Consider the following 54,161-nt stretch of genomic DNA (forward strand, 5'->3'; position numbering starts at 1 on the left):
GGCGGCCTGCAGCGCCTTCATCCGGCGTTCCATCTCCGCATCGGAAATCCCCGCGGGGCGCTTGCTGCCATCGGCTGAGGGCGACTGCGAAGACCCGGGCGCAGACCGACCGGGCGCGCCGCCGGGTTTCGCCGGCTTGACGACGCGCTTGCGCTTGGTTTCCACCACGACGTTCTTGGTGCGGCCATGGCTGAAGCTCTGCTTCACGTTCCCCGACCGGGGACCGCCACGCACACCCAGAGTTTTCTTCCCGTCGTTGTCGCTCATCTGGTCTTTCTTCCTTTCCGATGGCTCTCGTCGCCACCCGAGACGCGCAGGCCTTTCAGCCTTGCCGCATCCTCTACAACACGTTGCGGCAAACCGCCATCCCCCAGTGCGGCATGGATCACGGTTTGTCGCCCGAAGGCCCGGCCCAGCTCATCCGCCGTAAGCCAGCCTATGAAATCGCCGCCATATGGCGTGCTCAGCTTCGATTTTCCCCGCTCGGACCCGTCGCTGGCCTGGATCAGGACACTGGCCTCTTCCTTCTGAAGCCAGTCCTTGACCTTCTCGTATCCACACACGGCCCCGCCGCCCTTCCGGGCAAGGCTGATCAGGTTCGTCACCCGAAGCGCCAGCTGCGCCTCGACGAAATCCACCAGCCCGTCGGGCACCTGCACCGGCTGCTTGGCGGCACGGGCGAACAGGTTCTTCGCCACGGCCTTCTCCAGCGCCGCCCGCTCGGCACTGACCCAGATGCCCCGGCCCGGCAGCTTGCCCAGCAGGTCCGGCACGATCTGGCCGTCGGGCCCGACCACGAACCGGATCATCCCCTCGGCCGGACGCACCTCGCCCGTGGCAATGCACTTGCGCCCGGGGCCTTCCGACCGGTCCTTGGGTTGCCCACCGCGACCCATGAGACTACCGCGAGGCCTGAAAGATCAGGCCTCGCCCTCCTCTTCGACTTCCGCGCCTTCTTCGAGACCTTCCTCGTCGTCCTCGTCACTTTCCAGATCGGCGGGATCGACCCAGCCCAGGCTGATCCGGGCGGTCATCACCAGATGCTGCGCTTCCTCGAGCGACACATCGAAAGGTTCGAGAAGGCCGTCATCCTTGACGCGCTCACCGTCGACCGTGGTCCAGCCGCCTGCCAGTTCCCAGTCGGCGCAGGTGGCGAAGTCTTCCAGCGTTTTCACGCCATCCTCGGCAAGTGCCCTCACCATCTGGGGTGTCAGCCCCTCGAAGTCAATAAGGCTGTCCTCGGCACCCAGTTCGCGCGCCTTGTCCAGCGCCTCGCGCGCCTGCGCCTCCAGAACATCGCGCGCCCGCGCCTGAAGCTCGTTGGCGGTGTCCTCGTCGACGCCGTCGATCACCAGCAGCTCGTCCAGCTCGACATAGGCCACCTCGTCGAGGTTGGTGAAGCCTTCCGACACCAGAAGCTGGGCAAAGAACTCGTCGAGGTCCAGCGCGGTCATGAACAGGTTGGTCCGCTCCTCGAATTCCTTCTGGCGGCGCTCGCTGTCCTCGGCCTCGGTCATGATGTCGATGTCCAGACCGGTCAGCTGGCTCGCCAGCCGCACGTTCTGACCCCGGCGGCCGATGGCGAGGCTCAGCTGATCCTCGGGAACGACAACCTCGATCCGCTCGGCTTCCTCGTCCAGAACCACCTTGCTCACCTCGGCGGGCTGCAGCGCGTTCACAAGGAAGGTCGGCTGGTCCTCGTTCCACGGGATGATGTCGATCTTCTCACCCTGAAGCTCGTTCACCACCGCCTGAACCCGGCTGCCCCGCATACCCACACAGGCGCCCACGGGGTCGATCGAGTTGTCATAGGAAATCACCGCGATCTTCGCCCGGCTCCCCGGATCACGCGCCACGGCCTTGATGTCGATGATGCCGTCATAGATTTCCGGCACCTCCATCTTGAACAGCTCGGCCATGAACTCCGGCGCCGTCCGGCTCAGGAAAATCTGCGGGCCACGGGCTTCGCGCCGCACATCCTTGATGTAACAGCGGATGCGGTCGCCATTGCGATAGCTCTCCCGGCCGATCTTCTCGTTCCGGCGCAGGATCGCCTCGCCCCGGCCCACGTCGACGATGACGTTGCCGTATTCCTCGCGCTTGACCACGCCGTTGATGATGGTGCCCGCGCGATCCTTGAACTCGTCATACTGCCGGTCCCGCTCGGCCTCGCGCACCTTCTGCAGGATCACCTGCTTGGCGCTCTGCGCGGCAATCCGGCCCATGTCCACCGGCGGCACTTCCTCGACGAAGGTGTCGCCCACCTTCGGATCCTCGAGATACTGCTTCGCCTGCTCGACGGTCATCTCGGCCTGGTAATTCTCCAGCTCCTCATCCTCGACCACCGTCCGCACGCGGCTGAACGTGGCCCGGCCCGTCTTGCGGTCGATGCTCACGCGGATATCCATCTCGGCGCCGTACCGGCTCTTGGCCGCCCGGGCGAGGCTCTCTTCCATCGCCTCGACCACCAGCCCGGGGTCGATCATCTTCTCCCGCGCCACGGCCTCGGCGGTTTGCAGCAGCTCAAGCTGGTTTGCAGAGGTAATTGCCATTCTTAGTTCTCCTCCGACCCGTCGGTCTCGATATCGTCAAATTGATCTTCGTTGAGCACGCCCGCATCCTTGCGCGCCTTCAGCATGTCGCGGATCAGCTCGTCGGTCAGCACCAGCTTGGCATCCGCCAGCCAGTCGAACTGCAGCCCCACCGTGCCCTCGTCGAGATTGATCAGCACCTCGTCGCCCTCGACCCCGGCCAGCACGCCCTTGAACCGTTTCCGGCCCTCGATCAGCTCATGCGTCTCGATCTTCGCCTCGTAGCCCTCGAACTCCTCGAAGTCCTTCAGCCGCGTCAGCGGCCGGTCGATCCCGGGGCTCGACACTTCCAGCGTATAGGCATCGGTGATCGGGTCCTCGACATCCAGCACGGCACTCACCGCGTTCGAGATATCGGCGCAATCATCCACCTCGATCCCGCCATCGGGCTTCTCGGCCATGATCTGAAGCGTCGCGGACTTCCCGCCCATCAGCCGCACGCGCACGAGCTCATACCCCATGTCCTCGATGACGGGGGTGATGATCTCGGCCATCCTGCGGTCGATGGCGGACTTGGCGATCAGGGTGTTGCTCATCGGTCCTTCAAACACAAAAAAACGGGCGCGCGGCCCGTCGTAGCTATCCGGTGGAGCCTCCGGTGTGGACCCGAAAGCGCCGCTGTTGAAAGGGCATATACGCCCACCGGCGCGAGTCTGCAAGGGGTGTCTTTGCCCAAGTTCAACTCCCCAGACGCGCGACACCGCTCATTTCGTTCGAAGCTAAGCGATGAGCCGCGCGATCGCCAGGCCGCGGGGTGGCGATCCAACGTGAGTGGAGGGCACTTTATGCCTGCCAAGTCCGAACAACTTCCGCCCGTCACGCTGCCCTCTCCCAATCGCCAGCCCGTCGGGGCGGCCTGGCGATCGCGCGGCGGGCTGAAGCCCTCGATTCCGCGCGGCATTATACCTCAACCGCCAGCACCTCCCGCTCCACGGCCGCAACCGCCAGCCGGATATCCTCCTCTGTCGTCCGGTGATTGACGATCGCCGCCCGAAGGCACTCCCGCCCGTTCAGCGTCGTCGTTGAAAACACCGCCTCCCCCGAAAGCTGCAACGCCGTGGCAACCGCCGAAGCCTCCCCGCGCGTCAGGTAGAAACAGCACACGTTCGCCTGCACCGGCTGTGCCAGCTCCAGCACCTCCGACGCCTCAATCAGCTCCGCCATCAGCGTCGCCTGCCGGCAATTGTCGGTGATCGTCGCCGAAAGCGCCGGCACCCCCGCCGCCTTGATCGCGGCCCAGACCTTCAGCGCCCGGAATCCCCGGCTTAATTCCAGACCGTAATCGGTGAACCACGTCTCGCCCCCACCAAGACCCGCCCCCTGCCCCTCGAGATAGGCGGGCCGGGTCGAGAATGTCCGCCGGTGCAGATCGCCATCGCGTATCAGCACCATGCCGCAATCATAAGGCACCCCGATCCACTTGTGAAAATCCGCCGCGATGCTGTCGGCCCGGTCGACGCCCCGCACAAGCTCGCGCCACGGATCCTCCGCCAGCACCGCCCAGAAACCGAAGGCGCCATCGACGTGAAACCACAGCCCCTCGCGCCCGCACAACCCGGCAATCGCATCCAGCCGGTCGAACGTTCCGGTATTGACCGACCCGGCCGTGCCCACCACCGCCATCGGCAGGATTCGCGCGGCACGATCCTCGGCAATCGCCGCCTCCAGCGCCTCCATATCCATAGCCCCATCCGGCCCCTGCGGGATATGACGCACGGCCCGGCTGCCATGCCCCATCACCTCCATCGCCTTCTCGATACAGGCATGCGCGCCTGTCACGGAATAGACCCTGATACGGCCCAACCCCGCGATTCCGTCCTTGCGCACGGCATCCCCGAACAGCTTCATCCTTGCCGCGCTCAGCGCCAGGATCGTCGCCTGGCTGGTGCCGGTGGTCAGAACCCCCGACGCCCCCTCCGGCAGCCCGGCCTGCCGCTGCGACCAGTCGATCACGGCCTGCTCCACTGCCATCGCCCCGTGGTCCCGCCCGCCGAGGTTCGAGTTCATCGCAGCCGCCACCATTTCTGCGGCCACGCCCACCGGCTGGCCCGTACCATGCACCCAACCGAAGAACCGCGGATGGGTGTTGCCCGTCGCATAGGGCATCACCTCCCCCCGCATCATCGCGAACAGCTCCGCCTCACCCAGCCCCGGCTCATCACTGACCAGCGCGACGGTCTCGGCCATATCCGCAGGCTTCGCAATCCACGGCAACTCCCGCGCCTGCGCCACCCGGTCGAGACAGGCATCGGCCAACTCGTGAAACGCGCGCCGGAACGCCTCCGGGTCGGCGGGGTCGATGCGGTATCCGGGTTTGGTCATGGGGGCGCTCGCTCATTTGAATCCGGCAGGGTATATCCGGATTTTCCACGCCAGCCTGCAATGGCCGGTGTCAGGCTGCAATAGCGGTAGACATATGCGTGCCGGGCAGTGCCCGACCGCGGGTGGGCGCGCCAACGATTGTCATGGTTGATTTATGGCGCAGCCCATCTCCAACGCTGGCTCGGCAAGGTGCCGTTGCAGAAGCGCCCGCCCGGGGGGCGGTCGGGCGCTGCCCGGCGCCACGCCCTTGGCGTGGCTTGATTCCGGGCACCCGCGGCCAGTGACCCTACTCCGCCGTCCACCCCTCGTCACGGTGCGTCCCGTCACAATACGGCTTGTTCCCCGACAAACCGCAGCGGCACAGCACGTATTTCTCCGGCGACATCCCCTCCGCCTGCGCCCCGGCAGGCGAGGTCACGTTCTGCACCCAGTAGGGGCCGTTCTTCTCCACCGTGATATCGTACCGCTCCATCATCCGGTGCTCCCGCCCGCCATCCGCGCGCTTCAGCGCCAGCGCGCCCGACGGGCAGGCGGCCACAACCTCCTCCACCTCGGCCCGCGTGCCCTTGTCGGGCTGGATCCACGGCTTCTGTTCCGGGTTGAACACATGCCCCGCCAGCCGCCCGCACTCGGCGGCATGGGCACAGATGCGCGGATTGAACGTCACCGCCACCTCCGCGCCCTCGTAGCTCAGAAGCTTGTCCTTGCCCGCCGGCTCTCCGACGTCGCTCCTGAACCCCGCCTTCGCGTGGCTGCCATCACAAAAGGGCTTGGTCCCGGAATGCCCGCAGCGGCAAAGCGCCATGGTGGGCTTCACCTCGATGTCTTCCCCATCGGGGCCTTTCATCCGGCGGATGTGCTTGGCGACGAAGGGCCCGTTCTCGCGCGCTTCGATGGCTGGTTTGTCGGACATGATGTACCTCCTTGTCACCGGGAAGGTAGCACAGGTCTCGGTTCCGCCCACCGACGTAATACCGACAAAATACCGACGTTATACCGACGTTGAAATTCCGGGGTTTCAGTCGCGCCCTAGCGCCTGCATCACCCGCACCAGCTCGGCGCTGATTCCCGGCTCCGAAAGCGCATGACCCGCCAGCGGAATCATCCGCAGATCGGCCATTTCCCAGTCCCTCGCCAGCCGGAACGCCGATTCCGGCGGGCAGATCATGTCATACCTGCCCTGCACGATCGTGCCGGGGATATGGGAGATTTTCGGTATGTTATCAAAGATTTGCCCGTCCTTCTCCAGGAAACCGGCATGGGTGAAATAATGGTTCTCCAGCCTCGCGAAGGCCCGGGCATAATCCGGCGGGCTATCCCCGCCCACCCCGCTCGACCCGACGGTGGCCAGCGCATTCTCCCACGCCGCCCAGGCCTTGCCATATCGGGCCTCTTCCGCCCGGTCCCCCGAGAACAGCCTTTTATGGTAGGCCGCGATCATGTCCCCCCGTTCTTCCCGGGGTATAAGCCTCTGAAATTGCTCCCAGGTTTCCGGCCAGAACCGCCCGGCGCCACCACCATAGAACCAGTCCAGCTCGGCCCGGGTCATGGTGAACACCCCCCTTAACACAAGGTGCACCGCCCTCTCCGGATGGCTCTGCGCATAGATCAGCGCCAGCGTCGCCCCCCAGCTTCCGCCGAACACGATCCACCGCTCCACGCCAAGCGCCTCGCGAATTTTCTCAATGTCCGCAACAAGATGCCACGTCGTATTCGCCTCGACACTCGCATGCGGCTTCGACCGGCCACAGCCGCGCTGGTCGAACAGGATGATCCGGTAGACCATCGGATCGAAATACCGCCGCATCGCCGGGCTGCACCCGCCCCCGGGCCCGCCATGCAGCACGACAACAGGCTTCCCCTCCGGGTTCCCCGACTGCTCGACATAGATCGTATGCCCCTCGCCCACATCCATCATCCGCCTGTCGAACGGCTCGACCGGCGGGTACAAATACTGGACTGCGCTCTTTTGGCCTGAGTATTTATCCATGACCGTCCTATATACGAGGGCGTGACCAAAAGAGCATATGGAGAGCAGAATGCAAGCCGCTCAGACCACGATTGACGCCGCCGAAGTCGCAAAGTTCGAGGCGATGGCCGCCGAGTGGTGGGATCCGAACGGGAAATTCAAGCCGCTGCACATGCTCAACCCTTGCAGGCTTGACTATATCACCAGTCAGATTGCTGCCGAGTTCGACCGTGATCTGAACGCGACGTCACCGTTCGAAGGGCTGCGGATTCTCGATATCGGCTGCGGCGGCGGCCTTTTGAGCGAACCGATGGCACGGCTCGGCGCCGAAGTCGTTGGCGCCGACGCGGCCGCGGGAAATATTCCAGTCGCGCAGATTCATGCCGAACAATCCGGGCTCAGCATCGACTATCGCCACACGACCGCCGAGGCACTGGCTGCTGCGGGCGAGCAGTTCGACGCGGTTTTGAACATGGAAGTCGTCGAGCACGTATCCGACCCTCTCTCTTACATCACGGCCTGCCAGCAACTGCTGAAGCCGGGCGGCATCCACATCTGCTCGACCATCAACCGCAACCCGAAAAGCTTTGCCATGGCCATCGTCGGTGCGGAATACGTGATGCGCTGGCTGCCGAAGGGTACGCATGAATGGTCGAAATTCATTACGCCGGACGAACTCTACCAGCTGATTCAGCAAGCGGGGCTCACTCCGGTCGACCGCAAGGGGTTCGTCTTCAACCCTGTCACGTGGACATGGTCGCTTTCGGATCGGGACCTGAGCGTGAACTATGTCACGGCCAGCCTGAATCCGGCCTGACGTTCAGCCGCCGGATTCCATTTTCGTCCGCAGCTCGCGCAATACCGGCAGCGTCGCGCGCACCTTGTCCTCACCGAGTTCGTCAACAAGCTCGGAAATTAACGGCGAAATGGCGGAAATCGCCGCATCGCGCGCCTGTCGTCCGGCCGGGCTGATCGTGACCATCTTCCGGCGAGCGTCGTCCCAATCGGGACGGATATGCACGTAACCGGCCCATTCCAGCTTGCCCAGCGTGTTTGTCATGGCGCCGCGGGTGACATGAAACGACTTGGCCAACTGCGCCGGGCTGCGCTCTCCGCCGATCCGGGCGAGGTGGTTCAACACCGAGAAATGAGAGATTTCCATACCCTTGGGCAACACCCGGCTCAGCTTGTTGCGGATGAGTTGTTCATTGGTCAGGATCTCGCTGAACAGCGTGACCGCAAGGGGATTGCCGGGTTTTTCTGTCATACAGGGTCGTCGAACCGATTGGCCTGCCGCAGGGAAGGAATGCGGCGTCTCGCTTCTTCCACGTCTTTCCTATCCAGATCAATGCAAATCACGCCCGGCGCTTCGCCGGCATCCGCCAGAATGTCGCCCCAGGGCCCGATCGCCAGGGAATGACCATAGGTTTGGCGTTGTTTGCCGCGCGTGGCGGGGTGCGTCCCGGTCTGGGCGGGCGCGAGGATGTAGGACCCTGTCTCGATCGCCCGGGCGCGAAGTAGGGTTTCCCAATGCGCGGCGCCGGTCACTGCCGAGAATGCGGATGGCACGGTGAGGATCTCGGCGCCCGCCTTGGCCAACTGCCGGTATAGATGCGGAAACCGGATATCATAGCAGATGGTCAGCCCAACCGTGCCAAAGGGCGTTTCGGCCGTCACCGCCGTGTCGCCCGGCCGGTACCCGTCGGATTCGCGGTATACTTCGGTTTCGGAAACGCGCACGTCGAACATGTGGATCTTGTCGTAGCGGGCGGCAATCGATCCATCGGGCGCGATCAGGAAGGAACGGTTTGCAAATCGGCCGTCGGCATCGTCGGTTTTCAATGCAAGTGATCCGATGAGGCACCAGACCTGCGCCTGCCGCGCTTTCTCACGCAAAGCGGCAAGCGTTTCGTCTTCGACCTCGGGCTGCAGCACCTCTTTCTGACGTGTCCGGCTCGTGGAAACGCAGTTCGTCACCTCGGGTGTCAGGATGAAACCCGCGCCCAATCCGACCGCCTCGTCGAACTGCGCGCGCACCATCTTTCGGTTCTCCGATGGATCGTCGCCACTCGTCAGCTGGAGCAGGGCCGCTTTCATGCGGCCAGCAGCGGATCCAGTTTCCCTGCGCGTTCAAGCGCGTAGAGCTCATCGCACCCACCGACATGGACGTCCCCCACGAAGATCTGCGGCACGGTGCGCCCCCCGTTGGCACGGTCGATCATCTCGGCCTTGCGCGACGGGTTCTCGAGAACATCGATCTCGGAGAAACTGATGCCCTTCTGGGTCAACAGGCGTTTGGCTGCATGGCAGAAGCCGCAGAGCGGCGATGTGTAGATTTCGACGGGTTTCATCACGTGCTCCCGAAAAATTGCGTTTCAGGAGAACTTAGGGACGCTTGGCCACGCGCGCCAGTACCAGAATGCGCACATCTTCGGCACCGGCCGCGTAGCAGGCCATGGTTGCCGCCGCCAATGTCGCCCCGGACGTCATCACGTCATCGACCAGAAGGACCGTTCGACCATGGGCAAGATCTGTGCGGCCCGGTTTGACGGAAATGGTTCCCGACAGGGTTTCGAACCGCTCCTCGAAGCCTTTGCCTTTGAGTGGAAGCGTTCGGACGTTTCGCTGTAGCAAATCAGGGCAGTGACCGGCATCCAGGTGGCGGGCCAGTCCATTGGTCAGCAAGGCCGACTGATTGTATCGACGGCGGAGCATGCGGGTCCAGTGCAAGGGTACGGGCGCAATGAGCGTATCGGGTGACGCGAGCGACCGCGCAGCATGGGCCAGCCACCGGGCCGCTGGCCGCACGATCTCCTGCCGGTCGCCATGCTTGAGCGCCATGACCAGCTTGCGACCGTTCTCGTGATAAAGCATGGCAGCGCGTCCGGCACTCCAGGGTCGGGCAATCCTGAGACAGTCGTCGCAGGTCACCCTCTCGCCGTCGTTGTCACCGGGAAGCGGTACGCCACACAGGTGACAGGAGAGGCCCGATATGAAGGGCGTATCTCTCCAGCACGGCCCACAGAGGCCGAATTCGCTTTCCACTTGTGTCCCGCACAGGATACATCGGGGCGGATAGATCAACTGCAGTGCAGTTTGAAATGAAACCAACGTCGTCTTACCTTCTGAGCCATGACCCTTCCGCTTACCGATCGCGCGGCCCTGATCCGCAACCGAGCCCGCGCGACGGCCGCGCCGGTCGCGTTCCTGCAAGAAGCGGCTCGCGATGAAATTCAGGATCGTCTGACTCTGGTTAAAAAATCCTTTCGCAATCCGGCCCTGATAAGGGGATTCGGTGATTTTTGGGATGGTTTTTTGCCCGGCGCACACGTGGTTGACGATGAGGAGACCATTCTCCTCGAGCAGAACGCGCATGACCTGATCGTCCATGCCATGTGCCTGCACTGGGCCGATGACCCGGTCGGGCAGCTCATTCAGGCGCGGCGGAGTCTTCGTCCCGACGGGCTTTTCCTCGGTGTCATGCTTGGGGGAGAAACGCTGCATGAATTGCGCGCGTCGCTGGCACAGGCGGAATCGGACCTCTACGGCGGCCTGTCGCCCCGAGTGGCTCCGATGGCAGAGATCCGTGACCTTGGCGCCCTGCTTCAGCGGGCGGGCTATGCCCTGTCTGTCGCAGACAGCGTGAGATTGACGGCAAGCTATGAGACCCCGCTTCACCTGATGAAGGAACTACGCTTCATGGGCGAGGGCAATGCCCTTCATTCACGGCGCCGAACGCTGTCGTCAAAGGCGCTTTTCGCCCGCGCCAGCGAGATTTACGTCGAAAGTTACGGCGACGGGGATGGCCGGGTGCCTGCCACCTTCGAGCTGATCGTTCTGACCGGCTGGGCGCCCGATGCCAGCCAGCCCCAGCCGCTGCGCCCCGGTTCGGCGACCCGCCGGCTTGCCGATGTGCTCGGTGTCGAGGAAACTAGCCTCGAAGATTGACGGCACGGCTGAACCGTTTATGTCCACGGCAGACAGGAACGAGAGATCTTAGCCCATGCCCGACGCCACCCGGCCCGTTCACGCCCCGGCTGACCACCCGGCGATTGCAAATGCGAAAACCGGGGTATTGCTGGCCAATCTCGGTACGCCGGATCACTACAGTTACTGGCCGATGCGTCGGTACCTGGGCGAGTTCCTGTCGGATCGGCGCGTGATCGATTACAGCCCATGGAAATGGCAGCCTTTGCTGCAACTCGTCATTCTGTCGAAACGACCGTTCACCAGCGGCAAGGCATACAAGTCCATCTGGAACGAGGAGAAGGGCGAAAGCCCCCTGATGACCATCACCCGCGATCAGACGGCCAAGCTGTCCAAGGCCCTGACCGAGCGGTACGGCGACCAGGTGATGGTCGATTTCTGCATGCGCTATGGCAATCCGTCGACCCGGTCCAAAGTGCGCGCGATGGTCGAGGCAGGGTGTACCCGCATCCTGTTTTTTCCTCTCTACCCGCAGTATGCGGGGGCGACGTCTGCCACTGCCAACGATCAGTTCTTCCGCGCCTTGATGGAAGAAACATGGCAGCCCACGGCGCGCGTGGTCGAACCCTACTTCGAGCATCCCCGCTACATCGAGGCACTGGCGACGTCGGTCGAGCGGGCCTATGGCGCGCTGACATCGAAGCCCGAGATCCTCGTGGTTTCCTATCACGGAATGCCCAGGCGTTACCTGCTGCAAGGTGATCCGTACCATTGCCAGTGCCAGAAGACGACGCGCCTGTTGCGCGAACGTTTGGGTTGGGACGAGACGCAGATCACCACCACGTTTCAGTCGGTGTTCGGACCCGAGGAATGGCTGCGGCCATATACGGTGGAAGAGGTGGCCCGGTTGGCCCGTGAAGAGGGCAAGAAACGCATCGCGGTGATCGCCCCCGCTTTCTCGGCCGACTGCATCGAGACGCTGGAAGAGATCAACGAAGAGATCCGTGAAAGTTTCGAGGACGCGGGCGGTGAGGCGTTTACCTATATTCCATGCCTCAACGACGACGAGGCGCATATCGGGGCACTGACCGAGGTGATCGCGGCCAACCTGAAAGGTTGGGTAGAAGCCTGAAGGCGCCCGCTCGACCTACCGGTCGTGTATTCCAAGCCCGTCCATGATGCGATCGTAGTGCTTCTCGATCCGCGCGCTACGGGTCTTCGATTGCTTGGCGTCCGAGATATGCAGTATGTAGCCGCGCTGCCGGCCCGGCGTGAGCGCCTCGAACGCGGCTTTGAAAGCCGCATCTCCTGCCATTTTTTCCTTCAGTTCATCGGGGTAAACCAGCTCGCGCTTTGCCTTGAAGTCCACCTTCTGGCCGGACTTGTGTACCGCGATGGCACTTTCGATAATCGCGCGGAGGGTGTCTTCCTGCTCGTCGATCTCGGCGACACTGCGAAACCGCATCTGGCGCGCGGCCTGTGAATTCTTTCCCGGTGCCACCAGAACACCTTTCGGGTCGTCGATCAGCGCCCCGCGCAGAAAGCCCAGACCGCAATAGCTCTTCATTTCATGCAGGATCACGACATTACCGCCGTCATAGGTATAGCAAGGCTGCCGCCATTTCAGCTCTTCCTTCAGAGGATACTCGAGAAGGATCTCCCGCAAACGATTCAGCGCCTCGGGGAAGTGTTTTGCTTTCCGGAAATAGGGATCGAGTCTCATCGTGACGCCTCCTGGGGCAATCGTAAAAGTTGCTCGATAGGGCCACAAGGCTTGCTTCGGAAAGGACAAAGGCGGCGCAACGCGCCGCCCCTCCCCGAAACGGTTATCCCGATCAGGTCAGATAAGCAGCACCTGCGTACCGACCTTCGTCAGGCCGAAGAGTTCCTGGATATGTTCGTTGTAAAGCCCGATGCACCCGTTCGAAGACCGGCGCCCTATCTTGCGGGTGTCGTGGGTTCCGTGGATGCGGTAATAGGTCCAGCTCAGGTAAAGCGCGTGCGTTCCGAGGGGGTTGTCCGGACCCGGGCCGACATAGCTTGGCCAGTCGGGGTTGCGTTCCAGCATCGAGGGCGTCGGGCGCCATTCGGGGCCGACGACCTTCTGGACCACGCTTGTCCGGCCTCGACGGGTCAGTTCCTCTGTCATGGGAACGCTGGTGGGATACAGCTTATAGACCGACTGATCCTCCGACCAGTAATGCAGGGCTCGCGACTGGGTATCTACCAGGACCGCACCGTTGTTCAGGTTCGAAAAGTAAGGTTGCCAATGCAGCGTCCGGAAGCTCGAAATGTTGCGCCGGACACTCTGCGAGATGTCGCTCTCCATCTCGGTCGTCGCGGCGCTGTTCATGCTCTGGGCCAAGGCCGGGGCGCCGATCACCGTTGCCGTACCGGCGAGAAATGCACGTCTGCTCACGCCGCCCGACTGTATTTTCGCCATTGCCATTTCTCCATGAATGCTGGCTTTTACCGGCGCAGACTATAGTGCGCGAATGCCGCAGTCGCAATTCAAACTCATGCAGGGTGGCAAAGTGGCGCCCAAGCGTGTTTGAACTACACGGTATGGCGGGCTAAACGGTTGAAACTTTCGACTCAATAGGTGGCTGAGCTTCATGGCGCGTATAATCGGACTTCTGTTTTCGGCACTTGTACTGCTTGCTGCTTGCAGCAGTTCCATGACCGGTCCGCCAGCCGGCACCGATGGCGGCTCGACCACACGGATTCACCGGATCAGCCCCAGCGAAACCTCGACAATCCAGTATCGTATGCTGGATTCGGTCAATGCCCTGCGCCAGGCCGCCGGAGCGGGACCCTTGACGCTCGATTCGCGCCTGAACGCCGCAGCGGCCACGCATTCACGAGATATGTCCCTGCAGAACCGCCCCTGGCATTTCGGATCCGACGGCTCTTCTCCGATCGATCGTGTCCGCCGCGTGGGCTATGGCGGCATGCTGGTGGGCGAAAACATTTCCGAAACCTACGAGAACGAGCTGGAAACGCTTGCCGCTTGGATGGAGAACGAGAACACGCGCCGGACCATCCTGTCCAAAGAAGCCACGGAGATGGGGTTTTCCTGGGAGCAGGAGGCCAACGGCAAGATCTGGTGGACGCTCGTGACCGGCCGCGGCGCTTCTGCGGCCGGCCCGACCTCCTGAACCACGGGAACGCTTAGGGGGTCAGAACGATCGGCGTTCCGTCGTTGACCATCGCGTAGACCCATTCCATGTGGCGGTTCTTGAGCGAGATGCAGCCCTCTGTCCAATCTTTGCGTTTGTCGCGCGGATTGCCGTTCGGCCGGCCGTGGATGAAGATATCCCCGCCCGGCTTCCTCTCAAGCGACTGGGCGAAGGCCCGATCGCTGGGATTGGGATAGGAGATACCGATCGACAGGTGGAACTTGCTGTTCGGATTGCGGCGATCGATATAGTAATACCCCTCGGGCGTCTTGCCGTCGCCTTCGAACTGCTTGTGCCCCTGCGGGGCAAAGCCCAGCTCGACCGGATAGGTCTTCAGCACGCGGTTGTGATGCATCAGGTAAAGCCGACGCTCATCCTTCTGCACGATGACCTGAGTCACCTCTGGCCCGTTGTACTTCTTGAACTTCGATCCGCACCCCGCCAGCCCGATCGCCAGCAGGAGCACGGTAATCAGCTTGATTGCCTTCATGGCTTGTCTCGATTTCCTTGCCCCGATGCGGCGCATTTTACAGAACTTGGCCGGGTTCGGCCAAGGAAAATACGCAGGTTTACGGCGCGTTCTTCCGAAATTCCGCAACAAGCTCGACATGCACGGACCAGCGGAACTGGTCGACCACTCGCAGGCGGGTCAGCGTGTAACCGTTTTGCACCAAAGTGGCCGCATCGCGAGCGAACGTGACCGGATTGCAGGAGACATGCGCGATGACGGGAATTCGGGATTGTGCAAGCAAGGCGATCTGGGCCTCCGCCCCCGCTCGGGGCGGGTCGATGATGGCGGCATCAAAGCCTGCAAGTTCTTCGGTCTGAAGTGGCTGGCGGAACAAGTCGCGCGTCTCGGTCGTGACCATTTTCAGGCCTTTCGCATGGCGCCAGCCGGAATCGAGCGCCGTCGTCATGGCCCGGTCGCCTTCGACCGCATGAACAGCGGATCGGCGCGCGGCCGGGAGCGCAAACGTGCCGCACCCCGCGAAGAGATCGACGACGGTGGCTGCATCGTTGACTATGTCGAGCACATCCGCGCGAAGTGCGTCTTCTCCCTCCTTGGTAGCCTGAAGAAAGGCGCCCGCCGGCGGCACGACGGAAATGCCGTCGAACCTTTGCTCGGGCGGCAGCCGGGTGGCGACCGTATCTCCATCCCAGCTTAATCGCGCAAAATCATGTGTTTGGCAAAGTTCGGCAAGCGTCATGCGGAGTGAGCCGTCCAGTGGCTTGCCTTCAGTTACCGATACATCCAATCCCGGTTCCGCCATCGTCACCGCCACCCGAAGGGGTGATTTTCGGCTTGCGCCAGCCTCGGCCAGCGCCCCGGCCATGGGCAGCGCCGCGATCAGCCGCGGGTGCAGCAACCGGCAGTCGGGAATGTCCACGATCGTTTCCGACTGCTTGCCGTAGAACCCCGCCATTGCCCCCTTCCTGGTCCGGCGTACGGCGAATGTTGCCCTGCGCCGGGTGTTGGGCGGCGAGATGTGCATGGGCAGGAACTCTGCCTCCAGCCCCTGTGCCTGCAAGGCAGTTCTGACGATGGCGGTCTTCCATTCTGCCAAGGCCGCATCTGCCATGTGCTGCATCTGGCAGCCACCGCAGGATTTGAAATGGCGACAGGGCGGCGCCACGCGGTCGGACGAGGGCGTGACGATCCGTATATCGACTAGCCGGTCACCGACAAGTGTGCCGGTGACCACTTCCCCTGGCAGGGCGCCGGGGACGAAGACCGGGCCGTCGGCAACTCCGTCCCCAAGGTGGCCCAGCCGTCTGATCTTGTATTCCGCCAAGCCTTACTCCGCCGCGGTCTCGGTATCGTCATCGACATCGGCGTTCAAGAAGCCACCCGACTGCCGCTCCCAGAAACGGGCGTAGAGGCCGCCCTTGGCCAGCAGCTCGGTATGGGTGCCTTCCTCGAAGATCCGACCCTGTTCCAGCACGATGATACGATCCATCTGGGCGATGGTCGACAGGCGGTGAGCGATGGCGATGACCGTCTTGCCTTCCATCATGCCGTACAGCGTCTGCTGAATTGCCGCCTCGACTTCGCTGTCCAGCGCGCTCGTCGCCTCGTCAAGCAGGAGTATCGGTGCATCCTTCAGGATCACCCGCGCCAGCGTGATCCGCTGACGCTGGCCACCAGACAGCTTCACGCCGCGTTCGCCCACATGTGCCTCGTATCCCGTGCGACCCTGCGGATCTTCCAGGTCGAGGATGAAATCATGCGCTTCGGCCTTCCGCGCTGCGTCCAACATTTCGTCCTCGCTGGCGTCCGGCTTGCCATAGAGGATGTTGTCGCGCACCGAGCGATGCAAAAGCGCGCTGTCCTGCTGAACCATGCCGACATGATCGCGCAGGCTGTCCTGCTGAACTTGCGAAATGTTCTGGCCGTCGATCAGGATGCGGCCGCTTTCCGCGTCATAGAATCGCAACAGCAGCTTGACGAGGGTCGATTTTCCCGCGCCCGACCGGCCAACAAGGCCAATCTTTTCACCCGGTTCGATGGTCAGCGAGACCCGGTCGAGCCCGCCGGCCCCGCGGCCGTAGTGGTGCGAGACCGCCTGGATCTCGATCCGTCCGTCGGTCATCTTGAGCGGCTTCGCGTTCGGATTATCGACAAGGTCAATGGGCTGGGCAATCGTCTCCATGCCTTCGGCGACGACGCCGAGTTGGCGGAAGAACGTCGTGAGGGCCCACATGATCCATCCGGTCATGGCGTTGAGGCGCAGGGTGAGCGCCGTTGCCGCGGCCACGGCCCCTACGGTCGCGTTGCCCTGCATCCACAGCAGCATGGCCCAGCCGACAACCCCGACAATGAGCAGGCCGTTCAGGACGACAAGGCACACGTCCATGATCGTGTAGATCCGCATTTCCGCCCGAAAGGTGGTGCGCGTGTTCTCGATGGCCTCCTTGGCGTATTCCAGTTCCCGCCGGTGATGGGCAAAAAGCTTGACGGAGTGGATATTCGTATAGGCATCCACCACCCGCCCCGTCACCTGCGAGCGGGCATCCGACGCCGCCTTGGACGCCGGACCAACGCGCTTCATCGTCCAGCGGACGAGAATCCCGTAAAGAACCAGCCAGATGACCATCGGAATCGCCAGTCGCGGATCGGCATCGGACAGCATCAATGCCGCGCCGATCACGTAGGCCAGCGCGAAGGTGATGGCATCGAAAACCTGAAACACGGCCTCGCCCGCAGCGGGCGGGGTTTGCATGATACGGTTGGCGATACGACCAGCGAAATCATTCTCGAACCAGCCTACCGACTGCCTCAGCACGTGCTTGTGAGACCGCCATCGGATCAGGGTGCCGAAGTTCGGTATGATCGTGTTGTTGAGAAGAAGCACGTCGATCGCCTGCACCAGCGGCCGCAGGATCAGGATGAACAACGCCACCACGATGAGTTCCAGACCGTATTGCTGCCAGACGGTTTCCGGCTCGCCCGACAGACGGTCGACCAGCTGCCCCATGTAATAGATCAGCCAGAGCTCGATCATTGCCACGATTACAGAAAAAATGGCGGTGACCCAGAAAACCCTGCGAAACGGTTTCATGTAGTCACGCATGAAGGGCCACAGCCGCGTCGGGGGCGTGTCGGTCTCCGTATAGTCACAATACGGATCGACGAGATTCTCGAAAAACTTGAACATGGAACGACATCCTGATGGGGCGCAAAAGCAACGCGGCCCAGGCCGCGTTCGGTATCACCTTGGGGGGTTAAGAGCTTAGCTCAGCCAGATCCCGTGGTACATTTTGCATCCCTCCTTCGTCAGTCCCGCGAAGATGGCCCGTTTACGATCAGGTTGTCAATTGAAGTCTCTATGACAGGTCGCGGCCGAGCAGGTCTTCGCGGCTGAGGGTGAATCGGGTATCGATCCACGCCTGTTCCAGCTTGGCAAGTTGCCTGCCGAGTTCCGGGCCCTGGTAAGCGGGCATCAGGTCGGCCGCCGATATGGGAAACTCCGCCGCGGCGCCCACCGCGATATCATCCAGGTCTTGCGCCGAGGGCTGTCGGCTCGCTGCTGCAGACTTCAGAAGCAAAACATCGCGCGCCACATCCCCGCCGAGGCGATAGGCGAGCTCACCCATCGATGCGGCGGATGCCATTCCATCCTTGAGTTGACCAAGCCGCTTGGCTTGTGCGCGGCTCAACCTGAGCCGTTCAACCTGATCCTCTCCGCCCAGCGCCGCCAGTCGTCTGATCGGATCGGCGGGTAGGGACAGCGATTGCTCTACATGCACGAGAGGGCCGAGCAGGTTGTCGTCCGCACCGGGCAGCACACGCATAAGAACACCGGAACTCCGCATGGACGCGACAACCTCGGCCGGGTCGGGCGCGGCGAGAAGTTTCAGGAATTCCGTGCCGACACGCTCCTTCGACAAACGCGCCAGTCCCTCGGCAAGATGCGCACATGCAGCAAGGCCGTCAGGGTCAAGCCCGCCTGCTCCATACCAAGCATGGAACCGGAAGAACCGCAGAATACGAAGGTAGTCTTCACGGATCCTCCGTTCCGGATCTTCGATAAAGCGGATATGGCGCGCTTCCAGGTCCGGCATGCCATTGAGCGGGTCGATCAACTGGCCGTCTGAACGGGCGTAGAGCGCGTTCATTGTAAAGTCGCGGCGCCGGGCGTCCTCGAGAACGTCTGTCGAAAAGGCGACCGTCGCACGGCGGCCGTCCGTTTCCACGTCCTTGCGAAACGTGGTTACTTCGTGAGGCAGGCCGCCAGACACCACGGTGACAGTGCCGTGCTCGACCCCGGTCGGGACAGGTTTGAGGCCGGCCGCTTCCGATAGAGCAATCACCGTCTCGGGCAACGCATCCGTGGCAATGTCGATGTCCTGGACGGGCTTACCAAGCAGATCATCTCTTACGCATCCGCCCACGAAAAGGGCCTGATGCCCGGCGACTTCCAGCATGCGGCAAACGGCCTGCGTCGGTTTCGCCTTGATCCAGTCACCGGAAAGTTTCATCGGTTCTCGAGCGCGTCGGCCATGGAACGCAGAATGCGCGCGGTCGCCCCCCAGATGTAATAGGGTCCGAAAGGTACGGTGTAATAGTGCCGCCGGCTGCCACGCCACCGGCGTGATTGAACGCTGAAGTTATCCGGGCTCAGCACATGGTTCAGCGGCACATCGAACACCTCCTCCACCTCACCCGGTTCCGGTACCGGGGTAAACGGTTCTCGCACAAGTGCGATGACCGGGGTCACGTAGAAGCCAGTTACCGTTTCATGCGCGGGCAACAGCCCCAGAACTTCAACATTCTCCGGGACGAGGCCGATCTCCTCGTGCGCCTCACGCAAGGCGGCTGAGGTAACATCGGCGTCGTTATCGTCCTGTTTGCCACCGGGAAAGGCGATCTGGCCAGGATGATGCTTGAGCGCCGACGACCTTTTCGTCAGGAAAAGCCGGGCGGCATCATCCCGGGCGAGCACGGGCACAAGGACGCCCGCAGGCCGCAACTTGCGGTTCTCCGGCAAAACCGTATCCGGGTTCAGGTCGTAATCCGATGACGGTGCGCGCGCGTGAGCGACCGCCTGACGCAGTTGCGCCGCGAAATCACGCGTCATCGCCGGACGACCCGGGGGCGTCGAAACCGAGCGTCACCGGATCGAGCCGATAATGTGCTCCACAGAATTGACAGTCTGCGGTCACGATCCCTTCCTCGGTCGTCATGGTTTCAATGTCGCGGGCCGAATAGATCGACAGGCTTTGGCGAACGCGGTCCTCCGAGCAGGTGCAGCCGAAGCGAACAGGTTGAAACTCGTAAGCGCGCGGGACTTCCTCGTGAAACAGGCGTACCAGAAGATCCGTAGGGGTGACCGACGGACCGATCAGCTCCAGCGCCTCGACCGTATCAAGCAGGATGTTGACGCGGTTCCAGTTCTCCTCGCCCTCTTCGCTGACCACGTCGTCGGCGACAAGCAATCCGCCCTCTCCCGTACCTCCGCTCGAAATTCCGAGGGCGGCCTTGGGCATGTGCTGCACCATGATCCCGCCGGCACGCCAGTGCTCGGCTTCACCCCGCTCGGTCGATCTTCCGAAGCTCAGTGCGAAACGCGTCGGCAATTGTTCCGACTGGGCGAAGTAAGCCTCGGCGCACGCACTCAGGCTGCCGCCGGCGATTGGCGTGATACCCTGGTAAGGGTCCGAACCGGGGCCCTGATCGATGATGATTGAAAAATAGCCTTTGCCGAGCTGGTCGAACGGTCGCTCGTCGGTCACGCGGTCAGGATCGAAACCGGCATAGGCGCGAATCCGGGCCGTTTCGCCTTCATCCTGCGGTGCATAGTAATCCGTTGCGATCATGCGCACCGGTCCATCGGTCTGAACCTGAAGGGAAAGCTTCCAGCGCAGTTTGATCGTCTGCCCGATCAGCGCCGTCAACAGGGCCATCTCTGCCACCAGCGCTTCTACCGCGGGCGGGTAATCATGCTGACGCAGGATACCGTCGAGAACGCCGTCAAGCCGGGCAAGACGGCCGCGCATGTCGGAGGCATCGAGCTGAAACGGCAGGATTGTATCATCCCACGCAATTTTCTGACCAAGAGTCATGGAGTTTCCTTAAGCCGCGGAAATTGGCATACCGCGACTATATATGAACCGCCAGAGATGATCCAAGAGAGGCTGCATGATCCCCAGGTTCGGTCCGGTGCCCCGCCCCGATATCGCCTACTCGCATCGCATGGGCGCCTATGCGATCCTCGCCAGGAAGGGTCAGCTCCTCCTGACGCTTCAACACGAGCCCGAGCCCGAACTTCAATTGCCGGGCGGGGGTATCGATCCCGGCGAATCGCCTCTCAGGGCGTTGCACCGCGAGGTTTACGAGGAAACCGGCTGGATCATCGCCCAGCCGAGGCGGCTTGGGGCGTTCAGGCGGTTTGTTTACATGCCGGAATACGACAAGTGGGCAGAAAAACTATGCCTGATCTACCTGGCGCACCCGGTTCGGCCCCATGGACCACCGACCGAGGCCGGCCACACGGCAATCTGGGCCGCTCCGGATTTTGCCGCCGAGGCATTGGGAAATTCGGGAGACAGACACTTTGTCAGGACGTATCTGCGTGGCCGTTGAATTCGAGCAGGACCGCCGAAACGTCATCGTCGAACTGATCGCTTCCCGTAACCTCCGCCAGCCGCCAGACGAGGGATTCGAGATACCTCGCACCCCGTGCACTACGTAATCCAGAGGCCACCCCGGCGAGGCCGCGCTCTCCCAACATGTCGCCGCCGGGTGTTCGGCACTCGATGATACCGTCGGAATACACCAGCAGACGATCACCCGGAAACAGCGTCAGCTTCCGCGCTTCGTAGGATGCTTCGCCCAGCAGACCAACCGGCAACCCACCCTCTCCGGCGAACTCGATTGTTCCGTCGGCACGCTGAATCAGAGGCGCGGGATGGCCGGCCTGAACGTATTCTACCTCTCCGGTTTCGAGGTCGAGGATCGCGAGAAGGAGGGTCAGGTAATGCTCTGTCTCGATCTCCCCAAGGATAAGTTCGTTCAGTATGGCAGCGGTTTCCTCGGGACATCGCCCTCGAAACCTGCCCTGCTCATCTGCGACAAGGGCGATATTCTGTTCCGGGGTTGTCGCCGAAAGATACCCGGCAAGCCGCGCCGTCATCAGCGCCGAGCTGATCCCGTGCCCTGACACGTCAATGCCGTAGACACCGACCTGTGACGTGCTGATCTGGAACATGCCGACGAGATCACCGCCGACATGCCCGCAGGAATGCAGCATGAGTGAAACCTCCGCACTTCCGAAATCGCGGTACCTCTCCCGAACGAGTGACTGCTGCAGCTTGCGCGCCTCTATGAGATCGCCGTTGATTGCATCATGGATCAGTTGGAGTTCATGCAACGTGGATTGCACTAACCGGTTTTTCTCCGTCAGCTCACGCTCCATCCGGACAACCCGTTCGGCCGCCGTGATCCGGGCGCGCAGTTCCGCCGTATTCACCGGTTTGGTCAGGAAATCATCAGCGCCGGCGTCAAAGCCCCTCGCCATGTCCTGCCTGTCGCTCTTTGACGTGAGAAGGATAAAGTATCCGTACCCTTCTCGCGTCATCTTTCGGAACTCGTGACAGAATTCGAGGCCGTTCATTCCCGGCATCATCCAATCGCTGAACACGAGGTCAGGCGGGTCATCCCGGCACATGCGAAGAGCCTCGCGGCCGGAGGCGGCACCGCGGACCGAATATCCTGCCTGCCGCAGGATCTGCGACAGGGTCAGTCGTTGAGAGGAACTGTCATCGACAACAAGCACTTTGCGCACCGCTGTCGAGATGTCCGGGGGCCTCGAATGAAGGTCTTTTGTCTGCGCCACGCACATCACCGCCAGTTGTCTGGCGACCTGAGTGTCTGATCGAAAATGAGTTGAGTGAATTCAGCAGGTTATGATTCTGTTCGATTGCAACATTGAACGGAGATCATGATGGCCTGGACCGAATTCACCCGCCCGCGATATGAGCGCAATACAGCGCGATATTCAAGTGATGTAACGGACGAAGAATGGGCGGTTGTGTCCCGGCTGTTGCCCGGCCCCAACCCGCTTGGTCGCCCGCGCGAGGTTGATCTTCGGGGTGTCTGGGATGCGATCCAGTACATTGCCGCGGCGGGATGCGCGTGGTCGCTTTTGCCGAAGGATTTCCCGCCCGTCTCGACGGTGCGGTACTATTTCTATCTCTGGCGCGACAGCGGTCTGCTGGCCGAGATCAACCGGTCGCTGGTTTCCCTGGCCCGCGAAAGGGACGGCCGGCAGGATATGCCCACGGCGGGGGTGATTGACAGCCAGAGTGTGAAAACCACTGAAAACACGGCTCTTTCCGGCTATGACGCGGGCAAGCGGATCAAGGGTAGAAAACGCCACATCATAACCGACACCTGTGGCAACCTGATTGCTCTGTGCGTCCACCCGGCCAACATTCAGGACCGCGACGGCGCGCCAGCGGTGTTCGCCCGGCTCCGGCGGGAGGCTCCGAAACTGCGCCATGTCTTCGCCGATGGCGGCTATGCCGGGCCGAAGCTGCGCCGGGCTCTGGCCGACATCGGGCGCTGGACAATCGAGATCGTCAAACGGTCCGATACCGCGCAAGGCTTCGAGGTTTTGCCCCGCAGATGGGTCGTCGAGCGCTCCTTCGCCTGGCTGGGAAAATGCCGCAGGCTGGCGAAGGATTGGGAAAAGACCATCGAAAGCGCCGAAGCATGGATCCTCATCTCGCATATCAGGCGAATGACCCGCCATCTCGCAAGAGCCTGAAAAACATCAGGTCATTTTGAATCGGACACTGAGGTAGCGTCGTGAATTTAAACATTGGTGAAGCCGCAAATTCGGCTTGAATTTGAAGGAACACGTCAATCTTTGATTAATGTCTTCCCTCTAGCTTCGCGGACCAGCACAACCGCAAGGGCCACGAAATGATTGATTGGAAGCGCGTATCCGAACTCCGTGAAGAGGTCGGGGAAGAGAATTTCGACGAGGTCATCGATCTGTTTCTTTTCGAGGTGGAAGACGAACTCGCCCGGCTCACCGCCAGCCATGCCAAGGCAACGTTGGCCGCGCGGCTGCACTTCCTCAAAGGGAGCGCCCTGAACCTCGGATTCACGGCCTTCTCGGCCTTGTGCCAGGCCGGTGAAACGGCCGCGGGCAACGATGCAGGGGCCGATGTGGATATTGACGGGGTCCTAACCTGCTACGATCAGTCGAAGCAGGCATTCATCCGCGGTATGCATCGCATTGCAGCAGCCTAGATCAGGAACTCTGCCAGGACCTCATCATTGGTAATGTCGCGGAAGGCAAAGCCGGCCGTCTGCATCTTGGTTTCGATCTGGGCAAAGTTTCCCGGATCGCCGGCCTCGATACCGATCAGCACAGAGCCGAAGTTCCGCGCAGATTTCTTCAGGTATTCGAAACGGGAAATATCGTCGCGAGGACCAAGGATGTTCAGGAAATCCCTCAAGGCGCCGGGTCTCTGCGGCATTCTCAGGATGTAGTATTTCTTTATCCCGGAGGACCGGAGCGCGCGTTCGCGAACTTCCGGCAGGCGTTCGAAATCGAAGTTGCCGCCGGACGTGACGCACACCACGCGTTTGCCGCTGACATGTTCTCGCAGATCCTTCAGCGCATCGACCGCCAACGCCCCGGCGGGCTCCAGCACGATGCCTTCGACATTCAGCATCTCGAGGATCGTCGTACAGAGCCGATCCTCGTTCACCGTCAACGCACAGGCAGGATCGAGGTCGCTCAGTCGCTCGAACGTCCGTTCGCCGATTTGGGCAACGGCCGCACCATCCGCAAAGGTCAAAACGTGATTCAGCCGAACGGGTCGGCCGGCCTGCAGGGCCGCGCCAAGACACGCCCCGCCCTCGGGTTCGACAAGGGCATAATCGCACGAATTGCCAAGGTAACTGCGCACGCCGGAGGAAAGGCCGCCCCCACCCACTGGCATGACGATCAGGTCCGGGGCGCTCCCGAGCTGTCGTTCGATCTCGACCCCGACCGAGGCCTGCCCTTCGATCACGTCCGTATCATCGAATGGCGAAAGGAAGTGGCCACCCTCCGCCTCGCAATGGGCTATGGCGGCAGCGAGCGTGTCGTCGAAATAGTCGCCGGTCAGTTCCACGGTCACGAACTCGCCGCCAAAGCTTTTCGTCTTCATGATCTTCTGCTGAGGCGTGGTAACAGGCATGAAGACCATGCCCTTGACCCCGAAATGACGACACATGAAGGCCACGCCCTGTGCGTGATTCCCGGCGCTGGCACAAACGAATGACGCCGTACCGGGATGCTCTTCCATTACCTTGCGCATCGCGTTGAAGGCGCCGCGCAGTTTGTACGACCTCACCGGTGTCAGGTCTTCCCGTTTCAGGAAGATATCCGCGCCGAACCGTTCCGACAGATGCTCGTTCCGTTGAAGCGGCGTCGGCTCGAATACGTCGCGCATGGCAGCTTCGGCCGTGCGGGCGAGGGTGCGAAAATCGGTCATGCTGGTGTCACTGTCGCAAACCCCGCCCGCTGACAAGAGGGTGCAGCAAAGTATACCTGGGCATGCAGGCAACCACAGCACCTTGCCCAGAGCCGCAAAAGCCGATAATCGCCTCGCCCAAGACCGTGCAAAGGGGAAAGCGATGTCCGCGCCAAAGAAAGTTGTACTGGCCTATTCCGGGGGGCTTGATACCTCGATCATCCTGAAATGGCTGCAAACCGAATATGGGTGCGAGGTGGTTACCTTTACTGCCGACCTGGGCCAGGGCGAAGAGCTTGACCCGGCGCGCGAGAAGGCCGAACTTCTGGGGATCAAACCGGAAAACATCTACATCGAGGACATCCGCGAAGAATTCGTCCGCGACTTTGTCTTTCCGATGTTCCGCGCCAATGCCGTTTACGAAGGGCTTTACCTGCTTGGCACATCGATCGCCCGGCCGCTGATATCGAAAAGATTGGTCGAGATTGCAGAGGAAACCGGCGCCGACGCTGTGGCGCACGGGGCCACCGGCAAGGGCAACGACCAGGTTCGGTTCGAACTGGCCGCCTATGCGCTCAACCCGGAAATCAAGGTCATTGCGCCTTGGCGGATCTGGGATCTCACGAGCCGCACGAAGCTGATCGACTTTGCCGAGAAGAACCAGATTCCGATCGCCAAGGACAAGCGCGGCGAGGCCCCGTTCTCTGTTGATGCGAACCTTCTGCACACGTCTTCCGAGGGCAAGGTTCTGGAAGATCCCGCCGAAATGGCGCCGGATTACGTCTATCAGCGCACGACCCACCCCGAGGACGCACCGAACGAAGCCGAGTTCATCGAGGTCGGTTTCGAAAAGGGCGATGCGACATCCATCGACGGTGAAGCGCTTTCGCCTGCTGAACTTCTGACCAGGCTGAATGAACTGGGTGGCAAACACGGTATCGGTCGACTGGACCTCGTCGAAGGACGGTTCGTCGGGATGAAATCGCGCGGCATTTACGAAACGCCCGGCGGTACGATCCTTTTGCAGGCGCACCGGGGTATCGAGCAAATCACGCTCGATCGTGGCGCTGCGCACCTCAAGGATGAGCTCATGCCGCGGTACGCCGAACTGATTTACAACGGTTTCTGGTACAGCCCGGAGCGCGAAATGCTGCAGGCCGCCATCGACCGAAGCCAGGAACACGTCACCGGCACTGTGCGGTTGAAACTTTACAAGGGGTCCGCGAACGTCGTCGGACGCTGGTCAGACCATTCGCTTTATTCCGAAGCGCATGTGACGTTCGAGGAAGATGCCGGCGCTTACGATCAGAAGGATGCGGCTGGGTTCATCCAGCTGAATGCACTGCGGCTGAAGCTTCTGGCCGCCCGCGCACGGCGCTTCAAAGGCTGAAACGAAGAAGGGCGGCGGGATCAACCCACCGCCCTTGGCTTTAGGGTGGCGGCGTTTATTCCGCCGTGATGACCGTCATCACCAACTCGCCATCGGGCTTGATCGGACCGTCTTCCGAGGCGCCAAGCGTGTATTCGAAGATACCCGTTTCCATCCCGCCATCTTCGGAATGAATCATCAGCATCAGCATGTCGCCGGAGGCCACCTCTTCGGTCAGAATTGCGGCGACGTCCATGGTTTCACCTTCGCGAATAGGGGCGTGGCCGACGACCGGACCGGGCTTCATCTCGGAGTCGGTGCGGTGCACAACAAGCCACCCGTTCTTCGGCGCCGCGATCATTTCAGCGCTGACGATGCCATTCGAGACATCTTGGTCTGACGCCTTGACCATCGGTGTCATGCCGTCATTTTCAGCGAGAGCGGTACCGGCAGCCAGGATGGTGACTGCTGTAAGGCTGATCAGTGTCTTCATCGAGAATCTCCAGTCTGTTGAAATCCGGCGCTTAAAAAGTGCGCGCGGGTACAGACACGTCTTCCGAGGCAGAAAGTTTCATACTTTCGCTTAGCGCAGCGCCACTTCGCTTAGCGGCAGGTAATAGGGCATGGCCGCGTCGGCCAGGGCTGCCTGGTCTTCGGTGAGCTCAGGCAGATTGCCCTCCGCCGGCGCAAACCCCGTCGACCGATGAACCGCGCCGTACCAGTGCGGCGCCCAGACGCCATCGTCCGTGTGGCCCCCTTCTGGCCATGACAACATCGCGGGATCCCACGAAAGGCCGATCGCATCACAGAGCCGGCGCAGCATCCCCTCCGGATCACGGCGGATGTCTGCAGAGTCGACGACAATGGGGGACTGGCCCGATGTTTTCAGTTGTTCGAATAGGTCCAGTTGCTGGAGAAAGCCGATATCGGTGAGCGTCGGTTTGTCGTACTTCGCCGAAAAGCTGGCGGCGACGCGCGCGGGGTGACGGATGAGGAAGATGTTCGTCACCTTCGCAATCCAGTCACGCGAGATGCCCTCTATCATGTGTTGCGTCATGTGCTTTTGATAGAAATGCGGCTTATCCCCGGGGACCGGCCCGAGAAGACGCGCGACCACGGCCTTCGGGTCGGATGGCTGCGAGGCAATGATCTCGTCGCGCATCGGATGTTCGAGGCCGGTCCGGGTCAGGTAGGCGGAGTAGAACGGCTCATCGACCACGGCAAAGTCGGCCCTGGCCCCGAACGAATACATCATTGCCGTCGACAGGTTGCGCGGCCCGGACCACATGGCGATCCGCATCAAGCCGCTTCCCGCTGGATCAGTGCCTTGTAGAGGCCTTGGATCGTCGAGGTCACGGGACCCTGCTGACCATCGCCGATCAGGCGTCCGTCAATCTCGCCCACGGGCGTCTGGGCGCCGAAAGTTCCCGTCAGGAACGCCTCGTCGGCGCCGTAGGTATCGACCAGGGAATAATTGCGCTCGAACACGGGAATCTGGTTCTCGCGGCACAGGTCGATAACCTTCTGCCGCGTTATGCCGTTCATGCAATAGTCGCCCGTGCTGGTCCAGACTTCCCCCTTTCGAACGATGAAGAAGTTGCATGCATTGGTCGTGTTCACGAAGCCATTCACGTCAAGCATCAGCCCCTCGTCTGCCCCTGCCTTCTCTGCGGCGATACAGGCCAGGATACAATTGAGCTTGGAATGGGAATTGAGCTTCGGGTCCTGCGTCATCGGCAGCCCCCGCATATGCGGCACCGTCGCCAGCCGGATCGGTCGGGCAATCTTAGGTTTGGAATGCTCCATGATGATGGTGACAGTCGGACCCTGCCTTGACAGGGAGGGGTGTTGAAACGGCCGACTTTTCACGCCCCGGGTTACCATAAGTCGCGCATGGGCATCCGTTGTCATCTCGTTTGCCATCTGGGTGTCTTTGACAGCCTGCAAGACTTCGGCGCGTGTCATCCCTATGTCGAGATCAATTGCCTTTGCCGCATCGAACAAACGGTCGAGATGCTCGTCGATGAACGCCCATGTCCCGTTGTAGAGGCGCAGCCCCTCCCAGACCCCATCCCCAAGCATGAAGCCACTGTCATACACACTGACCACCGCCTCGGCTTTGGAGACAATCCTGCCATTCAACCAGATCCGGATCGACTCGTTCCGAGCATCTTCCTCGGCCTGGTGCGTGGTCTGGTGCTCGGTCATCCGTGCTCTCCAATGTTACAGGCGACCACTGCGCCGCCGGTCGCGGGCACGTTATTTTGGGCTGAATCCGGTGCCAAGGGTAAAATCGGCTCACCACTGCGTGACATGACCGTTCCCCCTCTTGGTGAGACTCGCGCCCCCTGCCACAATGAACGCGTTCATTGGGGAGGTCGCTTTCATGATCATGCATCTCAAGGAAGTCAAAGCGGTCATGCTGGCCGCCCTGATCATTGTCGGGATTGGTGTGCAGTGTAACAAGGCGCGCGCTGCTGGCACCGAAGTTCTGACAGTAGCCGGAGGTTGCTTTTGGTGCGTCGAGGCCGATTTCGAAAGCGTCAAAGGCGTGAAGGAAGTGGTGTCAGGCTATACAGGTGGCACGACGAAGAACCCCACCTACAAGGAGGTCACCCGCGGAGGCACCGGCCACTACGAGGCCGTTCAGATTTTCTACGATCCGGCCCGAGTTTCCGAAGAACAGCTGTTGCATATGTTCTTTCGCTCGATCGACCCGACAGATGCGGGCGGCCAGTTCTGCGACCGTGGCGCCAGTTATCGCACTGCGATCTTTGTCAAAGACGCGGCCGGCCGACAAGCAGCCGAGGCGGAAAAGGCAAACGCGGCACAGGCACTCGGCCGAAAGATCGTGACGCCGATCCTGAATGCCGGTCCTTTCTACAAGGCCGAAGACTACCACCAGGACTACTACAAAGGTACGAAGCTGGTGATCACCCGTGGCGGGCCCAAGAAGCAGTCGTCGGCCTACAAGTTCTACAGGGAAGGTTGCAATCGCGACCAGCGCATTCGACAGCTATGGGGATCGGCGGCGCCGTTCATCGGGAGCTAGGCGAGAAACGCCTCGACTTCACGGCTCGTGGGGATGGCATCTGCCGTTCCCGCGCGTGTGACGGAAATGGCGGCCGCGGCGGCGGCGCGACGCAAGGCTGACTGGGGGCTCAATCCACTCGACAGCCCCGCTATGGCGTAACCCGTGAACGTATCGCCCGCCCCGGTCGTATCGACGGCCGTTACCGGAAAAGCCGGTATCGAGACCGTCTGCATCAGCCGCGTATCATGCCAGTCTACGCCCCGTGTGCCTTTGGTTACCAGGACGTTTGCCACCGGCAGGTGCAGGAGCTCGGCGCCCAGCGCCTTTGCCAACTGACCGGCTTCGATTTCATTCATGATGAGCAGCCTCAGATACGGCAGTAATGCCGCCACCGTATCCGCATCGAATGGCGCCGCCGAGTAGGCAACAACCATACCCTTTTCAGCAGCAATCCTGGCCGTTTCCTTCTGATGCGAGGTCTCGTTCTGCAACAAGAGCCAGTCACCCGGCTGAGCCGCCGACAAGGCATTGTTGATCGTTTCCGGGTTTTGATCCTGGTTGGCGCCCGGAAAGATCACGATCTGGTTTTCCCCGTCGCTGTCGACCATGACGATGGCGTGCGCGGTGGGGTAACGGCTCGGATGAATATGCCGGGTATCGACCCCAGCTTTCGCCATTTGATCGACGAGCCATTGGCCGTCGCCACCAACGGCGCCGATATGGCGTACCTCGACACCAGCCCGGGCCATTGCCACGGATTGGTTTGCACCTTTCCCGCCCAGGCCACAGCTCATCGATGTCGCGGCCAGTGTTTCGCCGGGGACAGGCAGGCGTGGTACCTTGTAGAAGTAGTCTGCGTTGATCGACCCCAGGTTATAGATCATCAGTCGTTCAGCCCACCTTGCAAGCCGCCAGCACGGCCATGTTGAGGATATCGCTGGCCGTCGACGTCGACGAGCAGATCTGGATAGACTTGTCGATGCCGGACAGGATCGGACCGATAACCGTGGCACCAGCCAATTCCTGCATCAGCTTGGTCGAGATGGAGGCAGAGTGCCGGGCCGGGACCACGAGGATATTCGCCGGGCCGGTGAGGCGCTGAAACGGATAGTATTCCTGCGCGGCCTTGTTCAGGGCTACGTCCACCGTCATTTCGCCTTCGAACTCAAAGTCGACCCCGCGCGCTTCCAGCACCTTTGGCGCCCGGTGCATCTTTTCCGCCCGTTCCGAGCGCGGATAGCCGAACGTGGAAAAGGAAACGAACGCAACACGCGGTTCAATCCCGAGATTGCGCGCGACATGCGCCCCGCGTTCGGCAATGGTGGCAAGATCTTCCTCGTCCGGCCACTCATGGACCAGGGTGTCGGTGACCATGACGATCCGGCCCTTGTGCAACAGGGCGGTGACACCCACAGCCCCGTGTTCTGCTCCCGCGTCGAACACGTGATTGATGCGGTCGAGAACATGGGCCGACTTGCGGGTGGCCCCTGTCACAAGACCATCCCCATGCCCATGAGCCAGCATCAGAGCCGAGAACACATGCCTGTCGCGGGCCGCCAGGCGGTGAATGTCCTGCTGGTCGAACCCTCGGCGCTGTAGTTTCCCGTAAAGGAAGGATTTGTACTCGTCGAGAAATTCGGTCTTCGCGGCATTCGTGATCTCGATTTCGGAAATCGCATCTCCAAGACCGGCAGCATCGAGCTTGTGCTGAACGTCGTCGTCTCGCCCGACGACGATGGCATGACCGAAACCGGAACGCGTATATTGCACGGCGGCACGCAGAACCCGCGGATCATCCCCTTCGGCAAAGATCATGCGGGCCTGAGCATTGCGGGCCCGCGCGTTGATGGACCGCATGATCGAGGCGGTCGGATCAAGTCTCGACTTCAACGCCTGCTCGTAGGCGTCCATATCGACGATGGGCCGGCGGGCCGCACCCGTGTCCATGCAGGCCCGGGCGACAGCAGGCGGGATCGTATGGATCAGGCGCGGATCGAATGGCGTCGGAATGATGTAATCCCGTCCGAACGACAACTTGCGGCCGTAGGCTATGGCAACCTCGTCAGGCACATCTTCACGCGCCAGCCGGGCCAGCGCGTGAGCGCAGGCAATTTTCATTTCGTCATTGATTGCCCTGGCATGGACGTCGAGCGCCCCGCGAAACAGGTAGGGAAAGCCCAGAACGTTGTTCACTTGGTTCGGATAATCCGACCGGCCTGTAGCCACGATCGCGTCCTGACGCACCTCGTGGGCATCTTCCGGCGTGATTTCCGGGTCGGGATTGGCCATGGCAAAGATGACCGGATCGGGCGCCATAGATTTGACCATGTCCTGGGTCACGGCACCCTTCACCGAAACGCCCAGGAACACGTCTGCGTCCTTCATGGCCTCTTCCAGTGTTCGCAGTTCCGTGTCCACGGCATGAGCCGACTTCCACTGGTTCATGCCGTCCTGCCGGCCCTGGTAAATGACGCCTTTGGTATCACAGGCGATGCAGTTCTCATGCCGCGCACCCATGGCCTTGAGAAGCTCGATACAGGCAATCCCGGCGGCACCGGCGCCGTTGAGGACAATGCGGCATTCCTCGATTTTCTTGCCGGACAGGTGCAGCGCATTTATCAGGCCGGCCGCGCAGATCACCGCCGTTCCGTGCTGATCGTCGTGAAAGACGGGGATATCCATCTGCTCCTTGAGCGTCTGCTCGATAATGAAACACTCCGGCGCCTTGATATCCTCGAGGTTGATTCCGCCAAAGGTCGGCCCCATCAACCTGACCGCCTTGATGAAATCCTCCGGGTCTTCGGTGTCGAGCTCGATATCGATGGAATTGACATCGGCGAACCGCTTGAAAAGCACCGCCTTGCCTTCCATCACCGGCTTCGAACCGAGGGCGCCCAGGTTGCCGAGGCCCAGCACCGCTGTCCCGTTCGAGATGACCGCAACCAGGTTGCCCTTGTTGGTATAATCATACGCCAGCTCTGGGTTCTGCGCGATTTCTTCGCAGGGAACCGCGACACCTGGCGAGTATGCCAGTGACAGATCGCGCTGCGTTGTCATCGGCACGGTGGCCGTCACTTCGAACTTGCCGGGTGTCGGCTCGAGGTGGAAGGCAAGTGCCTCTTCGCGGGTGTATCTGGGTTTCGACATGGTGTCTGCTGTCATTCCTGATTGTGTCCGTTGATCCTTACCGGGGGTTTGCCCCCGGCTCAACAGCGGTGAGAATTGGGTTTCGCCGATCCCTGCCCGTTTGTAAGGTCTGGCAAGGTGAGAACAGGGGGCAACGTGACATCTCAGAAGGCAGCCGTGACGCCGATGATGGCGCAGTATCTGGAGATCAAGGCGCAATATCCAAATGCGCTCTTGTTCTATCGGATGGGCGATTTCTATGAACTGTTCTTCGACGATGCGATTGCGGCCGCCGAGGCTTTGGATATCGCCCTGACGAAACGCGGCAAGCATTTGGGCGAAGACATTGCGATGTGTGGCGTGCCGGTCCATTCCGCCGAAGGATACCTTCTGACACTGATCCGAAAGGGGTTTCGCGTCGCCGTCTGCGAGCAGATGGAGGATCCAGCGGAGGCCAAGAAGCGTGGCTCGAAATCTGTCGTGCGGCGTGATGTCGTGCGGCTGGTTACCCCGGGCACGCTGACCGAGGAAAGCCTGCTCGAAGCGCGGCGGCACAATTACCTGGCCAGTTTCTCGCGCGTTCGAGACGAGAGCGCGTTGGCATGGGTCGATATTTCGACCGGCAGTTTTCACGTCATGCCATTGCCGGAAGTTCGTCTCGGACCGGAACTGGCGAGACTGGCACCAAGCGAGTTGATCCTGTCGGAGGCCGATGAGTTGGAGCTGGAAGACCTGACGTCAGAGGCCGGTATCTCGATCACGCCCCTCGGCCGGTCGGCGTTTGACAGCACCGGCGGACATGACCGACTTTGCAGCCTCTACGGGGTCGAAACTCTGGAGGCTTTTGGAAACTTTTCCCGGCCCGAGATTGCCGCGATGGGCGCCCTCGTCGAGTATCTCGAGATCACGCAGAAAGGCAAACTGCCCCTCCTGCGGACGCCGACCCGAGAGGCACAGGCGCGCGTCATGCAGATCGACGCCGCGACCCGCCGGAACCTCGAACTGACCCATGCGCTCTCCGGTGGGCGGGCCGGTTCCTTGCTGGCCGCGGTCGATCGGACGGTGACTGCCGGTGGCGGGCGTTTGATGGAACGCCGGCTTTCGTCGCCTTCCCGGGTTCTCGATGTCGTGCAGGAGCGTCAGGACTCGGTGGCTTTTGCCGTCGAGAATTCTCGCCTTTGCAATGACTTGCGCGAGGCGCTGCGCCGCGTTCCAGACCTCGACCGGGCGCTGTCGCGTTTGAGCGTAGACCGGGGCGGTCCGCGCGATCTCGCGGCGATCCGAAACGGCTTGACCCAAGCTTTGCAGATCGCTGCCCTGCTGGAAGGGTTGGATTTGCCAGACCTTCTACAGCGTTCCGTAGGGGAACTGTCAAACCATAATGATCTCCTCGCCCTCCTGGACGAGGCGCTGGTTGCCGAGCCTCCTCTACTTGCGCGCGACGGTGGATTTGTCGCAGCGGGGTACAATGACGACCTCGACGAGGCACGTCGCTTACGGGATGAAGGGCGCGGCGTGATTGCCGGCATGCAGGCCGACTACATCGAACTCACAGGTATTCAGAGCCTGAAGGTCAAGCACAACAACGTTCTGGGCTATTTCGTCGAAGTGACGGCCACCCATTCGGAAAAGATGCTGTCGGCCCCGCTGAACGAGACGTTCAAGCACCGCCAGACCACGGCCAATCAGGTGCGCTTCACCACCGTTCCCCTCAGCGAAATGGAAACGAAGATCCTGAACGCCGGCGGGCGGGCACTGGAGATCGAGAAACGGCTCTATGAAAGCCTGAAATCCGCCGTTCTGGATAGTTCACCAACGCTCTCGCAGACTTCGGCGGCCTTGGCCGAGCTCGACCTGACGACGGCTCTCGCTGATCTGGCAAGGTCCGAGAACTGGTGCCGTCCGAAGGTTGACGCCAGCCGTGCCCTACTGATCGAGGGAGGGCGACACCCTGTCGTTGAACGTGCCCTGCGCGCTCAGGGTGGTGACCCGTTCATCGCCAATGATTGCGCGTTGGGAGAAGACAGCGATATCTGGCTTCTCACTGGTCCCAACATGGCCGGCAAGTCGACATTCCTTCGCCAGAATGCTCTGATTGCCGTGCTGGCTCAGATGGGCGCCTATGTTCCGGCCCGTTTCGCGCATATCGGCTTGGTAAGCCAGCTCTTCAGCCGGGTCGGCGCGTCGGACGACCTTGCCCGCGGCCGCTCGACATTCATGGTCGAGATGGTCGAAACCGCGGCAATTCTGAACCAGGCTGACGATCACGCTCTGGTGATCCTCGACGAGATCGGCCGCGGCACGGCAACCTACGACGGCCTCTCGATAGCCTGGGCCACCCTGGAACACCTCCACGAGATCAACCGCTGTCGTGCCCTCTTTGCGACCCATTACCACGAACTGACCAATCTCAGCGAGAAATTGGCCCGGGTCGATAATGCCACGGTGGCCGTCAAGGAACACGAAGGTGACGTCGTCTTCCTTCACGAAGTCCGGCGTGGCGCGGCCGACAGAAGCTACGGCGTTCAGGTCGCCAAGCTGGCTGGGTTGCCCCAATCGGTCGTGGAGCGCGCGCGGGTGGTTCTGGATGCCCTTGAAAAGGGAGAGCGAGAGGGGCGCGGCAAGCGTGAGGCCTTCATCGACGATCTGCCGCTGTTCGCCGCCAGCCCACCTCCGCAGCCCAAGGCAAAATCACGGGAGTCGCGCGCCGAGAAGCGCTTGGGCGAGATACTCCCCGACGAACTGACGCCTCGGGAAGCTCTCGACCTGATTTACGAATTGAAGTGCCTGTTGAAGGACTGATCCGTCAACCTTGGAACGATGACACCCCAACCTGTGCCGGGCGCAGGATGCGATCGTGCAGCATGAATCCCTGCGCCGACACCTGGATGATATCGCCCTGTTTCGTGCCAGGCAGGGGTGCTTCGAACATCGCTTCGTGCTGCTGCGGGTCGAACCGCTCGCCGACCTGGGGGTCAATCACGCGGATGCCGTGCTTTTCGAACACCTTGATCAGCTCGCGCATGGTCAGCTCGATCCCCTCGATGAGAGGGCCGGCTACCTCGCGCTGTTCCTCGGTTACCGACTCGACCGCGCGCTTCATGTTGTCGAACACCGGAAGCATGTCGCGGGCCAGTTTGGAACCGCCGTAATTCTCGGCCTCGGTCCGCTCCTTCGCTGCACGTTTGCGTGCGTTCTCCGCGTCTGCCAGCGCACGCATGAATTTATCCTGCAGCGCGTCGCGTTCCGCCTTCAGCGTTTCGACCTCGTCCTGATCTTCAGGGACATCTTCAGCCATACGGGCTTCTTCCTCGGCTTCCACCTCGGCGATGTCGTCCAGGAACCGGTCTTCGTCACGCTTTGCCATTCTTGCACCTCTAACTTCGGTCCGCGATCAGTTTGCCGACGATCTGCGCCGTGTAGTCGACGATCGGCACGATGCGCCCATAGTTCAGGCGCGTCGGGCCGATCACGCCCACCGCGCCAATAATCTTTCGGTCAGCGTTCATATATGGAGAGACCACCAAAGAGGAACCCGAAAGTGAGAAAAGTTTGTTCTCCGAGCCGATAAAAATCCGCACCCCCTCGCCCTCGTCGGCCAATTCGAGGAACTCGGCAATGTCCCGCTTCCTCTCGAGGTCGTCGAACAGTGTTCGAATGCGTTCGAGATCCTCTTCTTCGGTCTCGGGATTGAGCAGATTTGACCGGCCGCGCACGATCAACCGCTCGTAATTGTCCGATTCGCCTTCCCAGATGGCGAGCCCGCTTTCGACGAGTTGCTGGGCAAGCTGATCGATCTCCTGCCGCCGTGACTCGATTTCCTTCGCAATGACCGATTGCAGGCCAGACAAGGTCTTGCCTTCGACCAGTGCGTTCAGAAAATTCGCCGCTTCTCTCATCGAACTTGGGGTCTGGCCCGGCGGCGGTGTGAATATCCGGTTCTCGACATGCCCGTCGGCAAAGACCAGTACGACCAGGGCCCTGTCATGTCCGAGCCCGACGAATTCGATATGCTTGATTGGCGCTTCATGCTTCGGCGCCAGCACCAGCGAGGCGCCATGCGTTACACCCGATAGGGCTGCACCGATCCGGTCGAGCGCGGTGCCGACGTCATCGGAGTTGCTTCCGAGCGTTGCGTCAATCATCTGGCGGTCGGTCGTGTCGAGATCACCGACTTCCAGCAGCCCGTCGACGAACATCCGCAGCCCTTCCTGCGTCGGTATGCGGCCGGCGGAAACATGCGGACTGTTGAGCAGGCCGAGATACTCCAGATCCTGCATGACGTTGCGGATGGTCGCAGCACTGACCTTCTCGCTCATGTTGCGCGTCAGCGTGCGAGACCCTACCGGATCACCCGTGGCCAGATAGGTTTCAACGACGCGGCGAAACACTTCGCGCGAGCGTGCGTTCATCTCTTCGAGAACCTTGCCTGCGTCGTTCATTCCGAAGGACATCCTTCCTACGTGATCCGCCATTAAAGACGGACAGATGAAAACGTCAATCGGGGTTGCGCATGCCGAGGGCAGCCATGTATCCCCAACGCACCAAATAACGAGGTATTTGCCATGCGGCCTTCCGGGAGAGACTTAAGCGAGATGCGGCCGGTTTCAATCGAAACCGGGGTTACCAAACATGCGGAAGGGTCCTGCCTGATCAAGGTCGGCGATACCCATGTTTTGTGCACCGCCACGATAGAGGACCGCGTACCTCCATTCATCAAAGGTTCCGGCCTGGGATGGGTCACGGCCGAGTACGGCATGCTGCCGCGCTCGACGACCAGCAGGATGCGGCGCGAGGCGACAGCCGGCAAACAGGGCGGCCGCACGGTCGAGATCCAACGCCTGATAGGTCGCAGCCTTCGAGCCGGTATTGACCGGGTGGCGCTCGGTGAACGGCAGATCACGGTGGACTGCGATGTGATCCAGGCAGATGGCGGCACGCGTTGTGCCTCGATAACCGGCGGATGGGTTGCGTTGCGCCTTGCCGTTCAGAAGCTCCTCAAGATCGGCGACGTGATCAGCGACCCGATGATCGATCCCGTCGCGGCTGTCAGCTGCGGGATTTACGCCGGCCAGCCGGTGCTCGATCTCGATTACCCGGAAGACAGTGATGCCGGCGTCGACGGCAATTTCATCATGACGGGTTCCGGTCAGCTGATTGAAGTTCAGATGAGCGCCGAGGGTGCGACCTTCTCTCGGACGCAGATGGAGCACCTGATGGACCTGGCCGAAAAGGGCGTCAAGGAGTTGGTGAACGCACAGAATGCGGCGGTCAATGCGTAAGTTCTCGGGCGATACGCTGCTGGTGGCTACGCATAACGCCGGCAAACTGGATGAGATCTCGAGTTTGCTCAAGCCTTACGGTGTATCTGTCATAGGCGCGGCCGAGAAAGGCTTGCCGGAACCGGAGGAAACCGAGTCCACGTTCGTGGGCAACGCCAGGATCAAGGCTCACGCGGCAGCCAAGGCTACGGGTCTGCCGGCGCTGTCGGATGACAGCGGCATCGAGATTGATGCTCTTCATGGCAAGCCGGGTGTCTGGACAGCGGACTGGGCAGAAACGGGGAACGGGCGTGACTTTGTGAAGGCCATGACCCGGGCTCACGACGAGCTCGTTCAATCCGGCGCGCCGCAACCCTGGACCGCCCGTTTTTGCTGCACACTTGTGCTTGCCTGGCCCGATGGGCACGACGAGGTGTTTCCGGGAAGGGTCGAAGGACGCGTCGTATGGCCGATGCGTGGGAACGAGGGCCATGGGTACGATCCGGTTTTTCAACCCGACGGCTACAGCATCACCTTTGGCGAAATGGATGGTCCGCAGAAAAACCGGATGAGCCATCGCGCCGATGCCTTCGCAAAACTGGTGCAGGGTTGCTTTGACTGAAGACTGGCAGCGCGGCGGCTTCGGCCTCTACATCCACTGGCCGTTCTGCGAAGCAAAATGCCCTTACTGCGACTTCAATTCTCATGTCGCGAAGACGATCGATCAGGATCGCTGGAAGAAGGCGTATTTATCCGAGATCGATCGCTACGCGGAAATGCTTCCGCACCGGGTGCTCAACACGGTGTACTTCGGTGGTGGCACGCCCAGCCTGATGGCGCCGGACGTCGTAGCGGAGGTTATCGAGAAGATTCGAGGAAGCTGGCCGACGGCCAATGATCTCGAGATCACCTTGGAAGCCAACCCCGGATCCGTCGAGGCAAATCGCTTTGCCGGTTATTCCGAGGCCGGGGTTTCGCGCATCTCGATGGGGATTCAGGCGTTGAATGATGGTGATCTGCGCCGTCTAGGCCGTATTCACTCGGTTGCCGAGGCTTACCAAGCTATTGATATTGCAAGGAAATATTTTTCCCGGGTGAGCTTCGACCTGATATACGCAAGGCAGGATCAAACGGTAACCCAGTGGCGTACGGAACTTGAAGAAGCGCTTTCATTGGCCGTCGATCACTTGTCATTGTACCAGCTCACGATCGAGCCCGGCACCGCGTTTGGCGACCGGTTTGACCGCGGCAAGCTGCTAGGTTTACCCGACGACGACCGCGCCGGAGATATGTATGACGTCACGCAAGAGGTGTGCAGCGCGGCCGGCCTGCCCGCCTATGAGATCTCGAACCACGCCATCCCTGGCGCCGAATCCCGGCACAACCTCGTTTACTGGCGATACGGCGACTATGCCGGGATCGGTCCAGGCGCGCACGGGCGTGTGACCGTCAACGGTCAGCGGTACGCCACGGTGGATTACGCCCAACCGGGAAAATGGCTGCACGCCGTTGAATCCGGTGTTTCAAGCGGCACAATCGAGCCAATCGATCAAAGGGATCAAGCCGGCGAGTACCTGATGATGGGTCTACGGATCAACGAGGGTATTGATGCACGGCGCTACAAGGCTATGTCTGGCGAGGATCTGTCAGCCGACGCGCTGGCGCGGCTTGAGGAAATAGGCATGATAAGGCGGAATAGACACGAAATCCGCGCGTCGGAACGGGGTCGTCTCGTCCTGAATGCGGTGATCAAAGACCTTTTGGCCAATTAGGTCATGCGAGTCGTCTGGCTGTGCCTTGGGTTGGTCTGTGTCGTTCTCGGCATGGTGGGTGTGGCTGTGCCTTTGCTTCCAACCGTTCCGTTTATGCTTCTGGCGGCATTTTTCTTCGCGCGGTCCTCCGAGCGAATGCACAATTGGCTCCTGTGCCATCCGCATTTCGGCCCCGCCATTGTCAATTGGCAGCAGAAGGGCGCCATCAGTCGCAACGCCAAGAAGCTTGCAACCGCGTCGATTGCCGTGGTCTTTTTCATCTCCATCGCATTGGGCCTTCGGCCCGTGCTGTTGGCAATACAAGGCCTTGTTCTTGGGTGCGTCCTGATCTTCCTCTGGACACGACCTAATGACTGACGCTTAGGATCCGGCACAGATCGTCAAGCTGTTCGAGCGTATCATACGCAATAACGATCTGGCCGCTTTCCTTGCCTGCCTTGTGCTCGATGGAAACCTTCATTCCCAAGCCGGCGGAAAGATCACCCTCCAGCGCTTTCGTATCAGCATCCTTATCGGGCGCGGTCCTGACCTGTGGCTTAGCCCGCTCGGATGTAACTTTATCTTGGCTGGCCTTGGCAAGTTTCTCCGACTCGCGCACCGACAGACCCTTCTTGATGATCTGTTTCGCCAACGAAACCGGATCCTCGGCCGTGATCAGCGTTCGCGCGTGACCGGCAGAGAGTTTTCCGTTCCGCACATACTCTTGCACTTCCGAAGGCAACGTGAGCAGGCGCACCGAGTTCGCGATGTGACTGCGGCTTTTGCCGAGAGCCGTTGCCAACTTCTCTTGCGTATGGCCGAACTTCTCCATCAGCTGGTTGTAACCCGCAGCCTCTTCCACTGCGTTCAGATCGGCCCTCTGGACGTTCTCGATGATTGCAACTTCGAGCACTTCGGTGTCATCGAACTCACGAACTAGGGCTGGCACCGCGTGAAGCTTCGCCATCTGAGCGGCGCGCCAGCGGCGTTCGCCAGCAACAATCTCAAACTGGCCTTCTGCTCTCGGGCTCGGCCGGACGATCAACGGCTGGATGATCCCCTTTTCGCGGATCGAGGCAGCCAGGTCGTCCAACGCATCCGGATCGAAGGTTCGGCGCGGCTGATCCGGGTTCGGAACAATCATTTCGATGGGTATGACACGGTCGGGCTGTTTGGCTTCCGTGGTCTCGTCGCCGTGCCCCTCGTTGACATCAGCCATCAGGGCCGAAAGGCCGCGACCCAGGCCACGCTTTGGTTTCTTATCTGCCATCCCAACCTCTCATTTCCATCAGGCCGCTACAGGTGCATGATTTCGCAGCATTTCTGCTGCCAGTTCACGGTACGCCTGCGCCCCCTTGGAGGCTGTATCGTACCGCAGCACCGGCACCGAGTAAGACGGCGCTTCACTCACGCGGACGTTCCGCGGGATCAACGTCTTGAATACCAGATCCCCAAGGTTTTCCCGGGCGTCCTCTTCTACCTGTGCCGAGAGGTTGTTGCGCATGTCGTACATGGTCAGCACAATCCCCTCTATCCGCAGGTTCGGATTGGCCGACTGACGCACCTCCCGCACGGTCAGCATCAACTGCGACAGGCCCTCCAGAGCAAAGAACTCGGATTGTAGTGGCACGAGTACAGAATGCGCGGCGACCATGGCGTTAACGGTCAGAAGGTTGAGCGACGGCGGGCAGTCAATCAGGATGTAGTCGAGCCCGAACTGATCTATTGCAGGCTGGCGCAAGGCATCGTGCAGCAGGAAGCTTCGCTTCTCGTTCGATATGAGCTCGATATCCGCAGAGCTCAGATCGACGGTGGCGGGAATGATCTGGAGGTTATCTTCACCGGTTTCCAGAACCACCTCGTCCAGGTCAACTTCGTCCAGGAGAAGGTCGTAAGTCGTAAAGGTTCTCGCATCCGGCTCGATACCCAAGCCGGTTGATGCGTTGCCCTGTGGATCAAGATCCACGATCAGGACACGGCTGCCAGCTTCCGCCAGCGCGGCTCCCAGGTTGATGGTGGTCGTGGTCTTCCCCACGCCCCCTTTCTGGTTGGCAACTGCGATGATTCTTGGTGCTTTTGGCCGGGTCGGGTCAGACACGGGTGACTCCTGCAATGCTCAGAACAACGGGGCCGTCTTCGGTTTGACTTCTAGCAACCTGATGTTCGAACTTCCACGTCTGTTGCGCTTCTTCGAGTTCTTTTTTCCAGGTCTCACCCTTGGGAAAGAGCGCGGTGCCGTTCGGCTGCATATGTCGTTCGGCAAAAGACAGGAGAGTTGACAGCTTGGCCAATGCCCTTGCGCTGAGGACATCGCAATCCAGCGCCGTGGTGTTTTCGATACGTTCCGTAATCACCGCGGCTTTCACGCCAGTTTCGCGGATCACGGTTCGAAGAAAGGCGCATTTGCGAGCGTCGCTCTCGACCAGTGTGACCCGGTTTGGTGATCCATGCTCCATGCCCATGATGGCGATAACCAGGCCGGGAAAGCCACCGCCGGAGCCCAGATCGGCCCAGTGGTCAACCGGATGCGGCACCAAGCCATAAAGCTGCGCGGAGTCTACGACATGCCGCTGCCAAAGGTCATTCAACGTTGACTTGGCGACAAGATTGATGCGCGGGTTCCATTTCGCCAGCAGATTTGAATAGATGGTCAGCCGCTCCATTGTTTCACGTGAAACATCGAGCGGCTTTGCACCGGTCATGCAGACTTCTCTCGTTTCAGGTACCGCAATCGTGCGAGGATAAGCGTCAAGGCCGCAGGCGTCATCCCGTCTATTCGCGCAGCCTGAGCAAGATCACGGGGCCTTGCTGCAGATAGCTTGGACTTGAGCTCGTTCGAAAGCCCGGTAATGGCCGAGAACTCGAACCCGGACGGAATCACCTGGGCTTCGTCGCGCTTCATCATTTCGACGTCACGGTTCTGGCGCTCAATGTAATTGGCATACAGCGCGTCCTTCTCAATCTGGGCCCGCGTGCTTTCATCGACGTCGGCCAGGGAGGGATCCAGATCCGCCAAGGTCGAAAAGTCTACATCGGGAAACGCAAGAAGCTGAAACCCGTTACGCCGAGAGCCGTCTGCGTTCACTTTCAAGCCAATCGCGGCAAGGTCTTTCGGCGTATAGCTTTTCTCTTCAAGCTGATGCCGGGCACGTTCGATCCGCTCCATCTTGTCTTCGAACGCTTTCCTTCTGAACTCGCCGACACACCCAATCGAAGACCCGACGGGCGTTAGGCGTTGATCAGCGTTATCAGCTCGCAAAGACAGGCGGAACTCGGCGCGCGATGTGAACATCCGGTAGGGTTCCGAGACACCCCGGGTGATGAGATCATCCACCATCACGCCGATATAGCTTTGGGAGCGACTGAAGATCAGCGGCTCCACTCCCCGCACGGCCAAAGCCGCATTGATGCCGGCCACGAGCCCCTGCGCGGCGGCCTCTTCATAGCCAGTCGTGCCGTTGATCTGCCCTGCCAGGTAAAGCCCGGGAACGGATTTCACCGCCAGGGTAGCGTCCAGAGCGCGAGGATCGACATAGTCATACTCGATGGCATAACCGGGTTGCAGGATCTGTGCCGCCTCCAGGCCGCGGATCGAATGGACGTACTCCTCTTGAACCTCCTCCGGCAAGGACGTTGATATCCCGTTCGGATAGATCACGTTGTCGGAAAGGCTCTCTGGTTCAAGAAAAATCTGGTGCGAGTTCTTGTCCGCAAAGCGAACCACCTTGTCCTCGATCGAGGGGCAGTAACGCGGGCCGATGCCGTCGATGTGACCGCCATACATAGCCGAGCGAGCAAGGTTGCCGCGGATCACCTGGTGGGTCCGCTCATTCGTATGCGTTATGCCACATGACACCTGGCGCGCAGTCGGGCCTTTGGACAGGAACGAGAACATTACCGGGTGATCGTCGCCGGGTTGATCGTCGAGCAGTCCCCAGTCAATGGTGGTGCCATCCAACCTCGGTGGCGTTCCTGTCTTCAATCGGCCAAGCTTCAGGTCGAACGAGTCGATCCGCTCCGCAAGCTTGACAGAGGGCTTGTCGCCCATACGACCACCCGGCCTCGAGACGTCGCCAATATGTATTACACCGCGAAGAAAGGTTCCGGTTGTCAGAATGACGGCGCTCGCTCTGATTTCACTTCCGTCAGCAAGAACGACACCGGCCACGGCGTCGCCGTTCATGATGAAATCTGCGGCCTCCCCCTCGATGATCGCGAGGTTTGGCACTGCGGTCATCTCAGCGAGCATCTGTTCGCGATAGATCTTGCGGTCGGCCTGTGCGCGCGGCCCCTGGACCGCCGGCCCTTTCCGTCGGTTCAGAAGTCGAAACTGAATGCCTGCCTTGTCGGCGACGCGGCCCATGACCCCATCCAGTGCGTCAATCTCGCGGACAAGGTGGCCTTTGCCTAGTCCGCCAATGGCCGGGTTGCAGGACATGACGCCGATGCCATCGCGCGACAGAGTAACCAATGCGGTTTGCGCACCCATCCGGGCGGCTGCATGCGCCGCATCCGATCCGGCATGCCCGCCGCCAATCACGATGACGTCAAAATGTTTCACGTGAAACACTCCTACTTCCCGATGCAAAAGCTCGCGAAAATCTCGTCCAAGACATTCTCGATATCGATGCGTCCTACCAGAGAATCAAGAGCCCGGATAGCTGTCCGAAGTTCTTCGGACGCAACATCCGCGGTATCCTCGCCGTGTGGCAAAAGAACAATTGCTGACGATAGGGCGGCCAATCCTCGGGCCATGGCCTCCTTGTGCCGAAACCGTGTAGCAATGCTGCTCGTCATCGCCCGGGCAGAAAGCGTCGACGTGATCCGCTCGACCAACTCGGCAACGCCCTTGCCGGTCTTCGCGGATATCCCCGTCTCACAATGGTTCAAGTCTGCCTTCGTAACGACAACGATATCTCCTTCAGACGGTGCGATCTCCGGCGACGTGTCAGGCTCCACGAGGAAAACGCGCAGATCCGCCATTGCGGCCCGTTCGCGCGCGCGATCTATTCCAATACTCTCGACGGCATCGTCGGTTTTGCGAAGCCCAGCAGTATCAAGGAGCGTCACAGGCAAACCGCCCAGGTCCATCCGCACTTCGATCACATCCCGGGTTGTCCCCGCATGCTCGGAGGTAATCGCCGCCTCTCTTCCGGCGAGGACATTCAGCAATGTCGACTTTCCCACGTTCGGCGCCCCGACGATTGCGACCTCGAACCCTGTGCGAATGCGTTCCGAAATCCCCACACCGGCGATCTCTGTCTGCAACTCGGATACCACGCCGGTCACAAGCTCCGTAACTTCCGGTGCAACATCAACCGGAACCTCTTCATCGGCGAAATCGATAGTCGCTTCCAACAAGGCGGCTGCCCGAATGAGTTTCCCGCGCCAGCCTTCCGCTTTCCTCCCAAGGTCGCCCGAGAGAACCCTCATCGCCTGCCGACGCTGAGCTTCCGTTTCCGCATCGATCAGATCCGCAAGGCCCTCGACCTGCGCGAGGTCTAGCTGCCCGTTCTCCAGTGCACGGCGCGTGAACTCGCCCGGATCGGCGGCCCGCAATCCCTGGACATGACCCAATTCATCAAGCAAGGCCGCGGTTATGGCCGTACTTCCGTGGACATGAAACTCTGCCGATGCCTCACCCGTAAAGCTGCGACCGTGTTCGAATGTCAGAACGACGGCTTCATCAAGCTGTCGTCCGTCTCGATCCTTGAGCACGCGAAGCGAAGCGACGCGTGGCGCCGGAACATCCCCGCACAGCAGGCGAACGGCATCATGCGCGGACGGACCCGATACACGGACAATGGCGACCCCGGCTTTCCCCGGCGCCGTCGACAATGCAAAAATCGTGTCCATGAGTGCCCTCCGAGGAGGCTCCCGCTCAGGTGTTCATCGAGTCGAAGAATTCCGAGTTCGTCTTTGTTTGCTTGAGCTTACTCAGCAGGAACTCGATCGCATCGGTCGTCCCCATCGGGTTGAGGATCCGTCGAAGCACAAATGTCTTCTGCAGGTCCCCCTTGTCGATGAGAAGGTCCTCTTTCCGCGTGCCGGACTTGAGGATGTCGATCGCCGGGAAGACGCGCTTGTCCGCAATCTTGCGGTCAAGCACGAGCTCCGAGTTACCGGTACCCTTGAACTCTTCAAAGATGACCTCGTCCATCCGGCTGCCGGTCTCGATCAGGGCGGTCGACACGATTGTCAGCGACCCCCCTTCCTCGATATTCCGGGCGGCCCCGAAGAAGCGCTTCGGTCTTTGCAGCGCGTTGGCATCGACGCCCCCGGTCAGAACCTTACCGGAAGAGGGCACAACAGTGTTGTAGGCCCTACCAAGTCTTGTGATCGAATCGAGAAGTATCACTACATCTCGTTTGTGCTCGACCAAGCGTTTGGCCTTCTCGATCACCATTTCCGCCACTGCGACATGTCGTGCAGCCGGTTCGTCGAAGGTAGATGAAATCACCTCGCCCTTGACCGAACGTTGCATGTCCGTCACCTCTTCGGGGCGTTCGTCAATCAACAGAACGATCAGGTAACACTCAGGGTGATTACGTTCGATGCTGGCGGCGATGTTCTGTAGGATCACCGTTTTACCCGTCCGCGGCGGCGCCACGATCAGTGAACGCTGACCCTTGCCGATCGGCGCCACCAGGTCGATGACCCGGGCCGACTTGTCCTTGATCGTCGGATCCTCGATCTCCATCTTCAGCCGCTCGTCGGGATAGAGGGGCGTCAGGTTGTCGAACGCGATCTTGTGCCGCGCATGCTCGGGGTCTTCGAAGTTGATCTGGCTGACATTGGTCAGAGCGAAGTAACGCTCGTTGTCATCGGGCGCCCGGATTTCACCTTCGACCGTGTCCCCGGTGCGCAACGAGAACTGCCGGATCGTGTCCGGAGAGACGTAGATGTCGTCAGGGCCCGGAAGATAGTTGGCTTCCGGAGAGCGCAGGAATCCGAACCCGTCCTGCAGCACCTCGAGCACCCCATCACCGAAAACCGTCCAGCCTTCATCAGCCCGCTCGCGCAGGATCTGGAACATCATCTCGCCCTTGCGCATCGTCGAGGCGTTCTCGATCTCGAGCTCCTCGGCCATGGCGAGCAGGTCTGCCGCGGTCTGCGCTTTCAGATCGGACAGGTTCAAACGGTCTTGGGACATGGGAAGACACCTTATGGTTCGGCGCAGAACCCGCGCAGCAACCAATTTCATTCATGGAAAACCAGCATCCCGGACGGGAGCCTGCCGGCGGATATAAGGAGACAGGCTTCACATGTCAACGAAAGTCAGAAACGAACGACGACCGCTATAACAATAACCACCATCAGAACCGTCGGAACCTCGTTCATCAACCTGTACTGCCGACCATTCACCGTGTTGCGGCCAGCCGCCAGCTCCTTCCGTCTACGGCCAAGCCAGTGGTGGAACCATGTCATCCCCAGAACGCCCGCTGCCTTGATCCAGGGCCAGGCCGACCCCCAGTCGACGATCCCGGGCGTGAAGACTAGGCAAAGGCCAAACACCCACGTCGCGATCATGGCCGGGTTCATGATCACGCGAAAAAGCTTCTCTTCCATCATTTCAAAGACTGGATCGTTACCACCCTTCTGCTCGACGTGATGGACGAACAGTCTGGGTAGGTAAAATATCCCGGCCATCCAGGAGATCACGGCGATGATATGAAACGCCTTGGTCCACGGATAGGCCAGCGACAGAAGGTCGGTCATGACGAGCCCCGGTTTTGTCTGACTTCCTAATAATAATTAGAGAAAGATAAAAGAATGATGTGTTTGTTGGGGCTCCAAATTCTGTGGATTATGGCTTTCTCAACAGAGATATGAACAAATTCCGAAACTGTGGGAAAACCTGTAGATGAGCAGCCGGACATTCGCCAATTCTCACGGTATTTCGATTATTTTTCAATGACTTGTCATCTTCCATGGCAACAAGTAACTTGTGGACGAAATGCAGGTTGGATCTTTGGTAAGATGAATACCGGCGTTGCCCGGCTTATCCTTTCCCACACCCTGAAAACCATGGAAGAACGCCACGAAAGTGCGGGCCATTCTTGCATGCTGGAAGGTGTCGTGGAAATGTCCGGGTTCAGTCCCCGGAGCATCCAGCAGTAATCCCTCGAATTATCCCCATGTCCCAGAAATTCGTCCTCGCTTCAGCTTCCGAAATCCGCCAGCAGTTGCTTCGCAATGCCGGCGTATCGTTCGACGTCAAGCCTGCCCGCGTCGACGAAGTATCGCTTCGTGAAGCGATGCAAGCGGAACAGGCACCGCCCAGGGATATTGCCGACGCGCTCGCAGAGATGAAGGCGCGAAAAGTTGCGTCGCATGCGGGAGCCGCCCTCGTCCTCGGGTGCGACCAGGTGCTTGCTCATCGTGGCGACATTCTCGGGAAACCGGAAAGCCTTGATGACGCCCGGGAACAGCTGCTCCGCCTGCGCGGCGACACTCATCAGCTCCTTTCGGCTGCGGTGATCTATGAGGACGGCGCACCGGTCTGGCGTCATGTCGGCGTCGTTCGTCTGACAATGAAATCATTCTCGGACGAGTATCTCGAGGCGTATCTGCAGCGCAACTGGCACAGTATCCGTCATTCGGTCGGAGGATATAAGCTTGAAGAAGAAGGTGTCAGGTTGTTTTCTCAGGTCCAGGGCGACTATTTCTGCGTCCTTGGATTGCCGCTATTGGAGCTTTTGGCGTATCTCGGTTTGCGTGGGGTAGTAGAGACATGAGTGAAACGAAAATCCCGCTCGCCGCGGTCATTGGATCGCCTGTGGCGCATTCCAAGTCACCTCAGCTTCACAACCATTGGCTCAAGGTCAATGGTCTGCCGGGGTTCTACATCCCGATGGAAGTGAAAACCGAAGACCTTGAAAGCGTTCTGCGAACGCTTCCCAAGATGGGGTTCGTCGGCGTCAACATCACCGTCCCACACAAGGAAAAGGTTCTGGAAATCGCCGATCTCATCACGGACCGGGCGACGTTGATCGGCGCGGCGAACACCCTGATTTTTCGGCAGGACGGAAAGATCCATGCCGACAACACAGATGGCCACGGTTTCATCAGCAACATACGCCAGAACGCCCCCGATTGGGATCCGACGGCCGGGCCGGCCGCTGTGCTCGGTGCCGGGGGGGCCGCGCGGGCCGTGGTCACGTCCCTGCTGGAAGCGGGCGTTCCCGAAATCCTGATCTCTAACCGGACGAAGGTGCGGGCCGAAGCACTGCGGGCCGATTTTGGCAAGCGTTTACAGGTGATAGACTGGGTTCAGGCCGGTAACATGCTCGAGGACGCCATCACGGTGGTAAACACCACGTCGCTTGGAATGATCGGCAAGCCACCGTTGCGCGTCCCGCTGGATGGTCTTCAGCGAGGGGCAGTCGTCAACGATCTTGTCTACGCTCCCCTGAAAACCCGGTTCCTTGCTGAAGCCGAAGAACTTGGCTGTCACATCGTCGATGGCCTCGGAATGTTGTTGCACCAGGCTGTACCAGCCTTCGAGCGCTGGTTCGGCGTGCGGCCCGAGGTCGATAGTGCGACGCGGGCCGCGGCGCTTAGATGACCTTCCGGCTCGGGTTGACCGGCTCAATCGGAATGGGCAAATCGACAACGGCCCGGCTGTTCGCTGAAGAAGACTGTGCTGTCTGGGATGCCGACGCGGCAGTGCACCGGCTGTACAGCAAAGGCGGGGCTGCCGTGGCACCGATGTCAAAGGCATTCCCCACCGCCATCGAGAACGGCGCGATCTCCCGTCCGCGGCTCAAGGAGATCCTGGCCAAAGACCCGTCCGCCCTCGCTCGGATCGAGGCCATCGTCCACCCGCTGGTCGGTGCGGATCGAAAAACCTTCCTCGAGACAGCCAAATCCGACATTGCCGTATTCGATATCCCGCTGCTCTTTGAAACGGGCGGCGAACGCGCGATGGATGCCGTGGTCTGCGTCACGGCTCCGCCCGATGTGCAGCGCGCCCGTGTGCTCGAACGCGGCACGATGACCGAAGCACAGTTCGAAGCCATCCTGGCCAAGCAACTGCCGGATGCGGAAAAACGACGCAGGTCCGACTACGTTATCGTGACGGACTCGCTTGAGCATGCCCGCGAACAGGTTCAGGATGTCGTACGACAGATAAGAAACAGGCTGGCCAATGCGTGAAATCGTTCTCGATACTGAAACCACCGGATTCAACCCCGACGAAGGCGACCGGATCGTCGAGATCGGGGCGGTCGAGCTGTACAATCACATGCCGACCGGGCGCACGTATCACCAGTACATAAACCCCGAACGCTCTATGCCGCAGGAGGCTTTCGAGGTGCACGGGCTTGGCGATGATTTCCTTCGCGACAAGCCCGTTTTCGCGAAGATCGCCCAGGATTTCGTTACCTTCATCGCCGACGCCAAGCTGGTGATCCACAACGCCTCGTTCGACATGAAGTTCATCAATGCCGAGCTGAAATGGGTCAAGCTACCCGCCATCCCATGGGAACAGGCGATCGACACGCTCGACATCGCCCGAAAAAAATTCCCGGGTTCACCCGCCAGCCTGGATGCCCTGTGCCGGAGGTTCGGCATAGACAATTCGTCGCGGACGCTGCACGGGGCGCTGCTCGACTCGGAGATCCTGGCCGAGGTCTACCTGGAACTCATCGGTGGTCGACAGCCGGATTTCGGTCTTACCGCAGGGCAGGATGTCGCCACCGAGAAACGTGCCGACACCGTCGGCACCTGGCGCCCTTCTCCTCGTCCCTCTCCCCTGCCCTCGCGCCTGACTGAGGCAGAAGCCGCCGCCCACGCTGCCTTTGTCGAAGCGATGGGCGACGCGGCGTTGTGGAATAAGACCGGCTAGGCGTCAGGTGTCTCGGGCTGACCCGAAACCGACTGACGGCGGGCAATCTCGTTCCGATAAAGCTGCACCCAGTCGATATTCTCGAGGTTCAGCGGCGGGAAGCCCCCGTCGCGCGTGACGTCACTGACGATCCGGCGCAGGAACGGGAATGTCATCCGCGGGCATTCGATCAACAGGAATGGGTGAAGCTGCTCGTCCGGCACGCCCTCGATCTGAAAGACGCCGACATACTCGAGCTCAAGCAGGAAAAGATGCTGCTCCGTCCCCTTGTTCTTGGAATTGACGCGCAGCTTGGTGACGACTTCGTAAGTGTCCGGGTTCTGCCGCTTCTTCGCGTCGAGATTTACCGAAACCTCGATATCCGGCGTCACTTCACCGCCGGTGCCCTGTTGGGCAAGGATGTTTTCGAACGACATGTCCCGCACGAACTGGGTCACGATGTTCATCTTGACCTGCGGCGGCTGCTGGGGCTGGTGCGGCTGCGCGCCGCCGTTTTCCTGTTCGGCCATGGAGCTCTCCAAAAAGCGGACTTAAATCGAGAATTGCCTTAGCAGGAAGGCAAACAGGCCTCAATGCCTAGTCCAGCCGGATGACCCTTGCGTGGACCGGTCGCTGTCATTGCGGTCGAGGTCTTCGTACTCTCCCTCGATCACCTCGGGCCTGTGCGGATGCCTGTGCGGCGGCTGACGGCGCGGCCCGTCGGGGCCCATGTCGAACCGCTGCACATGCACCCGCTTGCGCAGATAGTTGAACGCGGCATGCCGCACCGGCGGCATGAGCAGCGCGAAACCCACCGCATCGGTGAAGAACCCGGGCGTCAGCAGCAAGGCGCCGGCAAACAGGATCATCGCCCCATGCGCCAGCGGCTCGGTCGGGTCATTCAGATGCGAAAAGGATGACCGCAATTGGCCAAGTGCCATTGCGCCTTGGGTACGCACCAGCCAGGTGCCGATAATTGCCGTCAGCACCACGATTCCGAGCGTCGGCCACAGCCCGATCGCGCCGCCCACCTGGATGAACAGGGCAATCTCGATCAGCGGAACCATCAGGAACGCCAGGAACAACCACATTGCAAAAATCCTCGTATCGCAGTCCACCCTGTATGGTGGACTTGCCAGCATCAGTCACCTACATAGGTTTGCAGACCATGTGTTACCATGCCCCGCATGCGAAGAGGTGCCTATGAATTCCCCGCTACTGCAGCTTTTGGTGCTGGCAGGTATTGCCATATTCCTGATCCTGCGCCTGAAAAGCGTTCTTGGTACGCGGGACGGGTTTGAAGGACCGCCGCGCCGTGGTGCGCCCGAGCCTGCAAAGAACGATCGACGCCAGGACTTCGAAGTGATCGAGGGTGGACCGGATCACGACATCACCGATCACGTGCCCGAGGATTCCGAGGCCGCGGCGGCATTGGCGGACATGAAGCGCATCGAACCCTCCTTCACGGTGACGGATTTCCTTCAGGGCGCTCGGGGCGCCTATGAATGGATCCTCATGGCCTTCGAGAACGGCAACCTCGACCAGGTGGCGCCGTTTCTCGAAGAGGACGTGTACGAAGCTTTCGCACAGGTGGTGGATTCCCGTCAGGAACAGGGCCTTACCGTCGAGGCAGAGTTCGTGGGCGTTCGGGGCACGACCCTGTCCGACGCCCGTTTCGACAGTACCTCCAACCGTGCCGAGGTGACGGTGAAGTTCATCGGTGAGTTGATCTCCGTCGTGAAGGATCAGAACGGCGAGATCGTCGAGGGCAAGCCGGGCCAATCCAAACGCCAGAAAGACACCTGGACCTTCGAACGGGTCATGGGCTCGGGTGATCCCAACTGGCGGCTTGTTGCGACGGGCGAATGATCCGGCGGTTGTGGGCCGCAATCTGTGTCTGGATGCTGGCGGCCGCGACCGCCGCATCCGAGGACGTGACCCACAAGATTCTCGCTTTCGACGATCTGGAAGGTTGGAATTTCGACACCCATGACCGGGCGCTCGAGGCGTTCCTTGTCACCTGCCCCGACCTGCGCGACCCGGATTGGCGGTCGCTCTGCGCCCTGGCCCAGCAGGAACCCGACGCGAAAACCTTCTTTGAACTGTTCTTTCGGCCGATGCTGATCGAGAACGGCAGCAGGGCGCTTTTCACCGGGTATTTCGAACCGGAACTGGACGGCGCCCTGTCACCAAGTGCGCAGTACCGATATCCCGTTTACCGCGAACCGGAGGCCGCCAAGGCGAACAATCCCTGGTACACCCGCCGCGAGATCGAAACCGGCGATGTGATGCGGGGCAAGGGCTACGAGATTGCCTGGGTCGACGATCCGGTCGAACTGTTCTTCCTGCAAATTCAAGGCTCGGGCCGCATTCGCCTGCCCAGCGGTCGCCGGATCCGGGTCGGCTATGGCGGCTCGAACGGTCACCCCTATCAATCCATCGGTGTGGAACTCGTACGTCGCGGTATCTACAAACCACACCAGGTGTCGGCCGAGGTCATAAAGAACTGGGTCAAGCGCAACCCGCAAGAGGGGCAGGAACTTCTGTTTCACAACCCGTCCTACGTGTTCTTCCGCCGTGTCGACCAGGTGCCGCCCGAGGACGGACCGCTCGGCGCGATGAACAGGTCCGTCACCCCCAAGCGCACGATCGCGGTCGATCCGGCCTATACCCCGCTGGGCGCACCGGTCTGGGTTGAGAAGAAAGGCGCCGACCCGTTCAACCGTTTGATGATCGCGCAGGATACCGGCTCGGCCATCAAGGGGCCGCAGCGGGCCGACGTGTTTTTCGGCACCGGGGATGCCGCCGGCCGGGCCGCCGGGATGCTCAAGGATCCGGGGCGCATGGTTGTCCTCCTGCCGATCCAGCGGGCCTTTGCCACGGCGACGGAGCCGTATCAGTGAGCCGGCGGAAACTTCGGCCGGACGAGCTTGACCTATGGAACAAGGTGGCGAAAACGACAGAGCGGATGCATCCGCCCAAACCCTCTAAAGTCAAGCAGGGGCTTCCTTTTCGGGATGACAAGAAGAAACCTGATCAACCCCGCCCGGAGCCGATGGAGCGGTTCGAGATCGGGCAGAAATCCAAGGCCAGTGGCGCGCGCCACGATGTGTTGCCGGGCCTGCCGGAGCAGATCGCCGCGGCGCCGGTTCAGATGGACCGCAAGGCCTATGATCGTCTGAAGCGCGGCAAGCTCAAGCCGGAGGGGCGGATCGACCTGCACGGGATGACGCTGGACCAGGCGAAACCGGCGCTGCAGTCGTTCATCATGAAATCCCATGCCCGCGAGCGGCGGCTGGTGCTGGTGATCACCGGGAAGGGCCGGCAATCCCCGGATGACGGGCCGATACCGCAGCGGCCGGGTGTGTTGCGCCACGCAGTGCCGCAATGGCTGCGGTCGCCGCCGCTTTCTCAGATGGTCCTGCAGATTGCCGAGGCGCATCTGCGCCACGGCGGGGGTGGCGCCTATTACGTTTACCTACGGCGAAAACGCTAGCAGGGGCCGGGCGCGGGCGACGCCGATCATCATCATGATCGTCGTGAAGACAAAGTAGATCGCGACCAGCATATACTGGGTTTCGAGCCCCAGGCCGAGGTCGATGCCGAGGCCGGTGATGCCGGGGCCGATGGCGGAGCCGAAGACCATGACGGCCGCGGCCATCGCCTTGATCGAGCCGAGGCGGCCGGTGCCGTAGAACTCGGCCCAGAAGGCGTTGGGCAGGGTTGTGTTGAAGCCCGTGGTGAGGCCCATGAACAGGAAGCCCATCAGCACGGCCAGAGGGGTTTCAGCCATCGCGAAGACCAGGAAGGCAGCGATCATCGGGATCTGC

General features: G+C 60.9%; 59 protein-coding genes (1 of these 59 running past the window's edge). 21 read left to right on the top strand and 38 right to left on the bottom strand.

Going from position 1 to position 54,161, the window contains the following annotated elements; all coding sequences use genetic code 11:
- From ACO07J_RS13750 to pip, 7 genes are all read right to left on the bottom strand, one after another.
- Window positions 1–267, bottom strand: a 267-nt coding sequence (locus ACO07J_RS13750) for a translation initiation factor IF-2 associated domain-containing protein (RefSeq protein WP_422029910.1), incomplete at its 3' end; no start/stop codon positions are given.
- Complete coding sequence (locus tag ACO07J_RS13755; RefSeq protein WP_422029912.1) at window positions 264–896, bottom strand: RNA-binding protein; 633 nt, start codon at window positions 894–896, stop codon at window positions 264–266. The genes ACO07J_RS13755 and ACO07J_RS13750, both read right to left, overlap by 4 nt.
- Window positions 897–920: 24 nt before the next feature.
- Complete coding sequence (gene nusA / locus ACO07J_RS13760; protein ID WP_422029914.1) at window positions 921–2,552, bottom strand: transcription termination factor NusA; 1,632 nt, start codon at window positions 2,550–2,552, stop codon at window positions 921–923.
- Between the two features lie 2 nt (window positions 2,553–2,554).
- The gene (gene rimP / locus ACO07J_RS13765) at window positions 2,555–3,127 is read right to left on the bottom strand and encodes a ribosome maturation factor RimP (RefSeq protein ID WP_422029916.1); all 573 of its coding nucleotides are present in this window, start codon (window positions 3,125–3,127) and stop codon (window positions 2,555–2,557) included.
- A gap of 364 nt (window positions 3,128–3,491) precedes the next feature.
- Window positions 3,492–4,913 carry a pyridoxal phosphate-dependent decarboxylase family protein gene (locus tag ACO07J_RS13770; protein ID WP_422029918.1) on the bottom strand — a complete coding sequence of 474 codons (1,422 nt, stop codon included), beginning with the start codon at window positions 4,911–4,913 and terminating at the stop codon, window positions 3,492–3,494.
- 286 nt (window positions 4,914–5,199) lie between these two features.
- Window positions 5,200–5,826, bottom strand: coding sequence for a CDGSH iron-sulfur domain-containing protein (locus ACO07J_RS13775; RefSeq protein ID WP_422029919.1), 627 nt, complete (start codon window positions 5,824–5,826; stop codon window positions 5,200–5,202).
- Window positions 5,827–5,931: 105 nt separating this feature from the next.
- On the bottom strand, window positions 5,932–6,903 hold the full coding sequence (pip, locus tag ACO07J_RS13780) for a prolyl aminopeptidase (protein ID WP_422029921.1): 972 nt from the start codon (window positions 6,901–6,903) through the stop codon (window positions 5,932–5,934).
- A gap of 49 nt (window positions 6,904–6,952) precedes the next feature.
- Here pip and ubiG point away from each other — a divergent pair, with 49 nt between their 5' ends.
- Window positions 6,953–7,699: a bifunctional 2-polyprenyl-6-hydroxyphenol methylase/3-demethylubiquinol 3-O-methyltransferase UbiG gene (gene ubiG, locus ACO07J_RS13785; RefSeq protein WP_422029923.1), complete on the top strand. Its 747-nt coding sequence runs from the start codon at window positions 6,953–6,955 to the stop codon at window positions 7,697–7,699.
- 3 nt (window positions 7,700–7,702) lie between these two features.
- On the opposite strand, the gene ACO07J_RS13790 is transcribed toward ubiG, so the two are convergent.
- Genes ACO07J_RS13790 through ACO07J_RS13805 form a run of 4 tightly spaced genes read right to left on the bottom strand, consistent with a single transcriptional unit; the run spans window position 7,703 to window position 9,993 of the window.
- Complete coding sequence (locus ACO07J_RS13790; RefSeq protein ID WP_300893369.1) at window positions 7,703–8,149, bottom strand: MarR family winged helix-turn-helix transcriptional regulator; 447 nt, start codon at window positions 8,147–8,149, stop codon at window positions 7,703–7,705.
- On the bottom strand, window positions 8,146–8,979 hold the full coding sequence (locus tag ACO07J_RS13795) for a carbon-nitrogen hydrolase family protein (RefSeq protein ID WP_422029925.1): 834 nt from the start codon (window positions 8,977–8,979) through the stop codon (window positions 8,146–8,148). The genes ACO07J_RS13790 and ACO07J_RS13795 overlap by 4 nt, the downstream gene beginning before the upstream one ends.
- Window positions 8,976–9,233 carry a glutaredoxin 3 gene (gene grxC / locus ACO07J_RS13800; protein WP_422029927.1) on the bottom strand — a complete coding sequence of 86 codons (258 nt, stop codon included), beginning with the start codon at window positions 9,231–9,233 and terminating at the stop codon, window positions 8,976–8,978. Before grxC ends, ACO07J_RS13795 begins: the two co-directional genes overlap by 4 nt.
- Before the next feature lie 34 nt (window positions 9,234–9,267).
- Window positions 9,268–9,993 (bottom strand): double zinc ribbon domain-containing protein, encoded by a 726-nt coding sequence (locus tag ACO07J_RS13805; protein ID WP_422029929.1) that lies wholly within the window; start codon window positions 9,991–9,993, stop codon window positions 9,268–9,270.
- Window positions 9,994–10,014: 21 nt separating this feature from the next.
- Here ACO07J_RS13805 and ACO07J_RS13810 point away from each other — a divergent pair, with 21 nt between their 5' ends.
- Together ACO07J_RS13810 and hemH are read left to right on the top strand one after the other, a co-directional pair.
- Window positions 10,015–10,830, top strand: a complete 816-nt coding sequence (locus ACO07J_RS13810) for a methyltransferase domain-containing protein (protein WP_422029931.1) — start codon at window positions 10,015–10,017, stop codon at window positions 10,828–10,830.
- 55 nt (window positions 10,831–10,885) lie between these two features.
- Entirely contained in the window at window positions 10,886–11,941 is a 1,056-nt protein-coding gene (gene hemH / locus ACO07J_RS13815) for a ferrochelatase (protein ID WP_422029933.1), read from the top strand.
- A 15-nt stretch (window positions 11,942–11,956) separates the two neighbouring features.
- On the opposite strand, the gene ACO07J_RS13820 is transcribed toward hemH, so the two are convergent.
- Together ACO07J_RS13820 and ACO07J_RS13825 are read right to left on the bottom strand one after the other, a co-directional pair.
- Window positions 11,957–12,532, bottom strand: coding sequence for a YdeI/OmpD-associated family protein (locus ACO07J_RS13820; RefSeq protein ID WP_422029935.1), 576 nt, complete (start codon window positions 12,530–12,532; stop codon window positions 11,957–11,959).
- Between the two features lie 117 nt (window positions 12,533–12,649).
- The gene (locus ACO07J_RS13825) at window positions 12,650–13,252 is read right to left on the bottom strand and encodes a L,D-transpeptidase (RefSeq protein WP_422029937.1); all 603 of its coding nucleotides are present in this window, start codon (window positions 13,250–13,252) and stop codon (window positions 12,650–12,652) included.
- 172 nt (window positions 13,253–13,424) lie between these two features.
- Here ACO07J_RS13825 and ACO07J_RS13830 point away from each other — a divergent pair, with 172 nt between their 5' ends.
- On the top strand, window positions 13,425–13,967 hold the full coding sequence (locus ACO07J_RS13830; RefSeq protein ID WP_422029939.1) for a CAP domain-containing protein: 543 nt from the start codon (window positions 13,425–13,427) through the stop codon (window positions 13,965–13,967).
- A 13-nt stretch (window positions 13,968–13,980) separates the two neighbouring features.
- Here the strand turns inward: ACO07J_RS13830 and ACO07J_RS13835 are convergent, their stop codons facing one another.
- The 6 genes from ACO07J_RS13835 to ACO07J_RS13860 form a co-directional block, all read right to left on the bottom strand.
- Window positions 13,981–14,478, bottom strand: coding sequence for a L,D-transpeptidase family protein (locus tag ACO07J_RS13835; RefSeq protein WP_422029941.1), 498 nt, complete (start codon window positions 14,476–14,478; stop codon window positions 13,981–13,983).
- A gap of 79 nt (window positions 14,479–14,557) precedes the next feature.
- Entirely contained in the window at window positions 14,558–15,781 is a 1,224-nt protein-coding gene (locus tag ACO07J_RS13840) for a class I SAM-dependent RNA methyltransferase (protein WP_422029943.1), read from the bottom strand.
- A gap of 3 nt (window positions 15,782–15,784) precedes the next feature.
- The gene (locus ACO07J_RS13845; RefSeq protein ID WP_422029945.1) at window positions 15,785–17,644 is read right to left on the bottom strand and encodes an ABC transporter ATP-binding protein; all 1,860 of its coding nucleotides are present in this window, start codon (window positions 17,642–17,644) and stop codon (window positions 15,785–15,787) included.
- A 169-nt stretch (window positions 17,645–17,813) separates the two neighbouring features.
- Entirely contained in the window at window positions 17,814–18,968 is a 1,155-nt protein-coding gene (locus ACO07J_RS13850; protein WP_422029947.1) for a CCA tRNA nucleotidyltransferase, read from the bottom strand.
- The gene (locus ACO07J_RS13855) at window positions 18,965–19,567 is read right to left on the bottom strand and encodes a CoA pyrophosphatase (protein WP_422029949.1); all 603 of its coding nucleotides are present in this window, start codon (window positions 19,565–19,567) and stop codon (window positions 18,965–18,967) included. Before ACO07J_RS13855 ends, ACO07J_RS13850 begins: the two co-directional genes overlap by 4 nt.
- Window positions 19,557–20,552, bottom strand: a complete 996-nt coding sequence (locus ACO07J_RS13860; protein WP_422029951.1) for an Hsp33 family molecular chaperone HslO — start codon at window positions 20,550–20,552, stop codon at window positions 19,557–19,559. The genes ACO07J_RS13855 and ACO07J_RS13860 overlap by 11 nt, the downstream gene beginning before the upstream one ends.
- 76 nt (window positions 20,553–20,628) lie before the next feature.
- Here ACO07J_RS13860 and ACO07J_RS13865 point away from each other — a divergent pair, with 76 nt between their 5' ends.
- The gene (locus ACO07J_RS13865) at window positions 20,629–21,072 is read left to right on the top strand and encodes an NUDIX domain-containing protein (RefSeq protein WP_422029953.1); all 444 of its coding nucleotides are present in this window, start codon (window positions 20,629–20,631) and stop codon (window positions 21,070–21,072) included.
- On the opposite strand, the gene ACO07J_RS13870 is transcribed toward ACO07J_RS13865, so the two are convergent.
- On the bottom strand, window positions 21,047–22,330 hold the full coding sequence (locus ACO07J_RS13870; protein WP_422029955.1) for a PP2C family protein-serine/threonine phosphatase: 1,284 nt from the start codon (window positions 22,328–22,330) through the stop codon (window positions 21,047–21,049). The genes ACO07J_RS13865 and ACO07J_RS13870 overlap by 26 nt on opposite strands.
- Window positions 22,331–22,432: 102 nt before the next feature.
- Between ACO07J_RS13870 and ACO07J_RS13875 the strand changes: the two genes are divergently transcribed.
- Window positions 22,433–23,257, top strand: a complete 825-nt coding sequence (locus tag ACO07J_RS13875; protein WP_422026165.1) for an IS5 family transposase — start codon at window positions 22,433–22,435, stop codon at window positions 23,255–23,257.
- Between the two features lie 158 nt (window positions 23,258–23,415).
- Window positions 23,416–23,748, top strand: a complete 333-nt coding sequence (locus tag ACO07J_RS13880) for an Hpt domain-containing protein (protein ID WP_422029957.1) — start codon at window positions 23,416–23,418, stop codon at window positions 23,746–23,748.
- On the opposite strand, the gene ilvA is transcribed toward ACO07J_RS13880, so the two are convergent.
- Window positions 23,745–24,983 carry a threonine ammonia-lyase IlvA gene (gene ilvA, locus ACO07J_RS13885; protein WP_422029959.1) on the bottom strand — a complete coding sequence of 413 codons (1,239 nt, stop codon included), beginning with the start codon at window positions 24,981–24,983 and terminating at the stop codon, window positions 23,745–23,747. The genes ACO07J_RS13880 and ilvA overlap by 4 nt on opposite strands.
- Window positions 24,984–25,125: 142 nt before the next feature.
- Between ilvA and ACO07J_RS13890 the strand changes: the two genes are divergently transcribed.
- On the top strand, window positions 25,126–26,352 hold the full coding sequence (locus ACO07J_RS13890) for an argininosuccinate synthase (protein WP_422030883.1): 1,227 nt from the start codon (window positions 25,126–25,128) through the stop codon (window positions 26,350–26,352).
- Between the two features lie 55 nt (window positions 26,353–26,407).
- Here the strand turns inward: ACO07J_RS13890 and ACO07J_RS13895 are convergent, their stop codons facing one another.
- From ACO07J_RS13895 to ACO07J_RS13905, 3 genes are all read right to left on the bottom strand, one after another.
- A complete protein-coding gene (locus ACO07J_RS13895; protein ID WP_422029961.1) occupies window positions 26,408–26,824 on the bottom strand; it encodes a DUF7282 domain-containing protein in 417 nt (138 codons plus the stop codon).
- A 90-nt stretch (window positions 26,825–26,914) separates the two neighbouring features.
- Window positions 26,915–27,631 (bottom strand): HAD family hydrolase, encoded by a 717-nt coding sequence (locus tag ACO07J_RS13900; RefSeq protein WP_422029963.1) that lies wholly within the window; start codon window positions 27,629–27,631, stop codon window positions 26,915–26,917.
- Window positions 27,631–28,539, bottom strand: a complete 909-nt coding sequence (locus tag ACO07J_RS13905) for a D-amino acid aminotransferase (RefSeq protein ID WP_422029965.1) — start codon at window positions 28,537–28,539, stop codon at window positions 27,631–27,633. The genes ACO07J_RS13900 and ACO07J_RS13905 overlap by 1 nt, the downstream gene beginning before the upstream one ends.
- A gap of 178 nt (window positions 28,540–28,717) precedes the next feature.
- Here ACO07J_RS13905 and msrA point away from each other — a divergent pair, with 178 nt between their 5' ends.
- A complete protein-coding gene (gene msrA / locus ACO07J_RS13910) occupies window positions 28,718–29,383 on the top strand; it encodes a peptide-methionine (S)-S-oxide reductase MsrA (RefSeq protein ID WP_422029967.1) in 666 nt (221 codons plus the stop codon).
- On the opposite strand, the gene ACO07J_RS13915 is transcribed toward msrA, so the two are convergent.
- Together ACO07J_RS13915 and ACO07J_RS13920 are read right to left on the bottom strand one after the other, a co-directional pair.
- Window positions 29,380–30,249 carry a ribokinase gene (locus ACO07J_RS13915; protein ID WP_422029969.1) on the bottom strand — a complete coding sequence of 290 codons (870 nt, stop codon included), beginning with the start codon at window positions 30,247–30,249 and terminating at the stop codon, window positions 29,380–29,382. The two genes, msrA and ACO07J_RS13915, sit on opposite strands and share 4 nt — an antisense overlap.
- A gap of 7 nt (window positions 30,250–30,256) precedes the next feature.
- The gene (locus tag ACO07J_RS13920; RefSeq protein WP_422030885.1) at window positions 30,257–32,512 is read right to left on the bottom strand and encodes an NADP-dependent malic enzyme; all 2,256 of its coding nucleotides are present in this window, start codon (window positions 32,510–32,512) and stop codon (window positions 30,257–30,259) included.
- 165 nt (window positions 32,513–32,677) lie between these two features.
- On the opposite strand from ACO07J_RS13920, the gene mutS reads away from it, so the two are divergent.
- Window positions 32,678–35,293 (top strand): DNA mismatch repair protein MutS, encoded by a 2,616-nt coding sequence (gene mutS, locus ACO07J_RS13925; protein WP_422030887.1) that lies wholly within the window; start codon window positions 32,678–32,680, stop codon window positions 35,291–35,293.
- Window positions 35,294–35,297: 4 nt separating this feature from the next.
- Here mutS and ACO07J_RS13930 read toward each other — a convergent pair whose 3' ends face one another.
- Entirely contained in the window at window positions 35,298–35,858 is a 561-nt protein-coding gene (locus tag ACO07J_RS13930) for a nucleotide exchange factor GrpE (RefSeq protein WP_422029971.1), read from the bottom strand.
- A gap of 10 nt (window positions 35,859–35,868) precedes the next feature.
- Window positions 35,869–36,933, bottom strand: a complete 1,065-nt coding sequence (hrcA, locus tag ACO07J_RS13935) for a heat-inducible transcriptional repressor HrcA (protein WP_422029973.1) — start codon at window positions 36,931–36,933, stop codon at window positions 35,869–35,871.
- 123 nt (window positions 36,934–37,056) lie between these two features.
- On the opposite strand from hrcA, the gene rph reads away from it, so the two are divergent.
- The 4 genes from rph to ACO07J_RS13955 are packed head-to-tail and all read left to right on the top strand — an operon-like array spanning window position 37,057 to window position 39,881.
- Window positions 37,057–37,773 (top strand): ribonuclease PH, encoded by a 717-nt coding sequence (gene rph, locus ACO07J_RS13940; RefSeq protein WP_422029975.1) that lies wholly within the window; start codon window positions 37,057–37,059, stop codon window positions 37,771–37,773.
- The gene (locus ACO07J_RS13945) at window positions 37,766–38,374 is read left to right on the top strand and encodes a non-canonical purine NTP pyrophosphatase (protein WP_422029977.1); all 609 of its coding nucleotides are present in this window, start codon (window positions 37,766–37,768) and stop codon (window positions 38,372–38,374) included. Before rph ends, ACO07J_RS13945 begins: the two co-directional genes overlap by 8 nt.
- Complete coding sequence (hemW, locus tag ACO07J_RS13950) at window positions 38,367–39,524, top strand: radical SAM family heme chaperone HemW (protein WP_422029979.1); 1,158 nt, start codon at window positions 38,367–38,369, stop codon at window positions 39,522–39,524. The genes ACO07J_RS13945 and hemW overlap by 8 nt, the downstream gene beginning before the upstream one ends.
- 3 nt (window positions 39,525–39,527) lie before the next feature.
- Complete coding sequence (locus ACO07J_RS13955) at window positions 39,528–39,881, top strand: YbaN family protein (protein ID WP_422029981.1); 354 nt, start codon at window positions 39,528–39,530, stop codon at window positions 39,879–39,881.
- Here the strand turns inward: ACO07J_RS13955 and ACO07J_RS13960 are convergent.
- The 7 genes from ACO07J_RS13960 to hemJ all read right to left on the bottom strand — a co-directional run bounded on the left by ACO07J_RS13960 (window position 39,871) and on the right by hemJ (window position 47,222).
- Window positions 39,871–40,773, bottom strand: a complete 903-nt coding sequence (locus ACO07J_RS13960) for a ParB/RepB/Spo0J family partition protein (RefSeq protein ID WP_422029983.1) — start codon at window positions 40,771–40,773, stop codon at window positions 39,871–39,873. The genes ACO07J_RS13955 and ACO07J_RS13960 overlap by 11 nt on opposite strands.
- 18 nt (window positions 40,774–40,791) lie before the next feature.
- Window positions 40,792–41,601, bottom strand: coding sequence for a ParA family protein (locus tag ACO07J_RS13965; protein WP_422029985.1), 810 nt, complete (start codon window positions 41,599–41,601; stop codon window positions 40,792–40,794).
- The gene (gene rsmG, locus ACO07J_RS13970) at window positions 41,594–42,205 is read right to left on the bottom strand and encodes a 16S rRNA (guanine(527)-N(7))-methyltransferase RsmG (RefSeq protein ID WP_422029987.1); all 612 of its coding nucleotides are present in this window, start codon (window positions 42,203–42,205) and stop codon (window positions 41,594–41,596) included. Before rsmG ends, ACO07J_RS13965 begins: the two co-directional genes overlap by 8 nt.
- On the bottom strand, window positions 42,202–44,073 hold the full coding sequence (gene mnmG / locus ACO07J_RS13975; RefSeq protein ID WP_422029989.1) for a tRNA uridine-5-carboxymethylaminomethyl(34) synthesis enzyme MnmG: 1,872 nt from the start codon (window positions 44,071–44,073) through the stop codon (window positions 42,202–42,204). Before mnmG ends, rsmG begins: the two co-directional genes overlap by 4 nt.
- A 2-nt stretch (window positions 44,074–44,075) precedes the next feature.
- On the bottom strand, window positions 44,076–45,359 hold the full coding sequence (gene mnmE, locus ACO07J_RS13980; RefSeq protein ID WP_422029991.1) for a tRNA uridine-5-carboxymethylaminomethyl(34) synthesis GTPase MnmE: 1,284 nt from the start codon (window positions 45,357–45,359) through the stop codon (window positions 44,076–44,078).
- Window positions 45,360–45,384: 25 nt separating this feature from the next.
- Window positions 45,385–46,656 carry a transcription termination factor Rho gene (gene rho / locus ACO07J_RS13985; RefSeq protein ID WP_422029993.1) on the bottom strand — a complete coding sequence of 424 codons (1,272 nt, stop codon included), beginning with the start codon at window positions 46,654–46,656 and terminating at the stop codon, window positions 45,385–45,387.
- Between the two features lie 125 nt (window positions 46,657–46,781).
- Window positions 46,782–47,222, bottom strand: a complete 441-nt coding sequence (gene hemJ, locus ACO07J_RS13990; protein WP_422029995.1) for a protoporphyrinogen oxidase HemJ — start codon at window positions 47,220–47,222, stop codon at window positions 46,782–46,784.
- Between the two features lie 419 nt (window positions 47,223–47,641).
- Here hemJ and ACO07J_RS13995 point away from each other — a divergent pair, with 419 nt between their 5' ends.
- Genes ACO07J_RS13995 through dnaQ form a run of 4 tightly spaced genes read left to right on the top strand, consistent with a single transcriptional unit; the run spans window position 47,642 to window position 50,352 of the window.
- On the top strand, window positions 47,642–48,241 hold the full coding sequence (locus ACO07J_RS13995) for a Maf family protein (protein ID WP_422029997.1): 600 nt from the start codon (window positions 47,642–47,644) through the stop codon (window positions 48,239–48,241).
- A complete protein-coding gene (locus ACO07J_RS14000) occupies window positions 48,238–49,071 on the top strand; it encodes a shikimate dehydrogenase (protein WP_422029999.1) in 834 nt (277 codons plus the stop codon). The genes ACO07J_RS13995 and ACO07J_RS14000 overlap by 4 nt, the downstream gene beginning before the upstream one ends.
- Window positions 49,068–49,661 carry a dephospho-CoA kinase gene (gene coaE, locus ACO07J_RS14005; RefSeq protein WP_422030001.1) on the top strand — a complete coding sequence of 198 codons (594 nt, stop codon included), beginning with the start codon at window positions 49,068–49,070 and terminating at the stop codon, window positions 49,659–49,661. The genes ACO07J_RS14000 and coaE overlap by 4 nt, the downstream gene beginning before the upstream one ends.
- A complete protein-coding gene (dnaQ, locus tag ACO07J_RS14010) occupies window positions 49,654–50,352 on the top strand; it encodes a DNA polymerase III subunit epsilon (protein ID WP_422030003.1) in 699 nt (232 codons plus the stop codon). Before coaE ends, dnaQ begins: the two co-directional genes overlap by 8 nt.
- On the opposite strand, the gene secB is transcribed toward dnaQ, so the two are convergent.
- Together secB and ACO07J_RS14020 are read right to left on the bottom strand one after the other, a co-directional pair.
- Window positions 50,349–50,861 (bottom strand): protein-export chaperone SecB, encoded by a 513-nt coding sequence (gene secB / locus ACO07J_RS14015; protein ID WP_422030005.1) that lies wholly within the window; start codon window positions 50,859–50,861, stop codon window positions 50,349–50,351. The two genes, dnaQ and secB, sit on opposite strands and share 4 nt — an antisense overlap.
- Before the next feature lie 60 nt (window positions 50,862–50,921).
- Window positions 50,922–51,422 (bottom strand): FxsA family protein, encoded by a 501-nt coding sequence (locus ACO07J_RS14020; protein ID WP_422030007.1) that lies wholly within the window; start codon window positions 51,420–51,422, stop codon window positions 50,922–50,924.
- A 112-nt stretch (window positions 51,423–51,534) separates the two neighbouring features.
- Between ACO07J_RS14020 and ACO07J_RS14025 the strand changes: the two genes are divergently transcribed.
- The 3 genes from ACO07J_RS14025 to ACO07J_RS14035 are packed head-to-tail and all read left to right on the top strand — an operon-like array spanning window position 51,535 to window position 53,827.
- Window positions 51,535–52,200 carry a Tim44/TimA family putative adaptor protein gene (locus ACO07J_RS14025; RefSeq protein ID WP_422030009.1) on the top strand — a complete coding sequence of 222 codons (666 nt, stop codon included), beginning with the start codon at window positions 51,535–51,537 and terminating at the stop codon, window positions 52,198–52,200.
- A complete protein-coding gene (locus ACO07J_RS14030; RefSeq protein ID WP_422030011.1) occupies window positions 52,197–53,234 on the top strand; it encodes a murein transglycosylase A in 1,038 nt (345 codons plus the stop codon). The genes ACO07J_RS14025 and ACO07J_RS14030 overlap by 4 nt, the downstream gene beginning before the upstream one ends.
- A complete protein-coding gene (locus ACO07J_RS14035) occupies window positions 53,231–53,827 on the top strand; it encodes a Smr/MutS family protein (protein WP_422030013.1) in 597 nt (198 codons plus the stop codon). The genes ACO07J_RS14030 and ACO07J_RS14035 overlap by 4 nt, the downstream gene beginning before the upstream one ends.
- Here the strand turns inward: ACO07J_RS14035 and ACO07J_RS14040 are convergent.
- On the bottom strand, window positions 53,810–54,161 hold the 3' end of the coding sequence (locus tag ACO07J_RS14040) for an MFS transporter (protein ID WP_422030015.1). Its footprint extends 872 nt past the window's final position; the window shows 352 of its 1,224 coding nt (coding positions 873–1,224); its start codon lies off the right edge, out of view; it ends in the stop codon at window positions 53,810–53,812. The genes ACO07J_RS14035 and ACO07J_RS14040 overlap by 18 nt on opposite strands.

It is taken from the genome of Roseovarius sp. (genome assembly GCF_965228755.1).
GTDB lineage: Bacteria > Pseudomonadota > Alphaproteobacteria > Rhodobacterales > Rhodobacteraceae > Roseovarius.

Bases quoted from the DNA above. Each gene is read 5' to 3' on its own strand.
- ACO07J_RS13880 (WP_422029957.1), top strand. From the start codon at position 23,416: ATGATTGATTGGAAGCGCGTATCCGAACTCCGTGAAGAGGTCGGGGAA.
- ACO07J_RS13955 (WP_422029981.1), top strand. From the start codon at position 39,528: ATGCGAGTCGTCTGGCTGTGCCTTGGGTTGGTCTGTGTCGTTCTCGGC.
- ACO07J_RS13845 (WP_422029945.1), bottom strand. From the start codon at position 17,644: ATGTTCAAGTTTTTCGAGAATCTCGTCGATCCGTATTGTGACTATACG.
- ACO07J_RS13755 (WP_422029912.1), bottom strand. From the start codon at position 896: ATGGGTCGCGGTGGGCAACCCAAGGACCGGTCGGAAGGCCCCGGGCGC.
- mutS (WP_422030887.1), top strand. From the start codon at position 32,678: ATGATGGCGCAGTATCTGGAGATCAAGGCGCAATATCCAAATGCGCTC.
- ACO07J_RS13915 (WP_422029969.1), bottom strand. From the start codon at position 30,249: ATGATCTATAACCTGGGGTCGATCAACGCAGACTACTTCTACAAGGTA.
- mnmE (WP_422029991.1), bottom strand. From the start codon at position 45,359: ATGGACACGATTTTTGCATTGTCGACGGCGCCGGGGAAAGCCGGGGTC.
- ACO07J_RS13775 (WP_422029919.1), bottom strand. From the start codon at position 5,826: ATGTCCGACAAACCAGCCATCGAAGCGCGCGAGAACGGGCCCTTCGTC.
- ACO07J_RS13870 (WP_422029955.1), bottom strand. From the start codon at position 22,330: ATGTGCGTGGCGCAGACAAAAGACCTTCATTCGAGGCCCCCGGACATC.
- ACO07J_RS13930 (WP_422029971.1), bottom strand. From the start codon at position 35,858: ATGGCAAAGCGTGACGAAGACCGGTTCCTGGACGACATCGCCGAGGTG.
- rho (WP_422029993.1), bottom strand. From the start codon at position 46,656: ATGTCCCAAGACCGTTTGAACCTGTCCGATCTGAAAGCGCAGACCGCG.
- hemH (WP_422029933.1), top strand. From the start codon at position 10,886: ATGCCCGACGCCACCCGGCCCGTTCACGCCCCGGCTGACCACCCGGCG.
- pip (WP_422029921.1), bottom strand. From the start codon at position 6,903: ATGGATAAATACTCAGGCCAAAAGAGCGCAGTCCAGTATTTGTACCCG.
- rimP (WP_422029916.1), bottom strand. From the start codon at position 3,127: ATGAGCAACACCCTGATCGCCAAGTCCGCCATCGACCGCAGGATGGCC.
- ACO07J_RS13875 (WP_422026165.1), top strand. From the start codon at position 22,433: ATGGCCTGGACCGAATTCACCCGCCCGCGATATGAGCGCAATACAGCG.
- ACO07J_RS13790 (WP_300893369.1), bottom strand. From the start codon at position 8,149: ATGACAGAAAAACCCGGCAATCCCCTTGCGGTCACGCTGTTCAGCGAG.
- ACO07J_RS13995 (WP_422029997.1), top strand. From the start codon at position 47,642: ATGTCCCAGAAATTCGTCCTCGCTTCAGCTTCCGAAATCCGCCAGCAG.
- ACO07J_RS13795 (WP_422029925.1), bottom strand. From the start codon at position 8,979: ATGAAAGCGGCCCTGCTCCAGCTGACGAGTGGCGACGATCCATCGGAG.
- ACO07J_RS13920 (WP_422030885.1), bottom strand. From the start codon at position 32,512: ATGTCGAAACCCAGATACACCCGCGAAGAGGCACTTGCCTTCCACCTC.
- ACO07J_RS13830 (WP_422029939.1), top strand. From the start codon at position 13,425: ATGGCGCGTATAATCGGACTTCTGTTTTCGGCACTTGTACTGCTTGCT.
- ACO07J_RS13890 (WP_422030883.1), top strand. From the start codon at position 25,126: ATGTCCGCGCCAAAGAAAGTTGTACTGGCCTATTCCGGGGGGCTTGAT.
- ACO07J_RS13865 (WP_422029953.1), top strand. From the start codon at position 20,629: ATGATCCCCAGGTTCGGTCCGGTGCCCCGCCCCGATATCGCCTACTCG.
- ACO07J_RS13860 (WP_422029951.1), bottom strand. From the start codon at position 20,552: ATGACTCTTGGTCAGAAAATTGCGTGGGATGATACAATCCTGCCGTTT.
- ubiG (WP_422029923.1), top strand. From the start codon at position 6,953: ATGCAAGCCGCTCAGACCACGATTGACGCCGCCGAAGTCGCAAAGTTC.
- ACO07J_RS14000 (WP_422029999.1), top strand. From the start codon at position 48,238: ATGAGTGAAACGAAAATCCCGCTCGCCGCGGTCATTGGATCGCCTGTG.
- ACO07J_RS13900 (WP_422029963.1), bottom strand. From the start codon at position 27,631: ATGCGGATCGCCATGTGGTCCGGGCCGCGCAACCTGTCGACGGCAATG.
- secB (WP_422030005.1), bottom strand. From the start codon at position 50,861: ATGGCCGAACAGGAAAACGGCGGCGCGCAGCCGCACCAGCCCCAGCAG.
- ACO07J_RS13960 (WP_422029983.1), bottom strand. From the start codon at position 40,773: ATGGCAGATAAGAAACCAAAGCGTGGCCTGGGTCGCGGCCTTTCGGCC.
- ACO07J_RS13825 (WP_422029937.1), bottom strand. From the start codon at position 13,252: ATGGCGAAAATACAGTCGGGCGGCGTGAGCAGACGTGCATTTCTCGCC.
- ACO07J_RS13905 (WP_422029965.1), bottom strand. From the start codon at position 28,539: ATGACCGAGCACCAGACCACGCACCAGGCCGAGGAAGATGCTCGGAAC.
- coaE (WP_422030001.1), top strand. From the start codon at position 49,068: ATGACCTTCCGGCTCGGGTTGACCGGCTCAATCGGAATGGGCAAATCG.
- msrA (WP_422029967.1), top strand. From the start codon at position 28,718: ATGATCATGCATCTCAAGGAAGTCAAAGCGGTCATGCTGGCCGCCCTG.
- rsmG (WP_422029987.1), bottom strand. From the start codon at position 42,205: ATGACCGGTGCAAAGCCGCTCGATGTTTCACGTGAAACAATGGAGCGG.
- hrcA (WP_422029973.1), bottom strand. From the start codon at position 36,933: ATGAACGACGCAGGCAAGGTTCTCGAAGAGATGAACGCACGCTCGCGC.
- rph (WP_422029975.1), top strand. From the start codon at position 37,057: ATGCGGCCTTCCGGGAGAGACTTAAGCGAGATGCGGCCGGTTTCAATC.
- ACO07J_RS13770 (WP_422029918.1), bottom strand. From the start codon at position 4,913: ATGACCAAACCCGGATACCGCATCGACCCCGCCGACCCGGAGGCGTTC.
- ACO07J_RS13850 (WP_422029947.1), bottom strand. From the start codon at position 18,968: ATGAAACTTTCCGGTGACTGGATCAAGGCGAAACCGACGCAGGCCGTT.
- ACO07J_RS13895 (WP_422029961.1), bottom strand. From the start codon at position 26,824: ATGAAGACACTGATCAGCCTTACAGCAGTCACCATCCTGGCTGCCGGT.
- ACO07J_RS14020 (WP_422030007.1), bottom strand. From the start codon at position 51,422: ATGTGGTTGTTCCTGGCGTTCCTGATGGTTCCGCTGATCGAGATTGCC.
- ACO07J_RS13810 (WP_422029931.1), top strand. From the start codon at position 10,015: ATGACCCTTCCGCTTACCGATCGCGCGGCCCTGATCCGCAACCGAGCC.
- ACO07J_RS14030 (WP_422030011.1), top strand. From the start codon at position 52,197: ATGATCCGGCGGTTGTGGGCCGCAATCTGTGTCTGGATGCTGGCGGCC.
- hemJ (WP_422029995.1), bottom strand. From the start codon at position 47,222: ATGACCGACCTTCTGTCGCTGGCCTATCCGTGGACCAAGGCGTTTCAT.
- ACO07J_RS13820 (WP_422029935.1), bottom strand. From the start codon at position 12,532: ATGAGACTCGATCCCTATTTCCGGAAAGCAAAACACTTCCCCGAGGCG.
- ACO07J_RS13945 (WP_422029977.1), top strand. From the start codon at position 37,766: ATGCGTAAGTTCTCGGGCGATACGCTGCTGGTGGCTACGCATAACGCC.
- ilvA (WP_422029959.1), bottom strand. From the start codon at position 24,983: ATGACCGATTTTCGCACCCTCGCCCGCACGGCCGAAGCTGCCATGCGC.
- ACO07J_RS14025 (WP_422030009.1), top strand. From the start codon at position 51,535: ATGAATTCCCCGCTACTGCAGCTTTTGGTGCTGGCAGGTATTGCCATA.
- grxC (WP_422029927.1), bottom strand. From the start codon at position 9,233: ATGAAACCCGTCGAAATCTACACATCGCCGCTCTGCGGCTTCTGCCAT.
- nusA (WP_422029914.1), bottom strand. From the start codon at position 2,552: ATGGCAATTACCTCTGCAAACCAGCTTGAGCTGCTGCAAACCGCCGAG.
- ACO07J_RS13835 (WP_422029941.1), bottom strand. From the start codon at position 14,478: ATGAAGGCAATCAAGCTGATTACCGTGCTCCTGCTGGCGATCGGGCTG.
- ACO07J_RS13855 (WP_422029949.1), bottom strand. From the start codon at position 19,567: ATGACGCGTGATTTCGCGGCGCAACTGCGTCAGGCGGTCGCTCACGCG.
- dnaQ (WP_422030003.1), top strand. From the start codon at position 49,654: ATGCGTGAAATCGTTCTCGATACTGAAACCACCGGATTCAACCCCGAC.